Consider the following 57671-nt stretch of genomic DNA (forward strand, 5'->3'; position numbering starts at 1 on the left):
AAGACGATATCCGCCGCGAAATCGAGCAGAGTATCGCGTTAATTCAGCGCCACTGCGCCTGAAGGGAATAAGCGAAGGCGTGCGCGATCTCCCCACTTTTGCTATCAGGTTGCCTATACTCGCAGCAGGATAAATGGAGAAATCGCTCATGAGCTCACCGCTGCTGATTGCACGCACGCTGGAAAAACAGCTGCATTTATTGCCCGCTATGGCGAACCGCCACGGCTTAATTACCGGCGCCACGGGGACCGGTAAAACCGTCACGCTGCAAAAGCTGGCGGAATCTTTCTCGGAAATCGGCGTTCCGGTATTTATGGCCGATGTGAAAGGCGACCTTACCGGTATCGCTGAGGCGGGCCAAAGTTCGGAAAAACTGCAGGCGCGGCTGGAAAAAATCGGCGCAACGGACTGGCAGCCGCATGCTAATCCGGTAGTGCTATGGGATATCTTTGGCGAGAAAGGCCACCCGGTCCGCGCCACGGTTTCCGATCTCGGGCCGCTGCTGCTGGCTCGCCTGCTCAACCTCAATGAGGTTCAGTCCGGGGTATTGAATATCATCTTCCGGATCGCCGACGACCGCGGGCTGCTGCTGCTCGACTTTAAAGACCTGCGCGCGATTACCCAACACATTGGCGACAACGCCAAAGCTTTTCAGAACCAGTACGGCAACATCAGCAGCGCCTCCGTCGGGGCGATTCAGCGCGGATTGCTGACCCTGGAGCAGCAGGGTGCAGAGCACTTTTTCGGCGAACCCATGCTCGATATCCAGGACTGGATGCGCGTTGATGCGCAGGGTAAAGGGGTAATTAATATCCTGAGCGCGGAAAAGCTCTATCAGATGCCGAAGCTGTACGCCGCCAGCCTGCTGTGGATGCTTTCCGAACTTTACGAACGTCTGCCGGAGGCCGGTGACCAGGAAAAGCCAAAGCTGGTCTTTTTCTTCGATGAGGCGCATCTGCTGTTTAACGATGCGCCCCAGGTGCTGCTGGATAAAATCGAGCAGGTCATCCGCCTGATTCGTTCTAAAGCCGTCGGAGTCTATTTTGTTTCACAAAACCCGGCGGACATTCCCGATGCGGTGCTGGGTCAACTGGGCAATCGGGTGCAGCACGCCCTGCGCGCCTTCACGCCGAAAGACCAAAAAGCGGTAAAAACCGCCGCGCAAACTATGCGCGCGAATCCGGCGTTCAGCACCGAGCAGGCGATCCAGGAGCTGGGCACCGGCGAGGCGCTGATCTCCTTTCTTGATGAGAAAGGCAGCCCCTCGATAGTAGAGCGGGCGATGGTTATCGCGCCCTGCTCGCGCATGGGCCCGGTCACCGATGACGAACGTAACGGACTGCTTAACCACTCGCCGCTGTACGGAAAATATGAAGAAGAGATCGACCGTGAATCGGCGTTTGAAATGCTGCAGCAGGGCGTGCAGACCACAACTGAGCAGCAGCAATCCCCGCCCGCAAAAGGCCAGCCAAACGGCGATGACGACGGCCTGCTCGGCGGGCTCAAAGATATCCTGTTCGGCACTACCGGGCCGCGCGGCGGCAAACGCGACGGCATTGTGCAAACGGCAGCGAAGAGCGCGGTGCGTCAGGTCACCAGGCAGATAGTCAGGGGAATGCTGGGAAGCTTACTTGGGGGACGGAAACGCTAAAAAAACGCCCCCTTTCTGATTCAGGAAGGGGGCGCGTTACGTCAGGATTTACGCATCATCAGCCAGAGGCTCAGCAAGAAGAAGCTGGCGCTCGGCAACAGCGCGCCGATTATCGGCGGGATGCCGTAGACCAGGGTGAGCGGGCCGAAAATCTGGTCCAGCACGTAGAAGATAAAGCCGAAGCTGATCCCGGTCACGACTCTGACGCCCATCGGCACGCTACGCAGCGGGCCAAAGATAAACGACAGCGCCATCAGCATCATCACCGCCACCGACAGCGGCTGGAAGATTTTGCTCCACATATTGAGCTGATAGCGGCCCGGATCCTGACCGCTGGACTTCAGATAGGTAACATAGTTGTGCAGGCCGCTGATTGACAACGCATCCGGATCCAGCGCCACCACGCCAAGCTTATCCGGCGTCAGGTTGGTCTTCCAGGTCCCGCTGACGGTCTGCGTCCCCGTGACCTGTTTCGGATCGGTCAGGTCGGATTCATCCACCTGCGACAGTCGCCAGAGCTTATTTTCGGTATCGAATTTTGCCGAAGCGGCGTAGCGAACGGACTGCAGACGGCGCTGGTCGTTAAACGCGTAGATGCTCACTCCGCCCAGCTCATCGTTACCTTTTACCCGCTCGATATAAACAAAGTTATGGCCGTCTTTCGCCCACAGGCCCTGCTGAGTGGAAAGCAGCGAACCGCCGTACATCTGCTGAGCACGATAGTTGCGCGCCATCTGCTCGCCCTGCGGGGCTACCCACTCGCCCATCGCCATGGTCAGCAGCACCAGCGGAATCGCGGTTTTCATCACCGACAGCGCCACCTGGAGGCGGGTAAAGCCGGAAGCCTGCATCACCACCAGCTCGCTACGCTGCGCCAGCATGCCCAACCCCAGCAGCGCGCCGAGCAGCGCCGCCATCGGGAAGAAGATCTGGATATCTTTCGGCACACTGAGAATCGTGTAGATTCCGGCCCCTAACGCATCATAGTTGCCCTGCCCGGCCTTTTTCAGCTGGTCGACAAACTTGATGATGCCCGACAGGGAAACCAGCATGAACAGGGTCATCATGATGGTATTGAAAATCGTCTTACCGATATAACGGTCAAGTACGCCAAACGCCTGCATCACGCCGCTCCTTTGTTAAAACGGGCACGGAAGCGGCGCATCGGCACCGTATCCCACAGGTTCAACAGCACGGCCAACGCGAAATAGAGCAGGTTTACCGCCCACATCCAGATCATCGGATCCATTTTGCCTTTACCGCCGCTCGATTTAATCGACGTTTGCAGCAGGAAGAACACCAGATAGAGCAGCATCGCCGGCAGCATCGACAGCACGCGACCCTGGCGCGGGTTCACCACGCTGAGCGGCACCACCATTAGCGCCATGATGAATACCGTTGCCACCAGCGTGAAGCGCCAGTGCAGCTCCGCCCGGGCGCGATCGGTATCGGTACGCCACAGGGTGCGCATATCCATCTGCTCGGTATCGTTCGGATCTGAGGCCACCGCCTGATGGCCAACAATCGCCTGATAGTTTTTAAAGTCGGTAATGCGGAAGTCGCGCAGCATCGCGGTGCCTTCAAAGCGGGTGCCCTGATTCATGGTCACCACCTGCGAACCGTCTTTACGCAGCGAGAGCTCGCCGGTATCCGCGACCACCACCGAAGGGCGCGCGTTGCCTCGTGGCCGCAGTTGGGCAAGGAAGACGTCGCTGAAACGGTTGCCGTTGACGTTCTCAATAAACAGCACTGCGCTGCCGTCGCTGGCCTGCTGGAACTGGCCCTGGGCCAGCGCGGCCATGCCGGGGTTTGCTTTCGCTTCCGCCAGCACTTCATCCTGATGACGGGACGACCAGGGCCCCGCCCACATCACGTTGACCGCCGCGATAATGCCCGTAAAGAGCGCAAGGATCATGGCGGCTTTCACCAGCACGGCCTTACTCAGGCCGCAGGCGTGCATCACCGTGATTTCGCTTTCGGTATACAGTTTGCCCAGCGTCATCAGCAGCCCGAGGAATAAACTCAGGGGCAGAATAAGCTGCGCCATTTCAGGTACGCCCAGCCCTAACAGCGAGAGCACCAGATTTGTCGGGATATCGCCATCAACAGCGGCGCCGAGGATCCTGACCAGTTTCTGACAGAAGAAAATGAGTAGCAGGATGAATAGGATCGCCAACTGGCTTTTCAGCGTCTCACGAACCAGATATCTTATGATTATCACTATAAATACGCCCGTAAAAACCCGTTTTATTGCAGGAAAATTGCTTGTTTCATGGCTTAAACGTCATTTATTCTCTTTAGTCGTCGAAAACATCGCTAAGATTAAATGACTCGCTGGTTCTGCGTATCAGGATCTTTTCTGACGAACCAAGGCCGTAATAACGTTAAGATTAACACGAAGTCACCACAACAGCGGACATGAGTTACGAAAGCTTTCAATTCTATCCGTAGCCACCGTCGTTGTCTTTAAGATTCAGGAGCGTAGTGCATGGAGTTCAGTGTAAAAAGCGGTAGCCCGGAGAAGCAGCGGAGCGCCTGTATCGTGGTCGGCGTCTTTGAACCACGTCGTCTCTCCCCCATCGCCGAACAGCTTGATAAAATTAGCGACGGTTATATCAGCGCCCTGCTGCGTCGCGGCGAGCTGGAAGGCAAACCTGGCCAGACTTTATTGCTGCACCATGTGCCGAACATTCTGTCGGAGCGCATTCTGCTTATTGGCTGCGGTAAAGAACGCGAGCTGGACGAGCGTCAGTATAAGCAGGTTATTCAGAAAACCATCAATACGCTGAATGATACTGGTTCAATGGAGGCCGTCTGCTTCCTGACCGAACTGCACGTCAAAGGCCGCAATAACTACTGGAAAGTGCGTCAGGCCGTCGAGACCGCCAAAGAGACGCTATACAGCTTCGACCAGTTAAAAACCAACAAAAGCGAGCCGCGTCGCCCGCTGCGTAAAATGGTCTTCAACGTTCCCACCCGTCGCGAGCTGACCAGCGGCGAACGCGCTATCCAGCACGGTCTGGCGATCGCCGCCGGCATCAAAGCGGCGAAAGATCTGGGCAACATGCCGCCCAACATCTGTAACGCCGCGTATCTGGCCTCCCAGGCGCGCCAGCTGGCCGATACCTATAGTAAGAACGTCATTACCCGCGTTATCGGCGAGCAGCAGATGAAAGAGCTGGGAATGAACTCTTATCTGGCGGTCGGCAACGGCTCGCAGAACGAATCGCTGATGTCGGTTATCGAATACAAAGGTAACCCGGCGGAAGACGCGCGTCCTATCGTGCTGGTGGGTAAAGGCCTGACCTTTGACTCCGGCGGTATCTCCATCAAGCCTTCAGAAGGCATGGACGAGATGAAATACGATATGTGCGGCGCGGCGGCGGTGTACGGCGTGATGCGCATGGTGGCAGAACTTCAGTTGCCGTTGAACGTTGTCGGCGTGCTGGCCGGATGTGAAAACATGCCTGGCGGCCGCGCCTATCGTCCTGGCGACGTGTTGACCACGATGTCCGGGCAAACGGTGGAAGTGCTGAACACCGATGCCGAAGGTCGCCTGGTGCTGTGCGATGTGCTGACTTACGTTGAGCGTTTCGAGCCGGAAACGGTTATCGACGTGGCCACCCTGACCGGCGCCTGCGTGATCGCGCTCGGCCACCACATCACCGGCCTGATGTCGAATCACAATCCGCTGGCCCACGAGCTGATCGGCGCGTCCGAACTGGCGGGCGATCGCGCATGGCGTCTGCCGCTTGCCGACGAGTTCCAGGAACAGCTGGAGTCAAATTTTGCGGATATGGCCAATATCGGCGGCCGTCCTGGCGGAGCGATTACCGCAGGCTGCTTCCTGGCGCGCTTTACCCGTAAATACAACTGGGCGCATCTGGATATTGCCGGCACCGCCTGGCGTTCCGGGAAGGCCAAAGGCGCGACCGGTCGTCCGGTGGCGATGCTGTCGCAGTTCCTGCTCAATCGCGCCGGATTTACCGGCGAAGAGTAATTGCCGGCTGATGCCCGGCGGCGTTACGCTTGCCGGGCCTCTGGAAAGATACCGTTTATAGGCCGGGTCAGCGTAGCGCCGCCCGGCTTAAGCATTTAAAGTCACCACAAGAAGCCCCATATATGAAAAACGCAACGTTCTATCTTCTGGACAATGATACGCAACAGGATGGCCTGAGCGCCGTTGAACAGCTGGTGTGTGACATTGCCGCAGAACGTTGGCGCAGCGGTAAACGCGTGCTCATCGCCTGCGAAGATGAGCAGCAGGCCATTCGTCTGGACGAAGCGCTCTGGGCACGCCCCGCAGAAAGTTTCGTTCCGCATAATCTGGCGGGGGAAGGTCCGCGCAGCGGCGCGCCGGTGGAGATCGCCTGGCCGCAAAAACGCAACAGCAGCCCGCGGGATATTCTGATTAGCCTGCGGCTAAACTTTGCAGATTTTGCCACCGCTTTCACAGAAGTGATAGACTTCGTCCCTTATGAAGACTCTTTGAAACAACTGGCGCGCGAACGCTACAAAGCGTACCGCATGGCTGGTTTCAACCTGAACACGGCAACCTGGAAATAATGGAAAAGACATACAACCCCCAAGATATCGAACAGCCGCTTTACGAGCACTGGGAAAAGCAGGGCTATTTCAAACCCAATGGCGACGAAAGCCAGGAAAGTTTCTGCATCATGATCCCGCCGCCGAACGTCACCGGCAGTTTGCATATGGGTCATGCCTTCCAGCAAACCATCATGGATACCATGATTCGCTACCAGCGCATGCAGGGTAAAAATACCCTGTGGCAGGCAGGTACCGACCACGCGGGTATCGCTACCCAGATGGTGGTTGAGCGTAAGATTGCCGCCGAAGAAGGTAAAACCCGCCACGACTACGGTCGCGACGCCTTTATCGATAAAATATGGCAGTGGAAAGCGGAATCCGGCGGCACCATTACCCGTCAGATGCGCCGCCTGGGCAACTCCGTGGACTGGGAGCGCGAGCGCTTCACCATGGACGAAGGCCTGTCCAACGCCGTAAAAGAAGTGTTTGTCCGCCTGTACAAAGAAGATCTGATCTATCGCGGCAAGCGTCTGGTCAACTGGGACCCGAAACTGCGTACCGCCATCTCCGATCTGGAAGTGGAAAACCGCGAGTCTAAAGGCTCGATGTGGCATATCCGCTATCCGCTGGCCGACGGCGCGAAAACCGCTGACGGTAAAGATTATCTGGTCGTCGCTACCACCCGTCCGGAAACCGTGCTGGGCGATACTGGCGTGGCCGTTAACCCGGAAGATCCGCGCTATAAAGACCTTATCGGCAAATTCGTCATTCTGCCGCTGGTTGACCGCCGCATTCCGATTGTGGGCGATGAACACGCCGATATGGAAAAGGGCACCGGCTGCGTGAAGATCACCCCGGCGCACGACTTTAACGACTATGAAGTGGGCAAGCGTCATGCGCTGCCGATGATCAACATCCTGACCTTTGATGGCGATATCCGCGAAACCGCGGAAGTTTACGACACCAAAGGCAACGAGTCCGACGTCTACTCAAACGCCATCCCGGCGGAGTTCCAGAAGCTGGAGCGCTTTGCCGCGCGTAAAGCGGTGGTTGCCGCCATCGACGCGCTGGGCCTGCTGGACGAGATTAAACCGCACGATCTGACCGTACCATACGGCGACCGCGGCGGCGTCGTTATCGAACCGATGCTCACCGATCAGTGGTACGTACGTGCCGACGTGCTGGCTAAACCGGCGGTTGAAGCGGTCGAGAACGGCGACATTCAGTTCGTGCCGAAGCAGTACGAAAACATGTACTTCTCCTGGATGCGCGATATTCAGGACTGGTGTATCTCCCGTCAGCTGTGGTGGGGTCACCGCATCCCGGCATGGTACGACAACGACGGCAACGTTTACGTTGGCCGCACCGAAGACGAAGTACGCCAGGAAAATAACCTCGGCGCCGACGTAGCGCTGCGCCAGGACGAAGACGTGCTGGATACCTGGTTCTCCTCCGCGCTGTGGACGTTCTCCACTCTCGGCTGGCCAGAAAACACCGATGCCCTGCGCCAGTTCCATCCGACCAGCGTGATGGTTTCCGGCTTCGACATCATCTTCTTCTGGATTGCCCGCATGATCATGATGACCATGCACTTCATCAAAGATGAAAACGGCAAGCCGCAGGTGCCGTTTAAAACCGTCTATATGACCGGTTTGATCCGCGATGACGAAGGCCAGAAGATGTCCAAATCAAAGGGCAACGTTATCGACCCGCTGGATATGGTTGATGGCATCTCCCTGCCGGAGCTGCTGGAGAAACGTACCGGCAACATGATGCAGCCGCAGCTGGCGGAGAAAATCGCCAAACGCACCGAGAAACAGTTCCCGAACGGCATTGAGCCGCACGGTACCGACGCCCTGCGCTTTACCCTGGCGGCGCTGGCCTCTACCGGCCGCGACATTAACTGGGATATGAAGCGTCTGGAAGGTTACCGTAACTTCTGTAATAAGCTGTGGAACGCCAGCCGCTTTGTGCTGATGAATACCGAAGATCAGGATTGCGGCTTTAACGGCGGCGAAATGACCCTGTCGCTGGCGGACCGCTGGATCCTTGCGGAATTCAACCAGACCATCAAAGCCTACCGCGAAGCGCTGGACGGCTTCCGCTTCGATATCGCCGCAGGCATTCTGTACGAGTTTACCTGGAATCAGTTCTGCGACTGGTATCTGGAGCTGACCAAGCCGGTAATGAACGGCGGTTCCGAGTCTGAGCTGCGCGGCACCCGTCACACGCTGGTGACCATTCTGGAAGGTCTGCTGCGCCTGGCGCACCCGATTATTCCGTTCATCACCGAGACCATCTGGCAGCGCGTGAAGGTCATTTGCGGTATCACTGCCGATACCATCATGCTGCAGCCGTTCCCGCAGTACGATGCGTCTCAGGTTGACGAAGCGGCGCTGGCCGATACCGAATGGCTGAAGCAGGCGATCGTCGCCGTGCGTAACATCCGTGCGGAAATGAACATCGCCCCCGGTAAGCCGCTTGAGCTGCTGCTGCGCGGCTGCAGCGACGCCGCGATTCGTCGCGTGAACGATAACCGCAGCTTCCTGTTGAACCTGGCGCGTCTGGAAAGCATCACCGTGCTGCCGGCCGATGATAAAGGTCCGGTTTCCGTGACCAAAATTATCGACGGCGCCGAGCTGCTGATCCCGATGGCTGGCCTCATCAATAAAGAAGATGAGCTGGCGCGCCTGGCGAAAGAAGTGAGCAAAATCGAAGGCGAGATTAGCCGTATCGAAAGCAAACTTTCCAACGAAGGCTTTGTGGCCCGCGCGCCGGAAGCGGTGATCGCCAAAGAGCGTGAGAAGCTGGAAGGCTATGCGGAAGCGAAAGCGAAGCTGATTGAGCAGCAGGCGGTTATCGCCGCGCTGTAATTCACTCGCCCCTTATCCATTCGGATAAGGGGCGTTTTCTGTGAAAGATCCTCGCTTGCACTCTCCCCTCCAGCAGTGTTATTAACAACATTATCCGTCATTATTTTGCAATGAGTCTTCACATGAATACGAGCGCAACCCTACCGCTAACCCTGCGCCGCATCACGGCTAATGATAATCCGGCGATAGCCGCTGTTATCCGTCAGGTCTCCGCTGAATATGGCCTGACCGCCGACAAAGGCTATACGGTAGCCGATCCGAATCTGGATGAACTCTATGAGCTATATAGCCAGCCGGGCGCCGCCTATTGGGTCGTTGAGCAAAACGGTCAGGTTGTTGGCGGCGGCGGGGTTGCGCCTCTGACCTGTAGCGAGCCCGATATCTGCGAACTCCAGAAAATGTATTTTATGACCTCCGCGCGCGGCCAGGGGCTGGCGAAAAAGCTGGCGCTGATGGCCCTGGATCACGCCCGCCAGCAGGGATTCAAACGCTGTTATCTGGAAACCACCGCTTTCCTTAAAGAAGCGATCGGTTTATATGAACACCTTGGCTTCGAGCATATTGCTGAGCCGCTGGGCTGCACCGGCCACGTTGACTGCGAAGTCAGGATGCTGAAAGTGCTGTAGCGCCAGCGAAAAGGCGATGCGGATTAATCGAAAAAACGCATGGTTTTCATGCAAAAAGAGCGTTATTCACCGCACGTGTTCGCTAATACACTCTTCGAGCATTGGATCTTTTAGCCTGCCGCCGCGGCAGGCCTTGCTCAGGATAGAACACAATGAAAAAACTCTCCCTCCTGCTCACCGGCAGCATGATACTTGCCGGCATGGCTTCCAGCGTTAACGCCGGCGAACTCGCTGGCAATACCGAAGGCGCTCAGATCATCCGCGTGGAAAAAACCCGGGGCCGTATCGATGCGCTCAACGATATCGTATATAGCCAGGTAAAAAGCACCGTCGCCGTTCGTCAACTGCATATGTCTTTGCTGGTGCCGCGTAACGGCGATCTGAAACCGGCAATCGTCTATTTCCCCGGCGGCGGTTTCACCAGCGCGGCCTGGAATAAGTTTATCGAGATGCGTATGGCGCTGGCGTCGGCGGGATTCGTCGTCGCGGCGGCGGAATACCGTACGGTTCCCGATACCTTCCCGGCCCCGATTATCGATGGTAAAGCCGCCGTTCGCTATCTGCGCGAACATGCAGCGGAATACGGTATAGATCCGTCGCGTATTGGCGTGCTGGGGGATTCCGCAGGCGGCTATATGGCGCAGATGCTGGCGCTTACCAATGGCGACAAAACGTTCGATCGTGGCGATAACCTGGCGCAGTCATCGGACGTGCAGGCCGCCGCCACGCTGTACGGAATTTCGAATCTGTTGAATATCGGCGAAGGTTTTCCGCAGGCGATTCAAAAAGTGCACCAGTCACCTGCAGTCACTGAAGCGCTGCTGGTCCACGGTAGCGCCTTTCGTGACTGGCCGGGAGCGACGATTGCCAGTGACCCGCAAAAAGCGCTGGCTGCCAGCCCGATGGGCCATATCCGCGGTAAAAAGCCGCCATTTTTAATTATGCACGGCAGCGCCGACACTCTGGTTTCACCGGTACAAAGTCAACAGCTCTATCGTGCGCTGAAGAAAGAGGGTAACCCGGCCGATTACGTGCTGCTGGAAGGCGCGGAGCACGGCGATGACAGCTGGTATCAGAAGCCGGTTATTGAACGGGTAGTGAACTGGTTTAAAACCACCCTCGGCGCGCCCAAAGCCGCCGCGACAGCAGAAAAAGATAAAAACGCCAATCTGTAATGGATCGTCAGGCCGCTGCGGTGAAGCTGCGGCCTGACGCTCAGGCGGGCACGCCGCTGTGAAAGCGAAACTCCGCCTCGGGCGCGTTAATGAGCGCCGCTTCCGCCTCGCCAAGCTGGCGTACGCGTTCACTGATATCGTCCCCGGCAATCCTCTGCGCCAAATCCAGATAGTCCTGATAGTGGCGCGCTTCAGAGCGCAGCAGCGACAGATAAAACTTTTGCAGATCGTCATCCAGCCATGGCGCCAGCGCGGCAAAACGCTCGCAGGAGCGGGCTTCAATATAGGCTCCGCAGATGAGTTTATCGATCAACATGACCGGTTCATGCGAACGCACTTCCCGGCGCAGCCCGCGAGCATAGTTACTGGCGGTGATTTTGACGTATGGGATATCGCGGGAAAGCATAATTTCCCTCACCTGCCAGAAGTGATGCAGCTCTTCTTTGATTAGCAGGATCATGCTGTCGAGTAGCTGACGTCCCCAGGGATCGTCGGTCTGCGGCATAGCGCTTTTATTTATCTGCTTATGCAGCGCGACGAAATCCGGTTCCGGCCCCCAGCGGTAGGTAAAGTCCTCGTACGGCTTCAGGCAGGCCAGCAGTTCATCCGCGCCTGCTTTATCCGCGACGTATCGACGCACCAGCAGCATGGCGTTTTGCGCCGCTTTCAGTTCGCACACCATATGGTCGGTCAACAGCAGCGGGAGGTTTTCCGGTTTACGGGCTTCATCAATCCACGCCTGAGGTGTTGGGCAATGCAGAAAGCTTAAAATCGGAGCGAGTATTTGCGGGTAATCCATTGAAGTTCCTTGCTATACGGCGGCATACCGTGCCGCCGTATACCTCTGCTACTTAGTGGCGGACGCCGTCGTCGTCTTCATCAACGAGATCTTCGTCGTCATCGCCTTCTTCCCCGTTAGGATCTTCGTAGTAGGTACCCCAGCCGTCGTACTCGACGTCGTATTTTTCCGCCAGGGTCATCAGCTGCTCAACCTGGGCATCGATCAGCTCGGCATTCAGCGCGGATTCGCTGAGGATATCGCAGCAAATCACGGTATCACCCTCTTCAACTTCCAGCTCTTCTGGCTCAGTCACTTCATAACCCAGCTTGAAGGCCTCGACCGCCACTTTTTCCAGCGTTTCGAAATCATCGGCAGAAAGATGGTGTTCAATGGTGTACAGCGCGTCAGGATCGCTGCCGTCTTCGAGCAGTTCTTCAATAATCAGACGCGTTTCTTCACGCTGTTCTTCCAGTAATTCCGGGTTAGCCATGGCTCGTTCCTCATAATGTGTCGCAGATACTTCTATTGTCACATACCGCCGTGATTGCCTCCACCTTCTGAGAGAAAGATTTATAAGGCGGGGTTGCAAATGAATATTCATACATATAAAGTGAATTTTAATTCAACAAATGGCTTGAGCCACGTGAGGGAACCATGTCCGCGTTTTATCAGAAGCATTTTTTAAAGTTGCTCGATTTTACCCCCGCCGAAATCACCGCTCTGCTTGAGCTGGCCGCCAGGCTTAAAGCTGATAAGAAAAACAATATCGAAATTCAGCATCTCGCTGGTAAAAACATCGCGCTCATCTTCGAAAAAGACTCTACCCGCACCCGATGCTCTTTCGAAGTTGCCGCATTTGACCAGGGCGCTCGCGTCACCTATCTCGGACCAAGCGGCAGCCAGATTGGCCACAAAGAGTCGATTAAAGACACCGCTCGCGTATTGGGGCGCATGTATGACGGTATTCAATATCGCGGTCATGGCCAGGAAGTGGTGGAAACCCTTGCCGAGTATGCCGGCGTTCCGGTGTGGAACGGCCTGACCAACGAATTTCACCCCACCCAGCTGCTGGCGGATTTACTGACTATGCAGGAACACCTGCCGGGCAAAGCCTTTAACGAGATGACTCTGGTCTACGCTGGCGACGCGCGGAATAACATGGGTAACTCCATGCTTGAAGCCGCTGCGTTGACCGGGCTGGATCTGCGTCTGGTCGCGCCAACGGCCTGCTGGCCGGAAGAGAAGCTGGTTGCGCAGTGCCGCACGCTGGCGCAGAAAAACGGCGGCAATATTACGCTAACTGAAGATATCGCTGCGGGCGTGAAGGGCGCGGACTTTATCTATACCGACGTCTGGGTATCGATGGGCGAAGCCAAAGAGAAGTGGGCGGAGCGTATCGCGCTGCTGCGCGGGTATCAGGTGAACCGCGAGATGATGGCGCTGACCGGCAATCCGCAGGTGAAATTTCTCCACTGTCTGCCCGCGTTCCACGACGACCAGACCACGCTCGGCAAACAGATGGCGGCGGAGTACGGCCTGCACGGCGGAATGGAAGTGACCGACGAGGTATTTGAATCCGCGGCGAGCATCGTTTTCGATCAGGCGGAAAACCGCATGCATACCATCAAAGCGGTGATGGTTGCGACGCTTTCCCACTGAAATCAAAAACTAAACGTGTAACGCTCGGCGACAATATACTGTTCTCCATAGTGAATAGGCTGATGCTGGCTATCCAGAATCAGCGTTTTCATCAGGAATAACGGTTCGCCGGGCGGTTGCTGCAGCAGCGGTGCGTTGTCAGAATGCGCGCGCACCATCTCTACCGTCGTTTCACCCGCATAGGTAGGCACGATCGCGTATTTATCACGCAATAGCTGATAAAGCGACCCGCTGAGATCTTCCTGCTGTAAAAATCCTAATCGTTTCAGAGAGTAGTAATTATTCTCTAACATTAACGGCGCATCGCCAGCGATCCTGAGGCGTTGGATATAAAGCACGGAATCATCCCTCTCAAGCTCAAGAAGCTGACGCGCATTACGATAGTCCGGCAGAATCTCACGACGAGTCACTACGCTGTGGGTGGGTAGATGGTTAGCATCGCATGCGGCAGTAAAGCTAAGCAGGTGCACAACTTTACGCTCAATTTTAGGCAGACAGACAAAAGTCCCCTTCCCCTGCTTTTTCACCAAATAGCCTTCGGCTACCAGCTCTTTTACTGCGTTGCGCACCGTAATGCGGCTGATATTGTAAAGTTCGCTGAGCTCAATCTCGGTGGGGATTTTCTCTCCTTCAGCGAGTTTCCCGGACGAGATATCGCTGAGGATTTTATCTTTAAGCTGCCTGTATAACGGTACGGAAGTATTCTGTTGCAGTCCAAAATTCGACATAAAAGAGGTACCAGCACGGCCATTGATGCGAAGCAGGATTATAATCGAAGCGCGCCCATCAAACTACGACGGCGCGCATATCCCTTAGACCCAGGCCGAAATCGCAGCAAACACGGCGCTGACTATCCACAGCACCGGAAACAGCGGCGCAATCGCCTTTAACCACTGACCAAATCCAATGCGCGCAATAGACAGCCCGGCCAGCAATACACCACCGGTAGGAGAAACCAGGTTCGTCAGGCCATTGCCAAATTGATAAGCCATTACCATCGCCTCTTTATTGATACCCACTAAATCGCCTAATGGCGCCAGCACGGGCATAGTGAGCGCAGCCTCGCCCGAAGAGGAGGGGACAAAAAAGGTGATGACGTTATGCCCTAATAGCATCAGAGTGGTGAATGCGTACTGCGGCAACCCTTCCAGCATTTCCGACAAGCCAAAGAGCAACGTGTCGATAATTCGTCCGTTCTCCGCCACCACCAAAATACCGCGCGCGAGTCCTATCACTACGGCGGCGTAAACAAACTCTTTACACCCTTCGACAAAGCTGTCGGCCATCCCGCTAATACCCATGCGCCCGACGATCCCAGAAAATAGCCCCAGAGCCAGGAACACGGAGCCGATCTCAACCATGTACCAGCCACGCGTGATTAACCCCCATGAGATGATGGTCAGCGCCAGCACAAAAGCGATGATAATCACTCGATCGGCGATGGAAAAATGGACCGACGTATCCTGTATCGACAAAAACTGCTCACGGTTGCGGCAATCATTCTCATATACCGGCGACTTTTGTGGAGTGCATTTAACACGATGTGCGTACCACATGGTGTAAGTCATCGCCAGCAATGTGAAGACCAGCCATGCGATGGCACGCAGCCAAAGCTGCGGATTTCCCTGAATACCCGCTACGCCCTGGGCAATGAGTACAGAGAACGGATTGGTCATTGCGCCAACATAGCCAATCTGGGTTCCCAGAAAAAGAATCAGGATCGCGGTCATTGAGTCATAACCCAGCGCGAACATGAGGGATATAAAGATCGCATAAAGAGGGATCACCTCCTCGCTCATACCAAAAGTTGCGCCCCCCAGGCTAAACAAGGTCATTGCGATAGGGATAACCAGAATCCCTTTACCAGCCAGACGTTCAGCCAGCGCCACCAGCCCCCGCTCAATAGCGCCAGTACGTAAAATAACGCCAAAAGCACCACCAACAATGAGTACAAATGCCACTACGTCGGCGGCCTTGATAATTCCCTCCATCGGCGCGGCCAGTACGGCGGCAATACCCTGACGTAAATCGCCCTCGCTGCTGACTTTTTCCAGCAGATGATAAGACCCCGGGATCACTAATGTTTTCGTTTCACCGCCGGGTAAAGTCACTGAGTGATAATCAAAACTGCCGCTGGGAATACACCATGTCAGCAGCGCTACTAATATAATAATGAAGAAAATCAGAGCGTAGCAGTGTGGCATCGCCCACTTTATTTTTGCAATACGCATAATCCGCCTCGGTAAGATGTTTATATTATGTTCGCCGTCATTCGGCATTTTTAGAGTCACAGAAGGTCATGGGTAATACGGCCATCCACCAGGGTCAGTACAACGGTGGAAGTCCGTAACTCATCATTCGGGCAGCTCAACAAATTACGGTCAAAAACCGCGATATCCGCACGTTTCCCCGGCTCAAGGCTACCGGTCATATCTTCCATGCCGTGATGTCGAGCACTATTCAACGTCCAGGCCGTTAAGAGCTGCTGTCGTGTCATTCCGCGTTCGCGGTACCAGCCATTCACGGGTGAACCATCAGGGAACTGGCGACAGCAGGCGGCATACATCGCGTCAGGAACAGAAGGAATAAACAGGGGCAGATCGGTACCAATAGTGACCGTTACGCCAGCCCCGAATAGTGCGGCATAATCGTAGAATTGCGCTTCGCGCTCTTCTCCATAGCGTTCGCGCATATAGGCTTCGGCTTCGCAGGGGTTAAGGAGCAGAATTTGTGCATAAACTTCGGCAAAGAGGCCGAGCTCAGCCATTCTGGGAATATCGTTTGGATGCGGGCATTCCAGATCGCTCAGAGAATGTCTGATCACACTCTGCGGGTGACGCTGACGGCATTCGGCAAAAATATCTATACAGCGGCGAATTGCGGCATCGCCCTCCGCATTCATACAGCAGTTGAATCCACGAGCATCAGCCAGCAAAACCTGCTGGCGCAGGGCATCATAGTCAACGGGCCTTTCATTGTTCGTGCCGGGACGATCGGCATAGGGGTAAATCATATCGCCGGTATGATCGGCAATAACGCCATCGACCATAAATTTAAAACCATGAAACCGCAGCCATGGCGAATGAAAGCGGCGTCGGGCCTGTTCACCGAAAGCAAGATCGACAGGCGCAGATACGGGCTGAGAAACAATGCTCACCCTCAGCGACAGCGCATCCTCTTTTTCCAGTTCATCCCAGGCATTCATCAACCGCGGCGCATCGTTGAAACAAACGTCTTTTATCGCCGTGATTCCCTGTCCGGCAAGTCGGGTCATAAATGCCCGCATTTCTTTTTTTAACTGTGCGGTATCAGCCAGCATCTCATCCAATAATGCGATTCTCGCCTCCGCGCTGCACTCTTCAGCGGTAAAGCCATAAAGCTCCACGGCGGCACGGTTCATCCAGCAATAGCTTTTGTCATCGTTAATGGCGACAACCGGCCTCTGCGGGAAAGCGTCATCCAGTAACCTGGCATCAGGCACCGCTCCCCAACGGGCAACAGACCAGCCCCAGCCATAGAGGCTTTTCCCCTCAGGGAGAAGATTTTCTGCAGCCTGTAGTAGTTCAAGAGCATGATTACTGTCACGGGCGGCATGGAGATCGACGCCACGCCGCATGCTCATATAGCCGGTAAAAAACGTGTGATTATCGCAAAATCCCGGACAAATCAGGCGATCGCCAAGTTCGATAAAGCGAGTACTTTCACCTCTCCAGGGTTGAATATCTTCCCCATTCGCTATCATCGCCGCGATAGCGCCATTTTTAATGACGACATATCCGCTAAATAGCTCATTTCTGGCAGCAGTAAAAATAGCATCAGAACGTAAAATCAAATCAGCAGCTTCACTATGCATATTTCTTTCCTCACGGAAAAAGCGCACGAATCCCCGTTTCCGCCCGGCAAGCGGACGGAAATCAGTACGGAAAAATGAGAGAGGGCGTTATAGGTTAGTAGTGAGTCCCGTAGCCAAACGCCCCTTCTTTCAGGCAAATTTGTGCCGAGAAAGCTGCTGCTTTTTGCAGGCTATTGGTAATCGCTTCGCGCTTGTTACCCGTAGGTTGGGCCAGAAAATGGCAAACGAAAGCGGTAATAAAAGCATCACCTGCGCCCATTGTATCGACTGGAGTGACGTAATCGGGCGCCTGCTGATACCAATCCTGCCCGTCAAATAAAATCGCGCCTTCATCCCCACGCGTCGCGCAGACAATGCGACTCCCGCTGGCCTGCGCCTGTTGCACAATTTCACGCGTTTGCGCCAGGCTGTAGTCAGCGCATGAGAAGAATGCGAAGTCGACGTAGCGGCACAGCAGCAGCGCCTGCTCCAGTACAAAGTCATCTGAAAAATCGAAAGAGACAGGAATGTTGAGCTTGCGTAACTGAGGTAATTGCGTCTCCATGTAGCTGTAACAACCGCTATGGATCAGATCAAACTCACGCAGGTATTGCTCATGCTGAAAAATAAAATCCATCGAAGTTGTCTTACGAATCCCCCCGGCGTTCGAACCAAGAAATATCCGTTCTCCCTCTTCGATTTTCAGCTGCGCACAGCCGTTCTCCCCGGCCACCTGCAGACAGTGGGGCCACTTGACGCCAACTTTATCCAGCACCTGCATAACGTGCTCCGCAGCGGCATCATTACCAAAAATCCCCAGATAGGCCGCATTGTGTCCCAACATGGCCGCATAAGCGGCAAAGTTCAACGCATTTCCACCGGGATACATGGTCTGAGTATGGGCGTATTTATCGACGACGTTATCGCCAATTCCAATCACATTCATCATAATTCCCCTTAGTATTCCACCAGCCCCATATAGCGGCGGGTATCCAATGGATGCTGACGAATGTCGGCAAGCGCAGAACGATATTCACACATGATGCTGTAAAACAGCACCGGGTTGAAAAACTCCACGACTGACGGAGGGAGAACCCCGATGCCCAGTTCTTTAGCATCAACGACTTCCACTTTCTCTGCATACTTGGTGAGGAAGACCAAAGCTCGCTCATCCATCGCCCGCGTACGGCCTTCGTTCATTAATAAAATAAACGGCGTCTCTTTATCCGTAACTTCGAAAGGCCCGTGGAAGTACTCACCGGAGTGAATAGGTGCGGCATGTAGCCATTGCATTTCCATTAGTGAGCAGATAGCAAAACCATAAGCATGGCCGTAAGAAGCTCCGCTGGAGAGGATATAGAAGAGTTTTTCATCCTGATATTTTTGGGCAAAACGCTGGCAGCGATCCGCAACCTGCTGACGGCCATGAGCAATGACGCCGTTAATTTGGGCCATTCCCTGTTGGAAATCAGCGTAATTATCGAAACCTTCAACCTGCTGCAGCGTATCAACGCACAGATTGAGGATAATCGCCATCGGATTATCGACCACATTGGTATCGTTACCCCAGGCATAGAGAATGTTGTGGCTGGCGTATTCGATCAGCTGTGCCTGAGCGTTGTGAGTCAGCGTAATAGTATGCGCTTGATGCTGCTGTGCAAGCTTAGCCGCAGCGACGGATTCTGGCGTGTTGCCCCCGTGCGAACAGACGATAACCAGCGAATTCACCCCCAACGTTTTTGGCGTCGCGTAGACAAACTCATTGGCGGTATACATGCCGACATGAAGCGTTGTCGCCTCGCTATCAAGAAAGTATTTAGCCGGATACATATCCACTAATGACCCGCCGCAGGCCACAAGGAACACCTGGCGGATTCCGCCTTTATCTTCTATCTCTTTCGCAACGGCATTAATTATTTCTTTAGTATTCATATATTAATAACTCCACATCTCACTATTGATTGTTCAAATTAACGGAAACAACATTAATACGTTATATAACGTATTAATGAGATCGCCATCAAAATTTGCACAATGCGCGCGGTATGAGCATTTGGCTGAAGCATCAAATGAGAGGGAATAAGAAGTAAAAAAACGGGAATAGCTAGAAAAAACAAAGGCTAACAATGGTCACAAAACGACAATTGCTAGCCTTGGGTAAAAATACGCTCGTCAACTAAACCATCAGCATCTTCACAACCGCTTTGCGCACCTTCGCCGGTGCGCCAACCGCGCATAGCGGCTTATGCACTTCGCCGGGATAGAACACGACAAAGTCGCCTTCGCTGAGAATCACGGTTTTTTCCTGCGCCCCTTCAGCCAGGAAAGCGATATCTTTATCCGCCAGCCAGTCGGTATCCGGCGCGCCGGCAGGGAGAACGCTAAAGGTCATGCCCTCCTGACCTTTCAATACAATCTGGATGTCCAGGTAGCGGGCGTGATACTCGGCGCGGCGGTCGGCCATCGGCTCGGTAGTATCTTCAGAAATGAGATAAAACAGGTTGTTGCCGTCAATATCATGTTTACCCAGCGGCGTCGCGTCGGTGACATGGGCTTTCACGTATTCAATAGCTTTGCGCAGAGGCTCCGGCAACCCGCTTTGCAGATGGTGAATATTTCCAACGATCATAGTAACCTCAAATGTAAAACAGCTTTTCATTTTCAGGTTTTATACCCCCCTTCTGACTGCCATACCACCACTTTTTACGGGTTTTTTGCGTTAACGCATGATTACCCAGGCAAACGTTTACCTGTTTGTGGATTAATCGCTTGATCCGAAAAATGAGCTGCGTATAATGCCACCCGTTTTGCCGGGAGGAATTATGGTTCAGTGTGTACGACATCGCGTCTTACCGCGTCTGAGAACAGACGCTGGCCTGCCGTTTTTCCTTTCCGTTGCATCCGTATTCGTAAAGCCCCTTATTTAAGGGGCTTTTTTTTTGCCCAGGCGTCAGGAGATAAACATGGCTAACCCGCTATTCCAAAAACATATCATTTCCATAAACGATCTCAGCCGCGAAGACCTTGAACTGGTACTGGCGACCGCTGCAAAACTGAAAGCAAATCCACAGCCGGAGCTGCTCAAGCATAAAGTGATTGCCAGCTGCTTTTTTGAAGCGTCGACCCGCACACGCCTGTCTTTTGAAACCGCCATGCACCGCCTGGGCGCCAGCGTGGTCGGTTTCTCAGACAGCAGCAACACCTCGCTGGGCAAAAAAGGCGAAACCCTGGCCGACACCATCTCGGTCATCAGCACCTACGTTGATGCTATCGTGATGCGCCACCCGCAGGAAGGCGCGGCGCGCCTGGCGACCGAGTTCTCCGGCGGTATTCCGGTACTCAACGCCGGCGATGGCGCTAACCAGCATCCGACGCAGACCCTGCTCGATCTCTTCACCATTCAGGAGACGCAGGGCCGTCTGGAAAATCTTAACGTGGCGATGGTCGGCGACCTGAAGTATGGCCGTACCGTCCACTCCCTGACGCAGGCGCTGGCGAAATTTAACGGCAATCGCTTCTACTTTATCGCGCCGGACGCGCTGGCCATGCCGCAGTACATTCTCGATATGCTCGACGAAAAAGGCATTGCCTGGAGCCTGCATAACGCGATTGAAGAGGTGATGGAAGAGGTGGACATTCTGTATATGACTCGCGTACAGAAAGAGCGTCTCGACCCGTCAGAATATGCCAACGTCAAGGCGCAGTTTGTTCTGCGCGCCGCCGACCTGGAAGGCGCCCGTGAGAATATGAAGGTGCTGCATCCGCTGCCGCGCATTGACGAAATTACCACCGATGTTGATAAAACGCCGCACGCCTGGTACTTCCAGCAGGCGGGCAACGGCATCTTCGCGCGCCAGGCGTTACTGGCACTGGTACTGAATAGCGATCTGGCACTGTAAGGGGAAATAAAGATGACACACGACAATAAATTACAGGTAGAAGCCATCAAACGTGGCACCGTTATCGACCATATCCCGGCGCAGGTCGGTTTTAAGCTGCTGACGCTGTTCAAACTAACCGAAACGGATCAGCGCATCACCATCGGCCTGAACCTGCCGTCAGGCGAAATGGGCCGTAAGGATTTAATCAAAATTGAGAACACCTTCCTGACCGATGAGCAGGTCAACCAGCTCTCCCTGTATGCGCCTCAGGCCACGGTGAACCGCATTGATGAGTATGAAGTCGTTGGTAAATCCCGACCGAATCTGCCGGACCGTATCAATAACGTGCTGGTATGCCCGAACAGCAACTGCATCAGCCACGCCGAGCCGGTGTCCTCCAGCTTTGCGGTGAAGAAACGTGAAAACGATATCGCGCTGAAGTGCAAATACTGTGAAAAAGAATTTTCACATCATGTCGTGCTGGCAAACTAAATTTATTAGCGTCATCAGGAGCAGCCCCGAAAAGGGGCCTGTTCCTGAAAGCATCATATACATTAAACGCGCGGCTGCCATTTCAATGTTCGTTTGAAAAGGCATCACTCTATCTCAGTTTATTATCATTTAAGATCGTCTCACCTCATTGCTAAAATGAGTCATTATTTATATTCATCATTAAATATCATCGATATTGCTCCGGTATTTTTCGCTTTATACACTGCATAAACGCTTACCAATAATTAATCATTGTTCACTGGATGAATTATGCAACTGAAGAAATTATCGATATATACCGCCGCATTATTATTTACCTCCTCGGCGTTGGCTCATGGCTACGTGGCGTTTCCGCCCAGTCGGGCCTATCAATGTAATACAGGCAAAAACAGCGACTGCGGTTCAGTACAGTGGGAGCCGCAAAGCGTTGAGCAAGCGAGCGGTTTTCCTGAAGGCGCAATGCCGCCGGACGGTCAACTGGCCAGCGCGGGTAAAGCCAACTTCTCGCAGCTTGATAGCCAGAGCCCGACTCGCTGGGCTAAAAGCGCAATAAAGAGCGGGGCAAATAACTTCATCTGGCACCATTCTGCCCCCCATAAAACCACCAACTGGCGTTATTACATAACCAAACAGAACTGGGACCAAAATAAGCCGCTGACGCGCAGCGATTTTGAAAGTAAGCCCTTCTGTCAAATTGACGGTAACGGCATGACGCCGGCTATTGAGGTCACCCACTCATGTAATGTGCCAGAGCGTACCGGTTATCAGGTTATTTATGCAGTCTGGGAAATCGCCGATACGGCAAATAGTTTTTATCAGGCCATTGACGTCGATTTTGGCGGTACCGGCGATGACGCTGAGAACGGTTCCCTCTGGACAACGCAGCTTACCGGTCAGCTGAGCGGAAAAGATCTTCATGCTGGTGATAAAGTCATTGCCCATTTCTTTAATGCCAGCGGAGAGGTTCATTCGCTGCAAACGGAATTGACTATTGCCAGCGAAGCGCAAGGGAAATCCAGCCAATGGTCTTACGATTTGGCGGAAGTCATTAATACCGCACACCATGGTAGCCTGCGTGCCGGAGTAAAAGACGGCAGTGGCAACATTAATCCCATCTATGGCGTTAACCAGGTGTATGCGCCGCAAGGCAGCGCGTTGCAAAGCGTCACGCTGAGTTATAGCGAATCGCAAGAGGACGATACCGCGAAAGAATCCCTGAGCCTCAGCAACGTCGCCGCAACCCCCATCGAAAACGGCAAAGCAACGGTGACTTTCAACGCCGCGGCCAAAGGCGAAATGCATCTCATCGCCGTCGTCAGCGATCATGCGGGTGCAGAGAAAGGGAGTCTCCAGCAAACGATAGATAATCGCTCTCTGCCGTTATCGATTCCACTGACCAACGTTCAGGCAGGCCATCATATGCTGCGCTACTCAGCCAGTAATGCGCAGGGCGCCATTATCAGCCAGGGTGTGATCAACCTGATGCTGGAAGAGAAGAGCGAACCAACGCCAGCGCCTGCGGGAAACTACGATTATACCTTCCCGGATAACCTGAAAAGCTATACGGCGGGGACGAAGGTCATGCAGCCTAAAAATGGCAAAGTGTACCAATGTCGTCCGTTCCCCTACAGCGGCTACTGCGTACAGTGGAGCCAACACGCCAGCCAGTACGAGCCGGGGGTTGGCTCTGACTGGGCGATGGCCTGGACCGAAGTCGCCCAATAATTTCTCCCGGCGGCTCACGCCTTATGCGGATAGCGCCCTGCGTTATCCGCTTTTCTCCTTCGCAAAATGCGGCCTGCTTAATGATAAAGCAGCCAGCACTCTTTATAATGGCCCACGCCAGTCTGATTACATTTAAATATTTCAGGAGAACTCATGTCTAAAACTATCGCGACGGAAAATGCGCCAGCAGCCATCGGCCCGTACGTTCAGGGCGTTGATCTGGGTAACATGATCATCACTTCCGGGCAGATCCCGGTAGACCCGAAAACCGGCAGCGTGCCGGAAGAGGTTGCTGCTCAGGCGCGTCAGTCGCTGGAGAACGTGAAAGCTATTGTCGAAGCCGCGGGCCTGAAAGTGGGCGATATCGTTAAAACCACCGTTTTCGTGAAAGACCTCAACGATTTCGCAACCGTTAACGCTGCGTATGAAGCCTTCTTCACCGAGCACAAGGCCACCTTCCCGGCGCGCTCCTGCGTAGAAGTGGCGCGTCTGCCGAAAGACGTGAAGATTGAGATTGAAGCGATCGCCATTCGCCGCTAATCATAGACAGTATGAACAAAGGCAGCCCGTGGCTGCCTTTGTTGTTTCTGCTCTTAAAGCGCCTCGCTCACTGCCAGCCGTAGCGACGGCTGTAAAAGCCCTTAACCATTTGGGTCAGGGTCATATAGCCCGCCAGGATAGCAATCAGCCACGGGAAGTAGCTTAACGGCAGCGCCTGAAGCTGTAGATACCCCGCCAGCGGCGAGAACGGCAGCGCTACCCCAACCACCATGACCAGCAGCGTCATCACGATCAGCGGCCAGGCCGCGCGGCTCTGGATAAAGGGGATCCGCCGCGTGCGGATCATATGCACGATCAGCGTCTGTGACAGCAGGCCCACCACAAACCAGCCGGACTGGAACAGGGTCTGATGTTCCGGCGTATTGGCGTGGAACACCCACCACATCAGGCAGAACGTCAGAATATCGAATATCGAACTGATCGGCCCAAAGAAGACCATAAAGCGCCCGAGATCCGCCGGGTTCCAGCGCTGCGGTTTACGGATCTGCTCATCGTCAACGTTATCAAACGGAATGGCGACCTGGGAGACATCGTACAGCAGATTCTGGATCAGCAGATGCAGCGGCAGCATCGGCAGGAACGGCAGGAAGGCGCTGGCCACCAGCACGCTGAACACGTTGCCGAAGTTGGAGCTGGCGGTCATTTTGATGTATTTGAGCATATTGGCGAAGGTCCGGCGGCCTTCAATAACCCCCTCTTCCAGTACCATCAGGCTCTTCTCCAGCAGGATGATATCCGCCGCTTCACGAGCAATGTCCACGGCGCCGTCGACGGAAATACCGATATCCGCCGCGCGCAGCGCTGGGGCGTCGTTAATGCCGTCGCCCATAAATCCCACCACGTGTCCTTCGCGTTTCAGCAGAGTCACGATACGCTCTTTGTGCAGCGGCGCCAGGCGCGCAAACAGGGTGGTACGTTTTGCCAGCTCGGCCAGTTCATCATCGCTCAGCGCTTCAACCTGGCTGCCGATCACCACGTCCCCCGCATCCAGGCCTACTTCGTGGCAGACTTTGGCCGCCACCAGCTCGCTGTCTCCGGTCAGGATTTTGACCGTAATACCGCTGGCCTTCAGCGCTTTCAGCGCCGGGGCTGTGGTCTCTTTCGGCGGGTCCAGGAAAGCGATATAGCCTTCAAGGATCAGGTCGGATTCATCCGCGCGCTGGTAGTCGCCTTCGCGGGCGGGCAGATACTTCGTCGCCACCGCCACCACGCGCAATCCCTGACGATTGAGGCTGTCGGTCACCCGACGGATGCGCCGCAGCATGGTGTCGTCCAGCGGTACGATGTCGCCGTTATAGCGCACCTGGGTCGAGACGTTGAGGATCTCCTGCAGCGCCCCTTTGCAGATCAGTTGATGAACGTTGCTCTGCTCCTGCACCACCACCGACATGCGGCGACGCTCAAAATCGAACGGGATCTCATCCACTTTCTGCCAGCGTTCCGCCAGCCCGCGCGCCGACTCCTGTTCAACGCCTTCCAGCACTGCGGTATCGAGCAGATTCTTCAGTCCGGTCTGATAGTGGCTGTTCAGCCAGGCCGTATGCAGCACGCGTTCGCTCACCTTGCCGGAGACATCGGTGTGGTTCTCCAGCACGATTTTATCCTGCGTCAGGGTACCGGTTTTATCGGTGCACAGAATGTCCATCGCGCCAAAGTTCTGTATCGCGTCGAGGTGCTTGACGATCACTTTCTGTTTTGACAGCTTCACCGCACCGCGCGCCAGGGTCGAGGTGACGATCATCGGCAGCATCTCCGGGGTCAGGCCCACCGCGACGGAGAGCGCGAACAGCGCCGCCTCCCACCAGTCGCCTTTGGTATAGCCGTTAATCAGCAGCACAACCGGCGTCATCACCAGCATAAAGCGGATCAGCAGCATGCTGACCCGGCTGATCCCTTTCTGAAAGGCGTTCGGCTCGCTTTCCTGCTCGCTGACGCGGCCAGCCAGTTGACCAAACCAGGTACCGCCGCCGGTGGCGAAAACAATCGCCTGCGCCGAACCGCTCACCACGTTGGTGCCCATAAAGCACAGAGTGTCGCACTCCAGCGGGTTCGTCTGCAGCGGGTCGCGGGTACGGGAGACTTTTTCAACCGGCAGCGATTCACCGGTCAACGATGCCTGGGCGACAAACAGATCGCGCGCCTGAATAACGCGCAGGTCTGCGGGGATCATGTCTCCCGCCGATAGCTTAACGATATCCCCCGGCACCAGCTGGTCGATGGGCAGCTCGCACCAGCGACTTTCACCCTGCTCATTCACCACCCGCAGTACCGTCGCGGTATTGCTGACCATCGCCTTCAGGGCGTCCGCCGCTTTGGTCGAGCGGGCTTCCTGGATAAAGTTCAGCAGCGTGGAGATCCCCACCATCAGGGCGATGACCGCCGCGGCAAACAGATCTTCCGTCGAGTAGGAGACGATACCCAGGACGGTCAACAGCAGGTTGAAGGGGTTGCGATAGCAGCTCCACAGATGCACCCACCAGGGTGACGGTTTCTGCGCCGGGATCTGGTTTTCGCCATACCGGGCGATTTTCTGCGCCACTTCGCCTGCATTGAGCCCTTCCGGATGGCTGGCGAAAGCGCGCCAGATTTCATTCTCATCCATTGCCGCGACGTTCAGGCACTGCTTGCCAAGAGAATCGGGGATCGGCGCGCTCGCCATATTGCGGGCATCAGGAAGCGGATCGCGCTGGACTAAACGATGCGGTAAATGGCGGCCAAGCTGGGCGAACAGCTGGCGGGTAAAATTTTTCAACATAAACGGTCCCTCCGCGCTCGCACGAGCGAACGCAGCGCTAACGACAGGCGCAAGTCAACCTTACCTGTCAGGCATGTTATTTTTATGGCAGGGACATCAAAGACATCGCTGCTTTACGCTTCCGGTAAAGCAGCGCTAAGCAGATTTACCGGAAAAAGTGGTAGCTCCATCGAGGATGAGGAGTGGGATCGGGGTCCATAAAATCTCCGGTAAATGAATACAAACGGCGCGAATTATAACGTCACCGATAATCTATTTGTGGCTATTATGGCGATGATACCCCCCGGCAACTAAACCAGACGTAAACCAGACTTTGCTCATTGTGGTTTCGTTGAGTAGCATTAGGCTCACTTTAAGCGGACTACAACGAGAACCCTGCATGCAAAACCGGCTGACCATCAAAGATATCGCGCGCTTAAGCGGCGTCGGGAAATCGACGGTATCGCGCGTGCTTAATAACGAAAGCGGCGTTAGCGAACGCACTCGCCAGCGAGTCGAAGCGGTGATGCAGCAGCACGGTTTTTCACCCTCTCGTTCTGCCAGGGCGATGCGCGGCCAAAGCGACAAAGTGGTGGCGATTATCGTCACGCGTCTGGATTCATTGTCGGAAAACCTTGCCGTCCAGACCATGCTGCCCGCCTTTTACGAGCAGGGCTACGATCCGATTATGATGGAAAGCCAGTTCTCCCCGGCGCTGGTAGAGGAGCATCTCGGCATGCTCGCCCGGCGCAATATCGACGGCGTGGTGCTGTTTGGTTTTACCGGCATCCATGAAGAGATGCTCACCCCGTGGCGGGAGACGCTGGTGCTGCTGGCCCGCGACGCGCCGGGCATCGCCTCCGTGTGCTATGACGATGAAGGGTCGATCAGGATGCTGATGCAGCGCCTGTACGATCGCGGGCATCGCCACATTAGCTTCCTCGGCGTTCCGCACAGCGACGTCACCACCGGGCAGCGCCGCCACCAGGCCTACCTCGATTTCTGCCGTCAAAAGCACCTCTCGCCCCTTGCCGCTCTGCCGGGCCTGGGCATGAAGCAGGGCTACGAAAACGTCGCCTGCCTGCTGTCGGCTGAAACCAGCGCGCTGGTCTGCGCCACCGATACCCTCGCGCTGGGGGCCAGCAAATATCTCCAGCAACAAGGTATCGATCATCTCCAGCTTGCCAGCGTCGGCAGCACGCCGCTGATGAAGTTTCTCCACCCGGAGATCCTGACCGTCGATCCCGGCTACGCCGAGTCCGGACGCCAGGCGGCTAAGCAGCTGATCGAGCAGATCGCCGGCAGTCGGGAGCCTCGTCAAATCGTCATTCCCGCCGTACTGAATTAAGCCAGTCTTAACGATTTATGTGATCTTCGCTGCGTTTCGGGAACGTTCCCATTTTGCAATTCAAACGGAGCGAGTAGGATCCGCTGCAAGTTAAATGCAACCTCTCCCCTCGGTCATGAGGCCTCATCATGAGTAAAGTAAATCAGCAGGACATCGATAAACTTATCGAACTGGTGGGCGGACGCGATAATATCGCCACCGTCAGCCACTGTATTACCCGTCTGCGCTTTGTGCTGAATAATCCAGCCATTGCCAAACCAAAAGAAATTGAACAACTACGCATGGTGAAGGGCTGCTTTACCAACGCCGGTCAGTTCCAGGTGGTGATCGGTACCGAGGTTGGCGACTACTATAAAGCGCTACTGGCGACCACCGGCCAGGCCAGCGCAGATAAAGAGCAGGCCAAAAAAGCCGCACGCCAGAATATGAAGTGGCATGAACAGCTCATTTCGCATTTCGCGGAGATCTTCTTCCCGCTGCTACCTGCGCTGATCAGCGGCGGCCTGATCTTAGGCTTCCGCAACGTGATCGGCGATCTGCCAATGAGCAACGGCCAGACGCTGGCGCAGATGCATCCGTCGCTGAAAACCCTTTATGACTTCCTGTGGCTGATTGGCGAGGCGATCTTCTTCTACCTGCCGGTGGGTATCTGCTGGTCTGCGGTAAAGAAAATAGGCGGCACGCCGATCCTCGGCATCGTGCTGGGCGTTACGTTAGTTTCTCCGCAGTTGATGAACGCCTACCTGCTGGGTCAGCAGGTGCCGGAGGTATGGAACTTCGGCCTGTTTACGATTGAGAAAGTCGGCTACCAGGCGCAGGTGATTCCGGCCTTGATGGCGGGGCTGGCGCTCGGCTTTATTGAAACGCGGTTGAAACGCATCGTGCCTGACTATCTTTACCTGGTGATCGTGCCGGTCTGTTCGCTGATCCTGGCGGTCTTCCTCGCGCACGCCTTTATCGGACCGGTTGGCCGCATGATTGGCGACGGCGTGGCCTGGGCCGTGCGTCATCTGTTAACCGGCAGCTTTGCGCCGATTGGCGCCGCGCTGTTCGGCTTCCTGTACGCCCCGCTGGTGATCACCGGAGTCCATCAGACCACGCTCGCCATCGATATGCAGATGATTCAAAGCATGGGCGGTACGCCGGTATGGCCGCTGATTGCGTTGTCCAACATCGCTCAGGCGTCGGCAGTGGTGGGGATAATCATCGCCAGCCGTAAACAGAACGAACGCGAAATCTCCGTTCCGGCCGCCATTTCCGCCTATCTCGGCGTGACGGAACCCGCTATGTACGGTATCAATCTGAAATACCGCTTCCCGATGCTTTGCGCGATGGTCGGCTCCGGTCTTGCCGGGCTGCTGTGCGGACTGAACGGTGTGATGGCCAACGGCATCGGCGTCGGTGGCCTGCCGGGCATTCTCTCTATTCAACCCACCTACTGGCAGGTTTACGCACTGGCGATGGCCATTGCCGTGATTGTGCCGATTGTCCTGACGACGGTCGTTTACCAGCGCAAATTCCGCCAGGGCACCTTACAGATTGTCTGACATCTTATTTTCGGGGCGCGCTGTCGCCCCCTTTTTTGTAGCAGGAACGCAATATGAATACCCTTCCCCTCTGGTGGCAAAACGGCGTTATTTATCAAATCTATCCGAAGAGTTTCCAGGATACGACCGGCACCGGTACCGGCGATCTGCGCGGCGTCACCTCTCGCCTCGACTATCTGCAAAAGCTTGGCGTTGACGCTATCTGGCTGACGCCGTTCTACGTCTCGCCGCAGGTGGATAACGGCTACGATGTGGCCAACTATACCGCTATCGACCCCGCCTACGGCACGCTGGACGATTTCGACGAGCTGGTGGCACAGGCGAAGGCGCGAGGAATTCGTATCGTGCTGGATATGGTGCTGAACCACACTTCGACCGAGCATGCCTGGTTCCGGGAAGCGCTCAGCAAAGAGAGTCCGTATCGCCAGTTCTATATCTGGCGCGACGGCGAGCCGACCACCCCGCCGAACAACTGGCAATCTAAGTTTGGCGGCAACGCCTGGCAGTGGCACGCCGAAAGCGAGCAGTACTATCTGCATCTGTACGCCGTTGAGCAGGCAGATCTGAACTGGGAAAACCCTGCCGTGCGCGCAGAGCTGAAAAAAGTCTGCGAATTCTGGGCCGATCGCGGCGTCGATGGCCTGCGCCTGGACGTGATCAATGTTATCTCCAAAGACCAGTCCTTCCCGTCCGATACCGCTGGCGATGGCCGCCGCTTTTATACCGACGGTCCGCGAGCGCACGAATTTTTGCAGGAGATGAGCCGCGATGTCTTCACCCCGCGAAATCTGATGACGGTGGGCGAAATGTCCTCCACCACGCTTGAACATTGCCAAAAATATGCGGCGCTCGACGGTAGCGAACTCTCGATGACCTTTAACTTCCACCATCTGAAGGTGGACTACCCCGGCGGGGAGAAGTGGACGCTGGCGCGACCGGATTTTGTGGCGTTGAAATCGCTGTTCAGGCACTGGCAGCAGGGAATGCACAATCGCGCCTGGAATGCGCTGTTCTGGTGTAACCACGATCAGCCGCGCATCGTCTCCCGTTTCGGTGATGAAGGGGAATACCGCGTCCCGGCGGCGAAAATGCTGGCGATGGTGCTGCACGGCATGCAGGGCACGCCCTATATTTATCAGGGCGAAGAGATTGGCATGACTAATCCGCACTTTACGCGCATCACCGATTATCGCGACGTTGAGAGCCACAACATGTATATCGAACGCGCGGCTCAGGGCCGGGACGCGGATGAACTGTTGGCGATTCTGGCCAGTAAATCGCGCGATAACAGCCGCACGCCCATGCAGTGGAACCGCGGTGAAAACGGCGGATTCACCGCAGGCGAGCCGTGGATTGCGCTGTGCGACAACTATCGCGAGATTAACGCCGAAGCAGCGCTGGCGGACCCGGAATCCGTGTTTTATGCCTATCAGCAGCTGATTGCGCTGCGCAAGAGCACGCCGGTGCTGACCTGGGGCGATTACCAGGACCTGCTACCGGAACATCCGTCGCTGTGGTGCTACCGCCGTCAGTGGCAGGGACAAACGCTGGTCGTCGTGGCGAACCTGAGCCGCGAGTTCCAGCGCTGGCAGCCGGAAGCCATGAGTGGCGACTGGCGGACGCTCATGAGCAACTACGCGGAAGTGGCGAACCGCCCTGCCGATATGACCCTGCGCCCGTTTGAAGCGGTATGGTGGCTGCAGGCGTAACCCCCTCCCCGGCTTGCGCTACGCTTAGCCGGGCTACCGATTCACAGCCGTCTGCGGGCCGGTAGCCCGGGCAGGCGCGTCAAGCGCCGCCTCCGGGAATACGCTTTAAATACGGTCAGCCGCCGACAGCGTCGCGCTGGCCTCCGGCTGCGCGGACGCCTGCTCTTCTTTCGCCTTCAGGCGATCCCATACCCGGAAGAACGGATAATAGATCACCAGCGAGATCGCCAGGTTCACCACCTGCAGCACCGCGCCGGAAATATGCCCTCCGGTCGCCAGATAGCCGCTCATAAAAATAGGCGTGGTAAACGGCAGCGCAATCCCCGCCGGCTTCATCACCAGCCCGGTGGCCATCGCGGTATACGAGACAATCACCAGCAGGACCGGCGTCAAAATAAACGGCAGGAAAAAGTACGGGTTCATCACCAGCGGAATGCCGAATACCATCGGCTCGCTGATATTAAACAGCGCCCCCGGCGCGGCGATTTTTCCTAGCTGTTTCATCTGCTGGCTACGGCTGCGCAGCAGCATAAAAATCACCAGCCCCAGCAGCGCACCGGTACCGCCGGGCGCAATCCACAGATCATAAAACTGCTGGGTAATGATATGCGGGATCGGCAGTCCATTCTGAAACGCTTCCAGGTTTTCCGACATATTCGACAGCCAGACCGGGCGAATAAACACCAGCACAATGGTGTCGCCGTGCAGCCCCAGGGTCCACAGGATACCAATCAGGATCACCGAGATAATCATCCCCGGCAGCGAACCGCCGACGTGCGACATGGGAATACCGATAAGGGTGGTAATCATGCTATTGATATCGCCGAACGGCGAAGCTTCGACGATCAGGCGCAGCGCCAGCACCACGGCCAGCACGCAGAAACCGGGGATCAGGGCGAGAAAAGATTTCGCCACCGCGGGCGGTACGCCGTCCGGCATGCGGATCACCAGATTACGGCTGGCCACCAGGCGATAAATCTCTGTAGAGAGCAGCGAAATCACAATCGCCACAAACAGTCCCTGGCTGCCAATCATCCCCACCGGCAGCACGCCTTTGACGATTTGCGCCGCTGAACCGTCTGCCGGCGTAAAGAGCGTCACCTGGGGGATCGTCATCACAAACGCCACCAGCGACATCGCCCCGGCGCTTAGCGGATCCAGGGTGCGATATTTCTCCGCCAGCCGGTAGGCAATGCCGAAGGCGGAGAGCAGCGCCATGATGTCATAGGTCGCTTTGACCGGGTACAGCATCTTATCGCGCCAGGCATCGCCAAACACGCTGGCCATCAGCTCACCATAACCGGGGATCGGCAGATAAGCGAATATCAGGAAAAACGAACCGATCAGCATAAACGGCATATTAAGGATAATGCCGTCACGTACCGACAGGACATGCTTCTGCCCGCCGATTTTCAGCGCGGCGGGCATGACATAGCGTTCAATAAATGAAGTACGAGACATAATGGTATCCCCGAAGGCGGAAAAGTTTAGTTAAACTGCGTTAACCAGGGGCGGTTGATGGTTAACACCTCATCAAGCAGCGCCCGGGCATCGGTCACATTCCCGACCAGCGGGTTACTCACCAGCGCCAGCAGCGCGCTATCCCGGCAGCCGTGGACCGCGGCCTCAATCGTCAAGCGCTCGAAGGCTTTCACCTGTTGCGTCAGTCCGTTCATGATCGGCGGCAGCGCGCCAAAGGCCAGCGGTCGTGCGCCCTGCGCGTCAATAATGCTGTTAATTTCCACCACCGCATCATCATCGAAGCCGTGAATCGCGCCGTTGTTGCGGGTGTTGACGACCATCTCCTTGCCAAGATTGTTGTAGATGGCGTTAATCAGCTCCACCGCCACTTCGGAGTAGTACGCACCGCCGCGGAAGCTCAGCTGTTCGGGCTTTTCATCCAGATCGGGCCGGGCATAGATATCAAACAGCTCCTGTTCCACCTTCATCACCTGCTCTGCGCGGGTGCCTTTGGTTTTTGCCGCTTCAATCTCTTCCGCCAGCATCGAAGGCGTCAGCCAGTAATAGCGATGATAGGGACAGGGGATCGCCTTCAGGGCCCGCAGAAACTCCGCCGGCCACGGCAGCGATTGAATATTGTTCATCGAGAGCGATTGACCGTCACACAGCATGTCGATGACCTTGCTGGTCACCTCTTCCCGCCCCTGCATCACCTTGTGTACCCAGACCATATGATTCAGCCCGGCGAAGCTCAGCCGAACCTCCTCTTCTTTTGCGTCCAGCATTCCGGCAATCATATGCTGCATATTGATGGGCACGTTGCACAGGCCGATGATTTTGGCGCTGCTGTAGCGACTCACCGCTTCCGTCACAATCCCGGCCGGATTGGTAAAATTGAGGATAAAGGCATCGGGCGCCAGCGCTTCCACCTTGCGGGCAACCTGTAAAATCACCGGAATAGTGCGCAGCGCTTTGGCAAATCCGCCGACGCCGGTAGTTTCCTGGCCCAGCAGCTGATACTTCAGCCCCAGACGCTCATCCGCCGCCCGCGCCGCCAGCTGACCAACCCGCAGCTGAGTCAGTACAAATTTAGCGCCGCGAATGGCCTCATCCAGGCTGAAATGCACGCTGACCTTAACCTGTTCGAGGCCATGGCGCTTAAACATACGCTGGGTCAGCGCGGCGATAATCGCCACTTTCTCGCGCCCGGCGTCAACATCGACCAGCGCCAGCTCCGTGACCGGAATCTGCTGATGGCGAAGGATGATGCCTTCGATAAGTTCCGGCGTATAGCTGCTGCCGCCGCCGATTACAGCTATTTTCAATGCTTGCATAGTGGCCTCATTTTTGGCGTACAGATCCCCGCGCAAGGCCGCAGTGGCTTTGCGAAATGAACGCGTTGATGGGAAAGCGTTAGTGGTTCAGCAGAGCGAGCGCTTTATCCAGTACGGCGGCCCCGCGCATCATGCCGTAATCCGCCATGTCGATCACCGCCACGGCTTTTCCGTGCGGGGCAGCAAGCTCCGTCAACCGGGCCGCTTCATATTTCACCTGCGGCCCCAGCAAAATCACGTCGGCATTGGGCAACTCGCGCTCAAACTCGGCGACGGGTACAGCGTAAATCTCCAGCGCCAGCGCGCGCTGTTGCGCCTCGGCTTTCATTTTGTTAACCAGCATGCTGGTGGACATTCCGGCGGCGCAGCACAGGACAATACGTGGCATAATTCCTCCCCATGGGTTTTGCTTGAGCAAGTGCTAAACAGGCACCATCGACTATAGGGCGAGGTGCGGGTACAGAAGAAGGCTATATGAAAATTTTTTTCATGTGCGTGATCGAGGCGTTATTTTTCACCCTTATAATTGCCCATAAAAAGCAGAACCAGCAATAATCCCAGGCATTACGCGTGATTAAGTGGTATAAAAAGCCATCATTATTTGAAAAATATTTTCAATCTGGCGGTGGCAGAGAGAGGCTGAAAGCATGGATATCGTAGGACAGTTACAGGAAGGCATGACTCGCTTAAGCGCTCAGGAATCGAAGGTCGCGGCATTTATTCTGCAGAATTTAAGTTTTACCGCCAGCGCCTCGATTGATGAACTGGCGGTGCGCGCTGGCGTAAGCGCAGCCACGATTACCCGCTTTGCCCGCTCCGTAGGCTGCGAGGATATTCGTGATTTGCGTAAGCAGCTGGCGCAGGCTTGCGAACGACGCACCGGTTGGCTAAACGAAGAGAGCGCCGCGCTGCCCGCCGCGTGGCGCGACAAATTAAGCCTGATTAGCACAAGTCTGGAACAACAGCTGGTAAGCACCCCCGAATCTACGCTGCAAAAGCTGCGCACGCGTCTGCAAAATGCCCGCGCCGTACACTGTTTCGCCCTTGGCGCACAGGATATTGCGCTGGCCACGCTGCTCCAGCACCAGTTGCTCTCCATCGGGATCGTGATGAATCTCTGCCAGGACAGCGCCCTGATGCGCATGATAGCCAGTACCCTTAGTGACGATCATCTTCTGCTGGTGCTGGCAACCGGCGAGGCCGATGCGATTTTGCAGGGCGCGACCCTGCTGGCCCGGGTACAAGAAGCGACAATTTTCGCCCTCACTCCCGCCGACCATTCATTAAGCAATATGGCCTCCGCGCTGCTGCCCCTGCCCGAGAATGCACAAGCCGCCCGCTACGCCCTGCTGCTGCTGGTCGACCTGCTTAACGACGCGCTGCTCGCCTGATGTTATCCCTATCGGGCCTGAATTTCCTGCGTTCAGGCCCCATTTTTGCTTATTTTATAAGCGGATAAATTTACATTAAGCGCAAGCGCCCATCATTCCTGCTCTCCTCTTTTTACTTTGTTCTGCATCAATAAAATTGCAAACATCTTTGATGCAAAGCACTACATATAGAACTTAAAATGCGCCCCGGCCCCACATATTGTATTAATAGTCTATTATGTCACCACAACCCATCGTACCCGGGCGGTGATGGGATGTGGATAAAAAGGGCCGGGATCGGAGGGAAACGGCGGCAGCTATAGCGCCCCGGGACTTCGGTTAACCTTCCGCCTCTGTGGATAACCTGTTCTATAAAAAGTATGGAGTGATCATGACACCGCATGTGATGAAACGCGATGGCTGTAAAGTGCCGTTCAAGTCAGAGCGCATTAATGAAGCAATTCTACGTGCAGCTAAAGCAGCGGGAGTCGATGACGCAGACTATTGCGCCACCGTCGCAGAAGTCGTTAGCCAGCAAATGCAGGGCCGTACCCAGGTTGATATCAACGAGATCCAGACCGCCGTTGAGAATCAGCTGATGTCCGGCCCTTACAAGCAGCTGGCGCGTGCCTACATTGAATATCGCCACGACCGCGATAGCCAACGTGAAAAACGCGGTCGTCTGAACCAGGAAATTCGCGGCCTGGTTGAGCAGACCAACTCGGCGTTACTCAACGAGAACGCCAACAAAGACAGTAAAGTCATTCCTACCCAGCGCGATCTGCTGGCGGGTATCGTGGCTAAACACTATGCGCGTCAGCACCTGCTGCCGCATGACGTAGTGATGGCGCACGAGCGCGGCCTGATCCACTATCACGATCTCGACTATTCGCCATTCTTCCCGATGTTCAACTGCATGCTGATCGATCTTAAAGGCATGCTGACGCAGGGTTTTAAAATGGGCAACGCCGAGATTGAGCCGCCGAAGTCCATCTCTACCGCCACCGCGGTAACGGCGCAGATTATCGCGCAGGTCGCCAGCCATATTTATGGCGGCACGACCATCAACCGCATCGATGAAGTGCTGGCGCCGTTTGTTACCGAAAGCTTCAATAAGCACCGTAAAATTGCCGAAGAGTGGCAAATCCCCGACGCCGAAGGTTATGCCCGTTCCCGCACCGAGAAAGAGTGCTACGACGCCTTCCAGTCGCTGGAATATGAAGTGAACACCCTGCATACCGCCAACGGTCAGACGCCGTTCGTCACCTTCGGTTTCGGCCTCGGTACCAGCTGGGAATCGCGCCTGATTCAGCAGTCCATTCTGCGCAATCGCATCGCGGGACTCGGTAAAAACCGCAAAACGGCGGTGTTCCCCAAGCTGGTCTTCGCCATTCGCGACGGCCTGAACCACAAGTTCGGCGATGCGAACTACGACATTAAACAGCTGGCGCTGGAGTGCGCGAGCAAGCGCATGTATCCGGATATCCTCAACTACGATCAGGTCGTGAAGGTGACCGGCTCGTTCAAAACCCCGATGGGCTGCCGCAGCTTCCTCGGCGTGTGGGAAAACGAGGACGGCGAACAGGTGCACGATGGCCGCAACAACCTCGGCGTTATCAGCCTCAACCTGCCGCGTATTGCCCTGGAAGCCCGCGGCGACGAAGCTGTGTTCTGGAAACTTCTGGATGAGCGTCTGCAGCTGGCGCGTAAAGCGCTGATGACCCGCATCGCCCGTCTGGAAGGAGTGAAGGCTCGCGTTGCGCCGATTCTGTATATGGAAGGGGCCTGCGGCGTGCGCCTGAAAGCGGATGACGACGTTTCGGAGATTTTCAAAAACGGCCGCGCGTCGATTTCTCTTGGCTATATCGGTATCCATGAAACCATCAACGCGCTGTTCGGCAATAAGCCTATGTACGATAGCGAAGCGCTGCGTGAAAAAGGCGTCGCCATCGTTCAGCGTCTGCGCGAAGCGGTAGACCAGTGGAAAGACGAGACCGGCTACGGCTTTAGCCTGTACAGCACGCCGAGCGAAAATCTCTGCGACCGCTTCTGCCGTCTGGACACCGCTGAGTTCGGCGTGATCGAAGGCGTCACCGACAAAGGGTATTACACCAACAGCTTCCACCTCGATGTGGAGAAGAAGGTGAACCCGTACGATAAAATCGATTTTGAAGCGCCTTACCCGCCGCTGGCTAACGGGGGCTTTATTTGCTACGGCGAGTACCCGAATATTCAGCACAACCTGCGGGCGCTGGAAGACGTGTGGGATTATAGCTATCAGCACGTGCCCTATTACGGGACCAATACGCCTATCGATGAGTGCTACGAGTGCGGTTTTACCGGTGAGTTCGAGTGTACCAGCAAAGGCTTCACCTGCCCGAAATGCGGCAACCACGATGCCTCTCGCGTGTCGGTAACCCGCCGGGTATGCGGTTATCTCGGAAGCCCGGACGCCCGCCCGTTCAACGCCGGCAAGCAGGAAGAAGTGAAGCGCCGCGTGAAGCATCTGGGCAACGGGCAGATCGGTTAATTCCAGGTGGTTTAGCCCCTCCCCCTCTCCCCAACGGGGAGAGGGGGCCGGCCCCGTAGCCGTTTGGCCACTAAAGAGCCGTTCCCGGATCGCGGCGCAAAGCGCCTTATCCGGGCTACAACCGCGTATGCGGCTTTTCGTAGCCCGGCCGAGCGCAGCGACGCCGGGAGTTGTTCCCTTTACAAATGCACAGCCCCTCCGTTTTCGCAAAGCAATTAGCGTCAGAGCAAGGCGGTAAACGAGGGAATCCCCGGGAGCGTACATTAAGTACGTGACTGGGGTGAGCGAGCGCAGCCAACGCGGCTATGGCGTTAATTGAGAAGCGAAAAATGAATTACCATCAGTACTACCCGGTAGATATTGTTAACGGTCCGGGCACCCGCTGCACCCTGTTCGTTTCCGGCTGCGTTCACGAGTGCCCCGGCTGCTACAACAAAAGCACATGGCGGCTGAACTCCGGCATGCCGTTTACCGCCGAGATCGCCGACCGCATCATTGCTGACCTCAACGATACGCGCATCAGGCGCCAGGGGATCACGCTTTCCGGCGGCGACCCGCTGCACCCGCAGAACGTGCCGGAGATCCTTAAGCTGGTGCAGCGCGTTCGCGCCGAGTGCCCCGGCAAAGATATCTGGGTATGGACCGGCTACAAGCTGGACGAACTTAACGACGCGCAAATGCAGGTGGTGGATCTCATCAACGTGCTGGTTGATGGCAAATTTGTGCAGGATCTCAAAGACCCGGCGCTAATCTGGCGCGGCAGCAGCAATCAGGTGGTGCATCACCTGAGATAGCCTCTCGCGACAGCCGTTTATAGACGTTCCGATAGACGGCTAGTTTTTCTCGTTTTCTCATCGCAATAACATAAACCATCAATCATCACCTCATCCCGAACCTGATACACCAGTCGGTATCCCGCTGATTTCAGCTGAATTTTATAGCAGTCGGGTCAGCCGCGAAGATTCAATATGAAGGTTCTCCAGCACGACCGCCAGCTGACTTTTGAACTGCTCTTTTACGGTTTCACCCAGCTTATACCATTCTCTGGCAGCGCATCTCAAAACCGGCTGACGCACTCCATGGCCACCGCTTTAAACTCAGCAAAGCTGCGGGTGGCAGCCAGGCGGGGCATTGCGCGCTCGCGCAGGAAAGTGACGAAAATATCGTAGATCGCCATCGCCTCTTCATACTCGCTTTTACTGATGGCGAGCAGGAAGATGATATGCGCGGTTTCATCGCCCCAGGCGATGCCGTGCGGCGCAATCACGGTATAAACCACGGTCTTTTTTGCCAGCAGCCCGAGGGCGTGAGGTAACGCGATCCCGTCGCCGAGCATGGTACTGACGATAGCCTCACGCTCCGCGACCGAATCATGGAACTCCGCCCCGACAAACCCCTCCTGCTGCAGCTGCTGGCACAGCGTAGCAAACAGCGCCTGCTGATCCATCGGGGTATCTATCACCTGAAAGTGAGTCTCATCAAAATACTTATTCAGCATCCAGGGACGGGTACGGTCCACCAGCACCAGCTTGCCGATTTGGTCGAGCTGGTAGTCGGTAGGAAATGGCGCAATGGTAACTACCGGCTTATCTTTCTCGCTGATGCGCACGGTGGAAATGACAAAATCTTCCGCGATCTCTTCCCGCTGTTCATATTCGCGCTGCGAGAGGGTGGCGGCAATTTCCAGCTGCGGATACTTACGCTGCAGGATGGCTTCAATCATCCTCACCATCGCATTGCTGGTATCGCAGACCAGCAGCACCTGAGGCTGGCGCTGGTAGCCGATATTGTAATGGCGCTCCAGCCCGACGCCGATATGCAGCACCAGAAAGCCGATCTCGTTTTCACTGATGGCGTAGGGGGTATATTTTCCCCAGCTGGATACCGCCGCCAGGGTCATGTCCCACGCCATGGGGTAGTGCTGTTTGATATTTTCCAGAAGCGGGTTGGGGATCATTATCTGGTAGCGCACGCGGGTGATCATGGTCTTAATATGGGTCAGCAAATCCGCATGCAGCTGGGCATCCTCCAGCAAATTATAGTTATATTGCTGATTGATATAGCGCAGGATGTAGTTCACCAGCGCTTCGTCGTCGTCGGCGCTGATAGTCCCCGGATCGACATCCTGCACCTGGCGGGCGGCAAGGTGGACGCACAGCCACTCCTCTTCCGCCGGAGCAAGCAGTTTGCCCGCCAGCTGCTGCATCGTATTTGCCAGCTCGTGGGCGGCATCGCGTACATTTTGCGCGACATCCTCGGCGCTAAAATCGGCTAAAGGATATCCTTCGCTCACTCGGCGCACGGCAACCGCGCCGTACAGGCAAATAAAGCGCTCCCCGGCGTCGGTCAGGCGAACGTGATGGCGGGTTAGCGTTTCCTGCAGCACGCCAGCCAGCAGCGTCGGTACGCTGGCATCAAACGCTTCTTCACCGATAAGCGGGTTCAGCGGCCCCTGCTGACTTAGCTCCCACAGCAGATCGGTCAGGCAGGCGCGAATGGAGACCTCGCTGCCAAACAGCTTCATACCGTGACGCGGCCGGGTCTCAAGGGTGAGCTGATAACGCTGAAAGCGCTCGCGTACGTCAACCATATCGCCCTGTAAGGTGGCGCGGCTGACGAACCACGCATCGGCCAGATCCTCCAGCTTGATTGAGAAAGCGGAAGTTAAAAAGCGCACCAGCAAAAAGTGGATGCGATCCGCCGCGGTTCGCGGGATATGCTGCGCTTTCGGCGCACTCTCTTCCAGCGTCTGATAGCGCGACGGATCGTGAATCACCAGCTGATAACCGCTGCCGCGGGTGAGGATAAACTGCGCGCCATAGTGCTGCAGCAGCGCGTTCAACGCGGTGATGTCCGCGCGCACCGTGCGAGTAGAAACCGACAGCCGCTGCGCCAGCTCCTCCTGGGGCAGCGTTTCGTTTTGCAACAGGGTAAACAGCTGCGCTAAACGTTGATTGGGAAATCGCATGTCAGTTCCTTTTTCTTACGGCTCAGGGTTGAGCGGATATCACCATCTGCGACGGGCTGCCAACCGGGGTATAGTCCGGAGAGAACGTCAGCCTGCCATCCTGCGGCGCGACGCGAAAGCGGGTGATGTTGTCGCTACGCTGGTTCATGACGTACAGCCACTGCCCCTGACTGTCGAGCGTCAGCGTGCGCGGATAGTCGCCGCGGGTCCAGATATCGTCCTGATGGCGCAGGCTACCGTCTGCCAGCACCGTAAAGTGGCCGATGCTGTTATGCAGTCGATTGGCAACGTACAGCTGCTTGCCGTCGCGGCTCAGAACCAGACCGGCGGCAAAACTGGTGCCCTTATACGCTTCCGGCAGCGCCGAGACCGTTTTCCCCTCGCGCAACAGGCCGCTTTGCTTATCGAGATGATAGAAAGTGAGCGTCGACGCCTCTTCGTTAATTAACCATAGCCCGTCGCCCTGCGGCGTAAACACAAAATGGCGCGGTCCGGCGCCGGGAGATGAGGCCGCAATAAACGGCGGATCGTTCGGCGTTAGCTTCCCGGTGGCGTTATCCAGCCGGTACTGATAGATCCGATCCAGCCCGAGGTCGGTGGAGTAAACGAACTTACCGCTGGGATCGGCGGCGATCATATGGGCGTGGGGGCCGTTATGATCGCTAATGGCAAAACTGCCTTCAACGGCTGCCGCCGGGCGTTCCGCACCCGCAGGGCCTTGATCCTGATGCACGTCCACCGCCTCGCCCAGGTTACCATCTTCTTTCACCGGCAGCACGGCGATACTACCGCTGACGTAGTTTGCCACCAGCAGATGGCGTCCATCGGAAGTCAGGGAGAGATAAACCGGCCCGGCGCCGCCGGAAGCGACCTGATTCAGCTCACGCAGTTCGCCGTTACTGCCGATGCGCCACGCCTGCACCACACCCTTTTCCACTTCGCTGGCGGCGTACAGGGTTTTGCCATCCGCCGAAACGGTGAGCTGGGCCAGGTTAGGTAGCTTAGCGACCAGCGCTTTATCGCGCAGCTCCCCAGTCTGGTTATCGACGGTAAAGCGATACAGGCCTTCCCCATTGGGGTTGTAGGTACCGACCCAGGCGTACTGGGTTTGCGCAGCGGCGCCGGCGGCGAGCAGAGAGAGTGAAGCAACAAGCAGGTGACGAGCGGTTGGCATGGTGACTCCTTGATGGTTCGGTGGAGGTTTCCCCTTACCCTAATCCTCGCCCATAGGGCCGAGGGCGCAGTTCGGTATTTCTTCGCGCGATCGGCGCAAAAGGCTCCGTCTCTGCTTTTCTCCCTCTCCCTGTCAGGGAGAGGGCCGGGGTGGAGGGGCAATCGGCGCTATTGTACTAACTGTTTGGTGATCGAAAGCAGCTGACGCACGTCCGCCGGGCGGGTATTACCGCTGGCTTTATCAATAATCGAACTGTAGATATGCGGGATAATTTTACTCACGCCGGCGTCCAGCGCGATCTGCAGGATCTCGCCGTAGTTTTCCAGATCGATCCCGCCGGTGGGCTCCAGCCAGAAATCATGACGGGCGCAGGCCTCGGCCACCGCAATAAACTCGTCACGATGCTTTAGCCCGCCCATCGGAAAGTATTTGATCGAACTGCCGCCCATATCTTTCAGCAGCGCAATCGCGGTTTCCAGCGGCACGATGCCGTCCGGCGCGCCGCTGCTGAGCGGGCCGGTGGAGATCTTCACCCTTCCCGGCGTACCGGTTGGCGACACCAGGCCGTTAACCACGGTTTCGTTCTGGCCCAGCAGCGCGCGGCTGGTCGCCACGCCGGTAAATACCTGGTTGACGTGCTGCGGCTGCACCTGACGCGAAATTTCGCTGACCATCGCCGACTGGTTCGGGTCGCCCGCGCCCAGCCCCACGGAGAGCGCGTTATCAATCCGCTGCGCGTATTCACGCATATCGGCAACCGCGCTGGCGACGTCCGGGTAATTTTTGGAGAGCACGCCCACCAGTACATGACCTTCCGCCGCCTCATAAATCTCGCTGGCGTTCTCTTTGCTTCCCGCCAGCACGTTCAGGCAGACGCGGTCACGATAAAAATTAGGGGTCAGTTTCATGCGTTTTTCTCCTTGTTCAAAACCTCTGCGATGCGACGGGAGACAATCTCCAGCTGCTGCGCGTTCACGCTGCGGACATCGGCTTCAATAATGCCTTCATTTGCTTTATAGCCACGGAAGTAGATGGCGTATTCGCCCTGCTTCAGCGCATTGACCAGATCGCCGGTGTTGACGCCGGTCACCGCTTCATCAAACTTAATCTCCGCCCGCGCGATATCGCGGCCGGCGCTGTCCCAGACCACGCGCGCGGTGACGCCATCGAGCGTATTAAGCTGCTGAATAAACGGCGTCATCTTCGCCACCATCTCTTCACCGCTCTCTTTGCTCGCCGTCAGATAGTGTTCAATGGCGCAGGTCAGGCCGAGGATCCCCTCTTTACCCACCTTCATCGCCCGGCCAATGCCGTTCGACTGGCGTTTGACCCACTCAACGTATTGGGTTTTGCCGATAACCAGCCCGCTGGTCGGCCCTTCTATCGCCTTCGCGCCGCTATAAATCACCAGATCCGCGCCGGCGCGATAGTAGGCCTGGAGGTCTTCTTCCGCCGCCGCATCGACAATCAGCGGCAGATTATGGCTCTTCGCCACCGCTGCCGCCTGCGCCACGTTGAGCATGCTTTTCTGCACGCAGTGGTGGGATTTGATATACAGAATGGCCGCGGTGCGCGGGGTGATAGCCGCCGCCAGCTGCCCGGCGGAACATTCGTTGGCGTAGCCCGCTTCCACCAGCCTGCCGCCGCCCAGCGCTACCATGGTGCCCACCGGCGCGCCAAAGTTGACGTTGTGGCCCTTAGGCAGCACGATTTCGTTGTTTTCAATCGGCGTCACGTGCAGGTTTTCCAGCAGCCAGTCGCTGTCTTTTACCAGCACCGCCGCCACCGACTGGGCGATGCCCGCCGAGGCGCAGGAGACAACGGTCGCCCCTTCCACGTCCAGCAGCTTCGCAATATACGCGCCGGTTTTATTGACCAGATCTTTCATCTCGAAGTACTGGTTCATCCCCGCCATCGCGGCTTCCACGACTTCCGGTCGCGGCGTCGAGACGCCGAGAATGGTCATGCGTCCGGAGGTGTTAATGACCTGCTTTAAATCATATTTCTCAAAAATCGAAGGCATTTTCCGCGCTCCCTTGTTCGGTCAGATAGCCCTTGCCCGCGCGAATGGCGGCAAGCGGCAGCAGAATCTTGTCGGCCTGAAGGCTCTCTTTTTCAGCATCCACCAGCACCGTTGGCGTCTGCGCGAGAGTAAACAGCGTCAGGTCAGCGTCATAGCCCACTTCCAGCCGCCCTTTATGGGAAAGATGCAGGCCTTCCGCGGCGTTGGCGGTCACGCAGTCGATAACCTGCGGCAGCGACATCCCTATAGCGAGGAATTTCGACATCACCAGCGCCAGCGAGCGCACCGGACCGTCGATACGGTTGCGGCAGTAAATATCGGAGCTGATGGTGTGCGGCAGAATGCCCATGGCAATCGCCCGGCGCGCCACTTCGAAGCTGAAGCTGGCGGTGCCGTGGCCGATATCAAGGCGCACGCCGCGCTGTAGCGCGCGGGTAATCGAACTCTTCAGCTCGCCGGACGGCGTCAGAATGCGGTTGGGCTTGCCGTTATAGCAGTGAGTAATAATGTCGCCGGAGGTCAACAGATCGGCGATTTCATCCAGATCGGGCGGATTGTTGCCGATATGCACCATCAGCGGCAGGCCGCCGTTTTCCTGCTGAATTGCCTTTGCGCGCGCCAGCGGCATTATGCCGTTTTCACCCACCACGCTGCTGCTCATCCGCGCCTTCAGGCCGACGATAAAGTTCGGGTAGCGGTTGACCGCCTGCTTCACCGCCTCTGCGTCGATATTCGCCATATTGGCCAGTTCATTCTGGGCAATCAGCCCGACGCGGGAAATGTTAAGCAGGGCATAAACCTCGGTCGCGGCTTTGCGGGTCAGTTGGTAGAAGTCATCAACGTCGTCCGCACCGGTGCTGCCCGCGTCAATCACGGTGGTCACGCCGGTAGCAACCCCCACGCTGTCCGGCTCATCATGGTAAATCGGCGAGTTCGGATAGCAGTGAACGTGAGAGTCAATCCAGCCTGCGCTGACGTAATAGCGGCCGTCCAGTTCAAGGGTTTTGCGCGCAGGCGCGCTAATCTCGCCAAGCGCCGCGATTTTACCGTCCCGGATGGCGATATCGGTCAGGGTATCGTCGACGAGGCGCGCACGGCGCAGGAGTAAATCAAACATATCTCTCTCCTGTTAACGCGGGCGCCGCGGCGCCCGCAGGACTTAACTAATCGCCACCGGGAAGATTGACCCAAGAAGCATGGCGCCAAGGATCGCGCCGCCGGTGATAGGCTTCTGCCAGATGTAGAACAGCAGCGCGCCCGCCAGGGAACCGATGCCGATTGGAATAGAAGCGGTCATGGCGCTGAGAATAATCAACGGTCCGAGGAAGCGGCCTGAGGCGTTACCGGCCCCCATCATGACGTCCGCGCCGTAGGTGGAGTCGCTCTGGTTGATGGTGAATTTGCGCGCCAGGATAATGATGTAGCCAATGGCGAGCCCCAGCACCAGGCCGGTGACCAGCGAGGCGGCAAAGTTGGCGACCGGGAAAACAAAGCCCGCGCCGAGCAGCAGCGCCGGAACGCCTAAGCCGACGCCGGTCTGGATCGCCCCGCCGATATCCAGAATCCCCACCAGTGAGCCTTCGATAATACGCGCGAACAGGAAGCTGGCGCCGAACGCCGCGACCGCGCCGTAGGCACCGGTATCAATTCCCGCTTTCAGCATCGCCACGAAGGCGACTTCGTTAAACGCGCCGATGCCGTAGAGGTAGTACATATGCGTCCCGGCAAAAACGCCGGCGGAGAGCAGACCAACAAAGATCGGGAACGACCAGTCGGCATACCAAAAACCTTTATTTTGTTCCATGAGAGGCCCCTGTTATTTACCGCTGAGCGAGTTGTGGATCAGTTCCAGCCAGTTCGGCACGGTCAGATGGAAGGATTCAATCATCTTCATGTCGAAACCGCGGAAGAAGCCGCTCAGAACGAACAGCGCGACGATTGCTACCATCATCACTTTGGTGACGCGGTGCCAGCCGCTCTCTTCCACGCCTTTGCCGATCAGGATGCCCAGCACCAGACCCGGGACGGCGTTACCCATAATCAGCTGCGCCGCGCCGCCGAAAATCGTCGCCCAAAAGCCCGACTTTTTGCCGGCATCAATCGCCGCCAGCCAGAAGATGACCGGCATCACCGTGTTCACCAGCAGGTTTGCCGCCGGAACCAGCACTTTGACCGCCGTCACCTGTAGCGCTTCCGGTACTGAAGAGGCGGTCAGGTTGAGGAAAGCCACAACGATCATGCCGATAATGCCGCAAGCGATGGCCATCTTTTTCGGATCGTGCAGCGTCTCGCCGACGTTGCGGTTTTTGATCATCAGCGCTGCCGCCCCCCAGTTGGGGATGATGCGGTGGTCAACGTCCTGAGTGAAGGAGCCTGCCGCGACGGAAGAGGCCCAGGCGTTGAAGAAGAAGCCCAGACCAAAAGAGAAGTGTGAAGCCGGATCGCCTTCACATGAATTCAGCTCGCCCAAGGTACGAAACGCCCCCATCCCCTGCGTGGTGGGCGCATGAAACATGCGTGCCGCTCCGGCGCCTACGCCGACGCCGACCAGGCCGCCGATGATGAGCGATTTTATTAAAATTATCAGGAACATAGTCTGACCCTTTGGTGAAAATCAGGTTTGCGTGACGAAATCCACTTTATCGAGATTAATGGCGGTCACGGTGACGGTAACGTTCAGCTCCACGCTGTAGGTCCGTCGCTCACGGCGCAGAAAGAAGAATAAAAATGCCTCTTTCCGTACCGCTTCACGCGCATAAACAACCTCCACATCCTGTGGTTCAATACGCAGTAAGATGTGCGGCGACGTTTTCATCACCGCCGCCTGGACATGGTTCAGGGCATCGGCGAAAGCACGCGTTTTGCTCTCGCCTTTGCCGGTAACGCTCACCGTGGTGGTGAATTGCTCTTTCATACTCACGCGCCGTATTTCTTCTTCCAGGCTTCCACCAGGCGTTCGCCCAGTTCTTCTTTATCCATAAAGCCGAAGCCCAGTACGTTGTAGCCTTCGTTGATCGCGGTGACGCCCTCATCAACGGAACGCATGCCATATTTTGCTTTGTAGCCATGCTTATTCTGCGCGGTGATTGCCCCTGCGCCGCCGCTGCCGCAGAAAGAGATACCGAAGGTAGCGTTTTCGGCTTTCATCATGTCGCCCAGCTTCATATCCGCAGCAACGCCCGGAACGACAACGGCGCGAGCGCCAGCTTTTTCCGCACCTGCGGCAACTTTTTGACCTTTACCCAGGCGATCGCCAATAACAACGGTGATTTGTTCCATTTGTATGCTCCTTACAGGTTATCTTTCGCGACTTCGAAGTGGACGGACAGCAGCCAGGCTTCTTCATCTGGCAGATTGCCGAACTGCGCGACCACTTCGCGGGCCAGCATCATTGAATCTTCTGAGATCTCTTCGAACAGGCTGGCATCCACTTCCGGCAGCGGCTCGCCGCTGATTGACCGATGGGCCATCGCCCGAACGTGGGAAGTCAGCATTTGCTCCTGAACGTCGTTGGGAACGATGTTGCGGCGGCTTAATAGTGCGAAAACCTGCTGCAGCATCCTGTCGGCCAGCTGTTCGGTCAGCGTGGCCTGCTCCTCTGGGACGTGTGTTACCGCTCCGTTATTCACTTGATTTACCCCGTTGATGTCTCTGGGGATAACACTAATGCCGGGGGATAAGAGTTTGTAGCGAGTTGTTTTCCACTTCGAAGTGGAAAGAACGACGGCATGTGTGATTCATTTCACATAACCACAGAGAATGTGTTCACTTAGCCAAATTCGCGTGATGGATATCACATAATCGCAGCGCTGGCGGCGCGGAACGACCTGAAGAGAAAAACGCAGAAATGTGATGGAACAGGTTTTTTATCCGCCCGCCAGGCTGCCGGGAAAGCGGAAAGGGTTGGGATCAAGGTTGAGGATGGGAACAGGGCTTGAGGTTACCGACCGAGGATTCAGGTTTAGATTTGGGGTCTGGTAGGCCGGGCAAGGCGTCAGCCTCCGCCCGGCAGAAATACCCGAAATCTGCAGACGATTAACGATACTTCTTATGATACGTATTGCGGGTGGTTTTAAACTCTTCCGCTGCGGCCTGAGCCTCTTTGACTTTACCTTCGTCAGCCAGCTTCAGCGCGCCGTCAATCTGGCCGATCAGCACATCAAAACCGTGACGATAGTCCTTCATTTCCGCGCTGTCATCCGCTTTACCTTCCAGCTTCGGCGGCGTCTCTTTCTGGGCGTCAACCGCCGCTGTACGCATCTTATTCAGCGCCGCTTTCAGCTCACCGGCATCTGAAGTTTTCTGCACCACTTGCAGGTTCTCGGCAAGGGTATCCATATCTTCGCCCAGATCGGCGAAAGCCGATGCCGAACCAAGCGCAAAAGCCGATACGGCCAGCATCGCTAACAGTTTTTTACGCATTGCTCACTTCCTTTTTTATTATTAAGCACACAGGTGTTATTGACCGGCGATCTTCATCTCCGGCAGCAGTACAGAACCGCACTGAATGTTGCTGCGCGTTTCGATATCGTCGCCGATGGTCACGATATTACGCCACATATCTTTCAGATTTCCTGCAATGGTTATCTCACTGACCGGATACTGAATTTCGCCGTTTTCTACCCAGAAGCCGGATGCGCCGCGTGAGTAGTCGCCGGTGACGCCGCTTACACCCTGCCCCATCAGTTCCGTGACGACAAGACCGGTCCCCATCTCTTTAAGCAACTTTGCAAAACTCAGGCCACGACCGTTAATACGCCAGTTATGAATGCCGCCCGCGTGGCCGGTGCTCTTCAATCCCAGCTTGCGCGCCGAGTAGTTGGTCAACAGCCACTGGGTTAGTATGCCGTCTTTAATGATATCGCGGCGTTCCGTACGCACGCCTTCGCTATCAAACGGCGTAGAGGCCAGCCCCTTCAGCAGATGCGGATGCTCTTCAATGGTCAGCCAGTCCGGCAGGATCTGGGTTCCCAGCGCATCAAGCAGGAAGGTGGATTTACGGTAAACCGAACCGCCGGCAATCGCCCCGACCAGATGACCAAACAAACCGGTAGCCACTTCATTGGCGAAAATCACCGGCGCTTTCATCGTCGATAGCTTACGCGGGGCCAGGCGCGACAGGGTGCGGCGGGCGCACTCTTCGCCAACCCACTCCGGCGATTGCAGATCGCCAATCGCCCGGCCAATGGTGTAAGCGTAATCGCGCTCCATATCGCCATTCTCTTCAGCAATCACGCAGCTGGAGAGCGAATGGCGAGTCGAGCAGTAGCTCTGCAGCATGCCGTGGCTGTTACCAAACACTTTGATGCCGTAATGGCTGTTAAAGCTACCGCCTTCGGTATTGCTGATGCGTTTATCAGCTTTCAGCGCCGCCTGTTCCGCGCGGGAGGCCAGCTCAATGGCTTCATCCGGGGAAACATCCGCCGGGTGGAACAGGTCCAGATCCGGGGCATCAAAAGCCAGCAGTTCTTTATCCGCCACGCCCGTGCACGGGTCCGGCGAGGTGTAGCGGGCAATATCCAGCGCCGCCTGCACCGTGCGGGCAATGGCCTGCGGGCTAAGGTCGGTCGAAGAGGCGCTGCCTTTACGGTTCTGATGATAAACGGTGATGCCTAGCGCACCATCGCTATTGAATTCTACGTTCTCCACTTCGCCGTAGCGGGTGCTAACGCCGATACCGGTGGTTTTGCTGACGGAGACTTCCGCGCCGTCGGATTTGCCTGCCGCCAGTTCCAGCGCCGTGGTCACGGCCTCTTCCAGCGTCTTACGCTGTTGTGCAACTTGAGAGATGACTTTCATCGCTAATGCCATAATGTAAGAAGGAGTTAACTGAAGTCTAACAGAGAACCGTTTTTCAGTGCGCGCCTTAACTGGTAACATTAGTCTCTTTTTTAAGGAGCCTGAGATGACAAAGCAGCCCGAAGACTGGCTCGACGACGTCCCTGGTGATGACGTCGAAGATGAAGACGATGAAATTATCTGGGTCAGTAAAAGTGAAATTAAGCGCGACGCCGAAGAACTGAAGCGTCTTGGCGCGGAAATGGTCGAGCTGGGTAAAAACGCGCTCGATAAAATCCCGCTGGATACCGACCTGCGCGACGCGATTGAGCTCGCACAGCGTATCAAGAAAGAAGGCCGCCGCCGCCAGCTGCAGCTGATTGGTAAAATGCTGCGCAGCCGTGACGTCGAGCCGATCCGTCAGGCGCTGGACAAGCTGAAGAACCGCCACAACCAGCAGGTTGCGCTGTTCCATAAGCTTGAACAGATCCGCGATCGTCTGATTGATAATGGTGATGACGCCGTTGCGGAAGTGCTGAACCTGTGGCCTGACGCCGACCGTCAGCAGCTGCGTTCGCTTATCCGCAACGCGCAAAAAGAGAAAGAAGGTAATAAACCGCCGAAATCCGCGCGGCTTATCTTCCAGTATCTGCGTGAACTGGCCGAAAACGAAGGCTAACTCTGCATAACTCCCCCGGATTACGGCGCTTGCCCGATCCGGGCGACCCGCCCTCCCGTACAAGCGACATCATCGATCTCTCCCTTCTTCTTTCCTCTGTATCCTGATTGGTTTTAATTTTTCATTTTAATTTCAAATAAGCGTTTAATTTTAACCTTTATTTCACAATAAAACCTGACACGGCAAGACAGCCAACCGCTCTCTTTTCACCACTCTTGAAAAATTAAAATTATAATTACATGATTTTAATGAATTAAATAATATCACCTCGCCTTTAACAGGCTGCCTTTAACAGCAGTTTGCTTATCTTTGATCCATCTCTCAAAACGGTTTTTGTATTTCATACATCATTATAATGAAAAATTAATTTCATTAGCGAGCGAATAAACGCAACGGTACCCGAGAAGTTTCTGATCAGTCAGTTCTGTTAATTAAAACCAGGCATCTGCAGTGGCGGAAGGTTTGGCGTCATTACAGGAAAGGCACATGTTTTACTTAAGAGAATTCAATCCCTTACGGAGAAAACTTATGTCACTCATCACCAGTAATGACGACCTCGATGCCCTGGTCGCGCGGGTACGAAAGGCGCAACAGGCCTATGCCAGCTTTTCTCAGGAGAAGGTCGATAAAATCTTTCGCGCCGCCGCGCTGGCCGCCGCCGATGCCCGCATTCCGCTGGCCAAAATGGCGGTTGCCGAGTCCGGCATGGGCATCGTGGAAGATAAAGTCATCAAAAACCACTTTGCCTCCGAATATATCTACAACGCCTATAAAGATGAGAAAACCTGCGGGGTGCTGTCTGAAGATGACGCCTTTGGCACCATGACCATTGCCGAACCCATCGGCCTGATCTGCGGGATTGTCCCCACCACCAATCCGACCTCCACCGCCATTTTTAAGTCGCTGATTAGCCTCAAAACCCGCAACGGCATCGTTTTCTCCCCGCACCCGCGGGCGAAAAACGCCACCAACCGTGCGGCGGAGATCGTGCTGCGCGCGGCGGTAGAGGCCGGCGCGCCGCCGGATATCATTGGCTGGATTGACGAGCCGACCGTGGATTTGTCCAGCCGCCTGATGCACCACCCGGACATCAACCTGATCCTCGCCACCGGCGGGCCGGGCATGGTCAAAGCGGCCTACAGCTCCGGTAAACCGGCGATTGGCGTCGGCGCGGGCAACACCCCGGTGGTGATCGATGAAACCGCCGACGTGAAGCGCGCGGTGGCTTCGATTCTGATGTCAAAAACCTTCGATAACGGCGTCATCTGCGCCTCCGAGCAGTCGGTGGTGGTCGTGGATGCGGCCTACGACGCGGTACGCGAACGTTTCGCCAGCCACGGCGGCTATCTGCTGCAGGGGCAGGAGCTGAAGGCCGTGCAGGGGATTCTGCTGAAAAATGGCGCACTCAACGCGGCTATTGTCGGGCAGTCAGCGGTCAATATTGCCGGAATGGCCGGGATCGCGGTGCCTGCGGACACCAAAATCCTGATTGGCGAAGTCCGGGACATCGACGACAGCGAGCCTTTTGCCCACGAAAAGCTGTCGCCCACGCTCGCCATGTACCGGGCGAAGGATTTCGCCGATGCCGTGGAGAAAGCGGTGAAGCTGGTGGATATGGGCGGCATCGGCCACACCTCCTGCCTGTATACCGACCAGGATAACCAGGCGGATCGCGTCAGGCTGTTTGGCGAAAAGATGAAAACCGCGCGCATCCTGATCAACACCCCGACCTCCCACGGCGGGATCGGCGACCTCTACAACTTTAGCCTCGCCCCTTCCCTGACCCTCGGCTGCGGCTCCTGGGGCGGCAACTCGATCTCGGAAAACGTCGGGCCGAAGCACCTGATTAACAAGAAAACCGTGGCTAAGCGAGCTGAAAACATGTTGTGGCACAAACTTCCGAAATCTGTCTACTTCCGTCGGGGCTCACTGCCAGTCGCTTTGGACGAAGTGATCACCGATGGTCACAAACGCGCGCTGATCGTCACCGACCGCTTCCTGTTTAACAACGGCTACGCGGATCAGATCACCTCCGTACTGAAAGCGGCTGGCGTTGAAACAGAAGTTTTCTTTGAAGTGGAAGCTGACCCGACTCTGACCATCGTCCGTAAAGGCGCTGAGCTGGCGAACGCTTTCAAACCGGACGTGATTATCGCCCTGGGCGGCGGCTCCCCGATGGACGCGGCGAAAATCATGTGGGTCATGTACGAACATCCGGAAACCCACTTCGAAGAGCTGGCGCTGCGCTTTATGGATATCCGTAAACGTATCTACAAGTTCCCGAAAATGGGGGTTAAAGCCAAAATGGTGGCGATCACCACCACGTCTGGTACCGGCTCGGAAGTGACGCCGTTCGCCGTTGTTACCGATGACGCCACCGGGCAGAAGTACCCGCTGGCTGACTATGCCCTGACCCCGGATATGGCGATTGTTGATGCCAACCTGGTCATGGAAATGCCGAAGTCCCTGTGCGCGTTCGGTGGTCTGGATGCGGTGACCCATGCGCTGGAAGCTTACGTTTCCGTACTGGCCTCCGAGTTCTCTGACGGCCAGGCGCTGCAGGCGCTGAAGCTGCTGAAAGATAACCTGCCGGCGTCTTACCATGAAGGTTCCAGGAACCCGGCAGCGCGTGAGCGCGTGCACAGCGCGGCGACTATCGCCGGTATTGCCTTTGCCAACGCCTTCCTCGGGGTATGCCACTCGATGGCGCACAAGCTGGGTTCACAGTTCCACATCCCTCACGGCCTGGCGAACGCGCTGATGATTTGCAACGTCATTCGCTATAACGCCAACGACAACCCGACCAAACAGACGGCATTCAGCCAGTATGACCGCCCGCAGGCCCGTCGTCGCTATGCGGAAATCGCCGACCACCTGGGTCTGACTGCACCGGGTGACCGCACCGCAGCGAAAATCGAAAAACTCCTTGGCTGGCTGGAAGCACTCAAAGCTGAACTGGGCATACCAAAATCCATCCGCGAGGCGGGGGTGCAGGAGGCCGATTTCCTCGCCCACGTCGATAAGCTGGCGGAAGATGCGTTCGATGACCAGTGCACCGGCGCCAACCCGCGCTATCCGCTGATTTCTGAATTGAAACAGCTGCTGACAGACAGCTTCTACGGCAATCAATACGCTGAAAAATCACCGACCGCAGCCGGAAAATCGCAAAAAGCGGAGGCCGTTGTCCGGAAATAAGCGCTTATTCAATATTCAAGAAAGTGGCTGACCCGGCGGTAAGTGATTTACCGCCGCTCAGAGGCTGATTATGAGAGAAAGTCGACAGATATTATCATGGAGAAAAATATGACTACTGTACCAAGACTGAAATATTTCGTTGATGGTCAATGGCGCGTTTCGCAGACCGAACGCTATATGGACGTCTATAACCCAAGTACCGGGGAAGTCATGGCTCAGGCCCCCTGCTGCACCGAGCAAGAAGTGCTGGATGCCGTTGCCGCGGCGCGCAAAGCCTTTCCGGCGTGGTCAGATACTCCGGCGATTAAACGCTCGCAAATTATGTTTCGCGTTCGTGAATTATTAATCCAGCATCAGGATCGCTTAACCGAGCTGGTGGCGAAAGAAAACGGTAAAGCCTGGGGAGATGCTCAGGGCGATGTATTAAAAGCGAAAGAGGGCACCGAGCTTGCCTGTTCTATCCCGACTCTGCTGGCGGGTGAAAATCTGATGGACGCGTCAGCCGGGATCGACACCAACCTTTACCGTGAGCCGATTGGCGTGTTCGCCGGCATTGTGCCGTTTAACTTCCCGGCGATGATTCCGATGGGATGGATGGCGCCGCTATGCGTCGCATCCGGTAACACTATGGTGATTAAAGCGGCCAGTATGACGCCGATGACCTGTATGGAAATCACCAAACTCTATCAGGAAGCGGGCGTACCGGATGGCGTGATTAACATCGTGACCTGTTCACGTAACGAAGCCGATATTCTGCTGACCCATCCGGACGTTAACGGCGTCTCATTCGTCGGCTCGACGTCCGTCGGCCTGCACGTATACTCCAAAGCCGCCGCCCACGGCAAACGCGTCCAGGCGCTGTGCGAAGCAAAAAACCATGCCCTGGTGCTGGCCGATGCGCCAGTTAACCGTACCGCCGCCGGCATTATCAACGCCGCGTTCGGCTGCGCGGGCGAACGCTGTATGGCGCTGCCGGTCGTCGTGGTGCAGGAAGAGATTGCCGACAAGCTGATTGCCGCCGTCGTCGAAAAAGCCAAACAGCTGAAAATCGGCCCCGGCTATCTGCGCGATACCGACATGGGTCCGGTGATTTCTAAAGACCATAAACAATCCGTCATCAACTGGATTAATAAAGGCATCGAAGAGGGTGCGAAGCTGGTGCTCGATGGTCGCGATATTAAGGTGCCGGGCCAGGAAAAAGGCTTCTATGTCGGGCCGACTATACTCGATGGCGTGACCGAGGAGATGAGCGTCGGGACGCAGGAAATTTTCGGGCCGGTCCTGTGCTTTAAGCGGGTAAAAACCTTCGAAGAAGGTCTGAAATTAATGAACAAAAACCCGTTTGCCAACGGCTCGGTTATTTTCACCCAAAGCGGCTACTACGCCCGCGAGTTCCAGAAACGCACCCACGGCGGTATGGTCGGTATTAACGTCGGCATCCCGGTGCCGGTCGGCGTATTCCCCTTCTCAGGTCATAAACAGTCGTTCTTCGGCGACCTGCACTGCCTGGGCAAAGATGGCGTTCGTTTCTATACAGAGTCCAAATGCGTGACTTCGCGCTGGTTTGATGAAGAAGAAGCAAAACGCGAAAAAGTCGACTCCTGGGACGGTACGATTTAATAGCCATTTAAACCCAACATATAACGAGTTGCGGGACAGGTAGCAACCCAGCGAATCCTCAGTCATTTACTGGCGTAAATGGCTGAGGTCAACAAATGCGGGCAACGTACAAGCAGCTTGAAATATGACGGTCAGCTCCCTCCAGATATTGCTCCGGCAGTATCTGGAGCATTAATTCGATTTTTTTATTCTGCACGTGTCGCTGAATCGTTAATAACGACTGCACACTAAAAAAATCCTTAATATTAAATGGAGTTTCCTATGACCCAGGCCTTCTCAATTCCTCGCAGTATTATTTATGGCGAAAATGCTTTAGAGCATCTTTCCACCCTGAGCGGAAAAAAAGCCGCATTAGTCACCGGCGGCAGTTCAATGAAGCGTTTTGGCTTTCTGGATAAAGCCGTCAGCGAACTCAATAAAGCGGGTATAGAGTGCATTATTATCGATAATGTTGAACCCAATCCGTCCATTAAAACCGTCTGGCGCGGAGCCAAAGCGATGCTAGCCTTTGAACCTGACTGGATAGTGGCCATTGGCGGCGGTTCCGCGCTGGATGCCGCTAAAGTTATGTGGTGTTTCTATGAACATCCGCAGCTGAAGTTTGAGGATATTATTCCCGTCGGTGCCATGCCGCCGCTGCGCAGCAAAGCACGGTTTGTGGCGATCCCCTCCACCAGCGGCAGCGCGTCCGAAATCACCGCCTTCTCGGTGATCACCGATACGGCAAATCATATCAAATACCCGATTGTTGCCGCCGATCTGGTGCCGGATATCGCCATTCTCGACCCCACTATTCCGGCAAAAATGCCGCCTCACGTGACGGTTCACACCGGCATGGACGTTTTGACCCATGCGATTGAAGCCTACGTCTCCACTGCAGCCAACTCTTTTACCGACCCTTATGCGGTAGAGGCCATTCGGCTGGTATTTAAGCATCTGGAAACCGCCTGGCGCTCACCCGATGATTTAAATGCCCGCATGCATATGCATAATGCTTCCGCGCTGGCGGGAATCGCCTTCACCAATGCGTCACTGGGATTAGTGCATTCGATGGCGCATAAAATTGGCGGCGAATTTGGCATTACTCACGGTCTGGCGAATGCGATTATGTTGCCGTATATCATTCAATATAATGCGAAGTTCACCAAAAAATATCGTCAGCTGGAAGCCGCATTAGGTATGGATAATTTAATTGCCGCGATCAATGCCCTGAATCAACGGCTGGGCGTCCCGAAAACGCTGAGCCAGTGTGACGAAGTGGAAATCAATGAAGTGACCTTTGTTAATGTGCTCGACCGAATGAGTCGCCATGCCGTCGACGATCCCTGTACGTTAACCAATCCTAACTATCCGTCAGTTCAGGACGTTAAAGGGTTGTACACCCTGGCATTCTACGGCGCTTGATAGCCTCAGCGCTGCGATGTTGTGAACGGTAAAGCTACGTTGCCTAAGGCTGCAGGGAATAGCGACTCCCTGCAGCCATCCCTTTTATCCCGCCTCTGTATTTCTGCAATGAAACCAAACTGAATCGTTAAAGCAAAAGACGATAGTAATCACATAATTTCAGCAACGAAATTCAATATCACTGACGAAAAGAGATTTATATCTCATTTAAAAATATAAAAACGCCTGTTTTCTCACCAGGTGAGACACTTCACATTTTCATAATCCACTTGCAACTAAATTCCCTGCATCAGTGACACAATCGATTCAGCAAAAGGGATGAAAAATGAAAAAGACATTAGCTTTGACGGCCATTGCCGCGCTTATTTCTACGCCGGTAATGGCAAAAACGTGGGTGCTGACAAGCGCTGAAAGCGGCATAGATAAAGGAAACTGGCAAATAACCAGCGATCAGCTGAAGATAAAAGAGCATAACTTCAGCATTGAGCAAAAAGTCCTTCACGGCGGTAAACAAGAAGGCAGTAAAATCCTTGTGATCCATAGTAAAGACGGCCTGACCATCGCGCTTAGCCCGACCCGCGGCATGAACCTGCTAAAAATCGAAGGCTTTGGATCGCGAATGGGCTGGGATTCGCCGGTCAAAGAAGTGGTTAATCCCGCCTTTATTAACCTCGAAAGCCGTAACGGACTGGGATGGCTGGAGGGTTTCAATGAAATGATGGTACGCTGCGGCTACGAATGGACAGGCCACCCGGTGACCGCCGATGGGCAGATTTACACCCTGCACGGTAAAGTCGGCAACACGCCGGCTTCCCAGGTAGAAGTTGAAGTGGCGGATACCGCGCCATATGAAATTCGCGTTCGTGGACTGGTGAAGGAGAGCACCTTCAAGAAAGCAGATTTGCAGACCATGACCGAACTGCGCTACGTGCCAGGCAGCAATAGCTTTAGCCTGCACGATGTCCTGACCAACCATGCCGACTATCCGCATGA

52 protein-coding genes and 1 pseudogene (2 of these 53 cut by a window edge) are annotated in these 57671 nt (G+C 55.7%); 25 read left to right on the forward strand and 28 right to left on the reverse strand.

Annotated elements, in window-relative coordinates:
* Together IAE27_RS13295 and IAE27_RS13300 are read left to right on the forward strand one after the other, a co-directional pair.
* On the forward strand, positions 1 to 62 hold the 3' portion of the coding sequence (locus tag IAE27_RS13295; RefSeq protein ID WP_108704281.1) for a TIM barrel protein. 760 nt of this gene lie to the left of the window's left edge; 62 of the gene's 822 nt are visible here — the last part of the coding sequence; its start codon lies off the left edge, out of view; the stop codon is at positions 60 to 62.
* An 86-nt stretch (positions 63 to 148) separates the two neighbouring features.
* A complete protein-coding gene (locus IAE27_RS13300) occupies positions 149 to 1651 on the forward strand; it encodes a helicase HerA-like C-terminal domain-containing protein (protein ID WP_004108856.1) in 1503 nt (500 codons plus the stop codon).
* Between the two features lie 41 nt (positions 1652 to 1692).
* Here the strand turns inward: IAE27_RS13300 and lptG are convergent, their stop codons facing one another.
* Both lptG and lptF read right to left on the reverse strand, forming a co-directional pair.
* Positions 1693 to 2775, reverse strand: coding sequence for an LPS export ABC transporter permease LptG (gene lptG / locus IAE27_RS13305; protein ID WP_004108859.1), 1083 nt, complete (start codon positions 2773 to 2775; stop codon positions 1693 to 1695).
* Positions 2775 to 3872 (reverse strand): LPS export ABC transporter permease LptF, encoded by a 1098-nt coding sequence (gene lptF / locus IAE27_RS13310; protein ID WP_004108862.1) that lies wholly within the window; start codon positions 3870 to 3872, stop codon positions 2775 to 2777. Before lptF ends, lptG begins: the two co-directional genes overlap by 1 nt.
* 267 nt (positions 3873 to 4139) lie before the next feature.
* On the opposite strand from lptF, the gene pepA reads away from it, so the two are divergent.
* The 5 genes from pepA to IAE27_RS13335 all read left to right on the forward strand — a co-directional run bounded on the left by pepA (position 4140) and on the right by IAE27_RS13335 (position 10873).
* Positions 4140 to 5651, forward strand: coding sequence for a leucyl aminopeptidase (gene pepA / locus IAE27_RS13315; protein ID WP_004108865.1), 1512 nt, complete (start codon positions 4140 to 4142; stop codon positions 5649 to 5651).
* A gap of 122 nt (positions 5652 to 5773) precedes the next feature.
* The gene (holC, locus tag IAE27_RS13320; RefSeq protein WP_142475453.1) at positions 5774 to 6217 is read left to right on the forward strand and encodes a DNA polymerase III subunit chi; all 444 of its coding nucleotides are present in this window, start codon (positions 5774 to 5776) and stop codon (positions 6215 to 6217) included.
* A complete protein-coding gene (locus IAE27_RS13325; protein ID WP_200092543.1) occupies positions 6217 to 9072 on the forward strand; it encodes a valine--tRNA ligase in 2856 nt (951 codons plus the stop codon). Before holC ends, IAE27_RS13325 begins: the two co-directional genes overlap by 1 nt.
* 122 nt (positions 9073 to 9194) lie before the next feature.
* On the forward strand, positions 9195 to 9698 hold the full coding sequence (locus IAE27_RS13330) for a GNAT family N-acetyltransferase (protein ID WP_004108871.1): 504 nt from the start codon (positions 9195 to 9197) through the stop codon (positions 9696 to 9698).
* 152 nt (positions 9699 to 9850) lie between these two features.
* Entirely contained in the window at positions 9851 to 10873 is a 1023-nt protein-coding gene (locus IAE27_RS13335) for an alpha/beta hydrolase (RefSeq protein WP_016808108.1), read from the forward strand.
* Between the two features lie 40 nt (positions 10874 to 10913).
* Here IAE27_RS13335 and miaE read toward each other — a convergent pair whose 3' ends face one another.
* On the reverse strand, positions 10914 to 11672 hold the full coding sequence (gene miaE / locus IAE27_RS13340; protein WP_004117554.1) for a tRNA isopentenyl-2-thiomethyl-A-37 hydroxylase MiaE: 759 nt from the start codon (positions 11670 to 11672) through the stop codon (positions 10914 to 10916).
* A gap of 52 nt (positions 11673 to 11724) precedes the next feature.
* Complete coding sequence (rraB, locus tag IAE27_RS13345) at positions 11725 to 12144, reverse strand: ribonuclease E inhibitor RraB (RefSeq protein ID WP_004108894.1); 420 nt, start codon at positions 12142 to 12144, stop codon at positions 11725 to 11727.
* Between the two features lie 99 nt (positions 12145 to 12243).
* On the opposite strand from rraB, the gene argL reads away from it, so the two are divergent.
* Positions 12244 to 12339: a putative translational regulatory protein ArgL gene (argL, locus tag IAE27_RS29975; RefSeq protein ID WP_370798676.1), complete on the forward strand. Its 96-nt coding sequence runs from the start codon at positions 12244 to 12246 to the stop codon at positions 12337 to 12339.
* The gene (argF, locus tag IAE27_RS13350) at positions 12309 to 13313 is read left to right on the forward strand and encodes an ornithine carbamoyltransferase (protein ID WP_004108896.1); all 1005 of its coding nucleotides are present in this window, start codon (positions 12309 to 12311) and stop codon (positions 13311 to 13313) included. Before argL ends, argF begins: the two co-directional genes overlap by 31 nt.
* Before the next feature lie 2 nt (positions 13314 to 13315).
* Here the strand turns inward: argF and IAE27_RS13355 are convergent, their stop codons facing one another.
* The 6 genes from IAE27_RS13355 to IAE27_RS13380 all read right to left on the reverse strand — a co-directional run bounded on the left by IAE27_RS13355 (position 13316) and on the right by IAE27_RS13380 (position 19774).
* Positions 13316 to 14041 carry a GntR family transcriptional regulator gene (locus IAE27_RS13355; protein ID WP_001727696.1) on the reverse strand — a complete coding sequence of 242 codons (726 nt, stop codon included), beginning with the start codon at positions 14039 to 14041 and terminating at the stop codon, positions 13316 to 13318.
* Positions 14042 to 14125: 84 nt separating this feature from the next.
* A complete protein-coding gene (locus IAE27_RS13360) occupies positions 14126 to 15544 on the reverse strand; it encodes a YfcC family protein (protein ID WP_200092547.1) in 1419 nt (472 codons plus the stop codon).
* A 56-nt stretch (positions 15545 to 15600) separates the two neighbouring features.
* The gene (locus IAE27_RS13365; RefSeq protein ID WP_004108904.1) at positions 15601 to 17166 is read right to left on the reverse strand and encodes an amidohydrolase; all 1566 of its coding nucleotides are present in this window, start codon (positions 17164 to 17166) and stop codon (positions 15601 to 15603) included.
* A 94-nt stretch (positions 17167 to 17260) separates the two neighbouring features.
* On the reverse strand, positions 17261 to 18091 hold the full coding sequence (locus tag IAE27_RS13370; protein WP_032728797.1) for a PfkB family carbohydrate kinase: 831 nt from the start codon (positions 18089 to 18091) through the stop codon (positions 17261 to 17263).
* Between the two features lie 11 nt (positions 18092 to 18102).
* Positions 18103 to 19077, reverse strand: coding sequence for an SIS domain-containing protein (locus tag IAE27_RS13375; RefSeq protein ID WP_004108909.1), 975 nt, complete (start codon positions 19075 to 19077; stop codon positions 18103 to 18105).
* 244 nt (positions 19078 to 19321) lie between these two features.
* Entirely contained in the window at positions 19322 to 19774 is a 453-nt protein-coding gene (locus tag IAE27_RS13380; protein WP_049593892.1) for a YhcH/YjgK/YiaL family protein, read from the reverse strand.
* Between the two features lie 193 nt (positions 19775 to 19967).
* On the opposite strand from IAE27_RS13380, the gene IAE27_RS13385 reads away from it, so the two are divergent.
* The 5 genes from IAE27_RS13385 to ridA all read left to right on the forward strand — a co-directional run bounded on the left by IAE27_RS13385 (position 19968) and on the right by ridA (position 23783).
* Positions 19968 to 20072, forward strand: a complete 105-nt coding sequence (locus IAE27_RS13385) for a pyrBI operon leader peptide (RefSeq protein ID WP_077260121.1) — start codon at positions 19968 to 19970, stop codon at positions 20070 to 20072.
* Positions 20073 to 20108: 36 nt separating this feature from the next.
* On the forward strand, positions 20109 to 21044 hold the full coding sequence (gene pyrB / locus IAE27_RS13395) for an aspartate carbamoyltransferase (protein ID WP_004108911.1): 936 nt from the start codon (positions 20109 to 20111) through the stop codon (positions 21042 to 21044).
* A 12-nt stretch (positions 21045 to 21056) separates the two neighbouring features.
* Positions 21057 to 21518 (forward strand): aspartate carbamoyltransferase regulatory subunit, encoded by a 462-nt coding sequence (pyrI, locus tag IAE27_RS13400; protein ID WP_004098115.1) that lies wholly within the window; start codon positions 21057 to 21059, stop codon positions 21516 to 21518.
* 270 nt (positions 21519 to 21788) lie between these two features.
* The gene (gene gbpA, locus IAE27_RS13405) at positions 21789 to 23243 is read left to right on the forward strand and encodes an N-acetylglucosamine-binding protein GbpA (RefSeq protein WP_154022669.1); all 1455 of its coding nucleotides are present in this window, start codon (positions 21789 to 21791) and stop codon (positions 23241 to 23243) included.
* A 153-nt stretch (positions 23244 to 23396) separates the two neighbouring features.
* Complete coding sequence (ridA, locus tag IAE27_RS13410) at positions 23397 to 23783, forward strand: 2-iminobutanoate/2-iminopropanoate deaminase (RefSeq protein ID WP_004108925.1); 387 nt, start codon at positions 23397 to 23399, stop codon at positions 23781 to 23783.
* Positions 23784 to 23850: 67 nt separating this feature from the next.
* Here ridA and mgtA read toward each other — a convergent pair whose 3' ends face one another.
* On the reverse strand, positions 23851 to 26559 hold the full coding sequence (mgtA, locus tag IAE27_RS13415) for a magnesium-translocating P-type ATPase (protein ID WP_070556552.1): 2709 nt from the start codon (positions 26557 to 26559) through the stop codon (positions 23851 to 23853).
* A 145-nt stretch (positions 26560 to 26704) separates the two neighbouring features.
* Positions 26705 to 26758 (reverse strand): mgtA regulatory leader peptide MgtL, encoded by a 54-nt coding sequence (gene mgtL, locus IAE27_RS29980; RefSeq protein WP_139025212.1) that lies wholly within the window; start codon positions 26756 to 26758, stop codon positions 26705 to 26707.
* A 180-nt stretch (positions 26759 to 26938) separates the two neighbouring features.
* Between mgtL and treR the strand changes: the two genes are divergently transcribed.
* From treR to treC, 3 genes are all read left to right on the forward strand, one after another.
* On the forward strand, positions 26939 to 27886 hold the full coding sequence (gene treR, locus IAE27_RS13425) for a trehalose operon repressor TreR (RefSeq protein ID WP_016809082.1): 948 nt from the start codon (positions 26939 to 26941) through the stop codon (positions 27884 to 27886).
* A gap of 128 nt (positions 27887 to 28014) precedes the next feature.
* Positions 28015 to 29433 carry a PTS trehalose transporter subunit IIBC gene (gene treB / locus IAE27_RS13430; protein ID WP_004108948.1) on the forward strand — a complete coding sequence of 473 codons (1419 nt, stop codon included), beginning with the start codon at positions 28015 to 28017 and terminating at the stop codon, positions 29431 to 29433.
* 53 nt (positions 29434 to 29486) lie between these two features.
* Entirely contained in the window at positions 29487 to 31142 is a 1656-nt protein-coding gene (gene treC, locus IAE27_RS13435; RefSeq protein WP_049593792.1) for an alpha,alpha-phosphotrehalase, read from the forward strand.
* A gap of 105 nt (positions 31143 to 31247) precedes the next feature.
* On the opposite strand, the gene celB is transcribed toward treC, so the two are convergent.
* From celB to IAE27_RS13450, 3 genes are all read right to left on the reverse strand, one after another.
* Positions 31248 to 32603, reverse strand: coding sequence for a PTS cellobiose transporter subunit IIC (gene celB / locus IAE27_RS13440; RefSeq protein WP_004108952.1), 1356 nt, complete (start codon positions 32601 to 32603; stop codon positions 31248 to 31250).
* 26 nt (positions 32604 to 32629) lie between these two features.
* A complete protein-coding gene (locus IAE27_RS13445; protein WP_200092549.1) occupies positions 32630 to 33937 on the reverse strand; it encodes a 6-phospho-beta-glucosidase in 1308 nt (435 codons plus the stop codon).
* Positions 33938 to 34016: 79 nt separating this feature from the next.
* The gene (locus tag IAE27_RS13450; RefSeq protein WP_016809334.1) at positions 34017 to 34325 is read right to left on the reverse strand and encodes a PTS sugar transporter subunit IIB; all 309 of its coding nucleotides are present in this window, start codon (positions 34323 to 34325) and stop codon (positions 34017 to 34019) included.
* A gap of 259 nt (positions 34326 to 34584) precedes the next feature.
* Here IAE27_RS13450 and IAE27_RS13455 point away from each other — a divergent pair, with 259 nt between their 5' ends.
* The 3 genes from IAE27_RS13455 to nrdG all read left to right on the forward strand — a co-directional run bounded on the left by IAE27_RS13455 (position 34585) and on the right by nrdG (position 38631).
* On the forward strand, positions 34585 to 35328 hold the full coding sequence (locus tag IAE27_RS13455; protein WP_049593791.1) for a MurR/RpiR family transcriptional regulator: 744 nt from the start codon (positions 34585 to 34587) through the stop codon (positions 35326 to 35328).
* 370 nt (positions 35329 to 35698) lie between these two features.
* A complete protein-coding gene (gene nrdD, locus IAE27_RS13460; RefSeq protein ID WP_004108965.1) occupies positions 35699 to 37837 on the forward strand; it encodes an anaerobic ribonucleoside-triphosphate reductase in 2139 nt (712 codons plus the stop codon).
* A 329-nt stretch (positions 37838 to 38166) separates the two neighbouring features.
* Positions 38167 to 38631, forward strand: a complete 465-nt coding sequence (gene nrdG / locus IAE27_RS13465) for an anaerobic ribonucleoside-triphosphate reductase-activating protein (RefSeq protein WP_004108967.1) — start codon at positions 38167 to 38169, stop codon at positions 38629 to 38631.
* Between the two features lie 10 nt (positions 38632 to 38641).
* On the opposite strand, the pseudogene IAE27_RS13470 reads toward nrdG, so the two are convergent.
* The 13 genes and pseudogenes from IAE27_RS13470 to pmbA all read right to left on the reverse strand — a co-directional run.
* Positions 38642 to 38913: pseudogene (locus IAE27_RS13470) on the reverse strand (type II toxin-antitoxin system RelE family toxin); the annotation flags it as partial.
* On the reverse strand, positions 38895 to 40805 hold the full coding sequence (locus IAE27_RS13475) for a BglG family transcription antiterminator (RefSeq protein ID WP_108704285.1): 1911 nt from the start codon (positions 40803 to 40805) through the stop codon (positions 38895 to 38897). The gene IAE27_RS13475 and the pseudogene IAE27_RS13470, both read right to left, overlap by 19 nt.
* A 22-nt stretch (positions 40806 to 40827) precedes the next feature.
* Positions 40828 to 41979, reverse strand: coding sequence for a lactonase family protein (locus tag IAE27_RS13480; protein WP_154022670.1), 1152 nt, complete (start codon positions 41977 to 41979; stop codon positions 40828 to 40830).
* 167 nt (positions 41980 to 42146) lie between these two features.
* A complete protein-coding gene (dagF, locus tag IAE27_RS13485; protein ID WP_004108976.1) occupies positions 42147 to 42887 on the reverse strand; it encodes a 2-dehydro-3-deoxy-phosphogluconate aldolase in 741 nt (246 codons plus the stop codon).
* On the reverse strand, positions 42884 to 44002 hold the full coding sequence (locus IAE27_RS13490; protein WP_004108979.1) for a DgaE family pyridoxal phosphate-dependent ammonia lyase: 1119 nt from the start codon (positions 44000 to 44002) through the stop codon (positions 42884 to 42886). Before IAE27_RS13490 ends, dagF begins: the two co-directional genes overlap by 4 nt.
* Entirely contained in the window at positions 43986 to 45119 is a 1134-nt protein-coding gene (locus tag IAE27_RS13495) for an amidohydrolase/deacetylase family metallohydrolase (protein ID WP_108704286.1), read from the reverse strand. The genes IAE27_RS13490 and IAE27_RS13495 overlap by 17 nt, the downstream gene beginning before the upstream one ends.
* Before the next feature lie 42 nt (positions 45120 to 45161).
* The gene (locus IAE27_RS13500) at positions 45162 to 45806 is read right to left on the reverse strand and encodes a DUF4310 family protein (RefSeq protein ID WP_004098076.1); all 645 of its coding nucleotides are present in this window, start codon (positions 45804 to 45806) and stop codon (positions 45162 to 45164) included.
* Positions 45807 to 45818: 12 nt separating this feature from the next.
* On the reverse strand, positions 45819 to 46595 hold the full coding sequence (locus IAE27_RS13505; protein ID WP_004098075.1) for a DUF4311 domain-containing protein: 777 nt from the start codon (positions 46593 to 46595) through the stop codon (positions 45819 to 45821).
* Positions 46596 to 46616: 21 nt separating this feature from the next.
* Positions 46617 to 46916: a DUF4312 family protein gene (locus IAE27_RS13510; protein ID WP_154022671.1), complete on the reverse strand. Its 300-nt coding sequence runs from the start codon at positions 46914 to 46916 to the stop codon at positions 46617 to 46619.
* A gap of 2 nt (positions 46917 to 46918) precedes the next feature.
* Positions 46919 to 47281, reverse strand: a complete 363-nt coding sequence (locus IAE27_RS13515) for an SFCGS family glycine-rich protein (RefSeq protein WP_004098072.1) — start codon at positions 47279 to 47281, stop codon at positions 46919 to 46921.
* An 11-nt stretch (positions 47282 to 47292) separates the two neighbouring features.
* Positions 47293 to 47631, reverse strand: a complete 339-nt coding sequence (locus IAE27_RS13520) for a glycine dehydrogenase (RefSeq protein ID WP_004108984.1) — start codon at positions 47629 to 47631, stop codon at positions 47293 to 47295.
* Between the two features lie 406 nt (positions 47632 to 48037).
* On the reverse strand, positions 48038 to 48424 hold the full coding sequence (gene cybC, locus IAE27_RS13525; protein ID WP_004108991.1) for a cytochrome b562: 387 nt from the start codon (positions 48422 to 48424) through the stop codon (positions 48038 to 48040).
* A gap of 36 nt (positions 48425 to 48460) precedes the next feature.
* Positions 48461 to 49813, reverse strand: coding sequence for a metalloprotease PmbA (pmbA, locus tag IAE27_RS13530; RefSeq protein ID WP_049591361.1), 1353 nt, complete (start codon positions 49811 to 49813; stop codon positions 48461 to 48463).
* A gap of 94 nt (positions 49814 to 49907) precedes the next feature.
* Between pmbA and yjgA the strand changes: the two genes are divergently transcribed.
* From yjgA to IAE27_RS13555, 5 genes are all read left to right on the forward strand, one after another.
* Positions 49908 to 50459, forward strand: coding sequence for a ribosome biogenesis factor YjgA (yjgA, locus tag IAE27_RS13535; protein WP_016809342.1), 552 nt, complete (start codon positions 49908 to 49910; stop codon positions 50457 to 50459).
* A gap of 528 nt (positions 50460 to 50987) precedes the next feature.
* On the forward strand, positions 50988 to 53654 hold the full coding sequence (gene adhE / locus IAE27_RS13540; RefSeq protein ID WP_017145071.1) for a bifunctional acetaldehyde-CoA/alcohol dehydrogenase: 2667 nt from the start codon (positions 50988 to 50990) through the stop codon (positions 53652 to 53654).
* A 108-nt stretch (positions 53655 to 53762) separates the two neighbouring features.
* Positions 53763 to 55274, forward strand: coding sequence for a CoA-acylating methylmalonate-semialdehyde dehydrogenase (locus IAE27_RS13545; protein WP_070557036.1), 1512 nt, complete (start codon positions 53763 to 53765; stop codon positions 55272 to 55274).
* Between the two features lie 261 nt (positions 55275 to 55535).
* Complete coding sequence (locus IAE27_RS13550) at positions 55536 to 56678, forward strand: iron-containing alcohol dehydrogenase (RefSeq protein WP_017145072.1); 1143 nt, start codon at positions 55536 to 55538, stop codon at positions 56676 to 56678.
* Positions 56679 to 57003: 325 nt separating this feature from the next.
* On the forward strand, positions 57004 to 57671 hold the 5' portion of the coding sequence (locus tag IAE27_RS13555; RefSeq protein WP_016809346.1) for an aldose 1-epimerase family protein. Its footprint extends 541 nt past the window's final position; 668 of the gene's 1209 nt are visible here — the first part of the coding sequence; it begins with the start codon at positions 57004 to 57006; its stop codon lies beyond the right edge, outside the window.

It is taken from the genome of Klebsiella sp. S69, from assembly GCF_016516145.1.
Classification (GTDB): Bacteria; Pseudomonadota; Gammaproteobacteria; order Enterobacterales; family Enterobacteriaceae; genus Klebsiella; species Klebsiella oxytoca.

Excerpts from the sequence above, each read along its gene's own strand:
- ridA (WP_004108925.1), top strand. The coding sequence starts at position 23,397 with ATGTCTAAAACTATCGCGACGGAAAATGCGCCAGCAGCCATCGGCCCG.
- IAE27_RS13330 (WP_004108871.1), top strand. The coding sequence starts at position 9,195 with ATGAATACGAGCGCAACCCTACCGCTAACCCTGCGCCGCATCACGGCT.
- IAE27_RS13475 (WP_108704285.1), bottom strand. The coding sequence starts at position 40,805 with ATGCGATTTCCCAATCAACGTTTAGCGCAGCTGTTTACCCTGTTGCAA.
- IAE27_RS13385 (WP_077260121.1), top strand. The coding sequence starts at position 19,968 with ATGGTTCAGTGTGTACGACATCGCGTCTTACCGCGTCTGAGAACAGAC.
- IAE27_RS13445 (WP_200092549.1), bottom strand. The coding sequence starts at position 33,937 with ATGCAAGCATTGAAAATAGCTGTAATCGGCGGCGGCAGCAGCTATACG.
- pyrI (WP_004098115.1), top strand. The coding sequence starts at position 21,057 with ATGACACACGACAATAAATTACAGGTAGAAGCCATCAAACGTGGCACC.
- celB (WP_004108952.1), bottom strand. The coding sequence starts at position 32,603 with ATGTCTCGTACTTCATTTATTGAACGCTATGTCATGCCCGCCGCGCTG.
- IAE27_RS13380 (WP_049593892.1), bottom strand. The coding sequence starts at position 19,774 with ATGATCGTTGGAAATATTCACCATCTGCAAAGCGGGTTGCCGGAGCCT.
- IAE27_RS13375 (WP_004108909.1), bottom strand. The coding sequence starts at position 19,077 with ATGAATACTAAAGAAATAATTAATGCCGTTGCGAAAGAGATAGAAGAT.
- IAE27_RS13550 (WP_017145072.1), top strand. The coding sequence starts at position 55,536 with ATGACCCAGGCCTTCTCAATTCCTCGCAGTATTATTTATGGCGAAAAT.
- argF (WP_004108896.1), top strand. The coding sequence starts at position 12,309 with ATGTCCGCGTTTTATCAGAAGCATTTTTTAAAGTTGCTCGATTTTACC.
- IAE27_RS13325 (WP_200092543.1), top strand. The coding sequence starts at position 6,217 with ATGGAAAAGACATACAACCCCCAAGATATCGAACAGCCGCTTTACGAG.
- miaE (WP_004117554.1), bottom strand. The coding sequence starts at position 11,672 with ATGGATTACCCGCAAATACTCGCTCCGATTTTAAGCTTTCTGCATTGC.
- lptG (WP_004108859.1), bottom strand. The coding sequence starts at position 2,775 with ATGCAGGCGTTTGGCGTACTTGACCGTTATATCGGTAAGACGATTTTC.
- gbpA (WP_154022669.1), top strand. The coding sequence starts at position 21,789 with ATGCAACTGAAGAAATTATCGATATATACCGCCGCATTATTATTTACC.
- dagF (WP_004108976.1), bottom strand. The coding sequence starts at position 42,887 with ATGAAACTGACCCCTAATTTTTATCGTGACCGCGTCTGCCTGAACGTG.
- treC (WP_049593792.1), top strand. The coding sequence starts at position 29,487 with ATGAATACCCTTCCCCTCTGGTGGCAAAACGGCGTTATTTATCAAATC.
- treB (WP_004108948.1), top strand. The coding sequence starts at position 28,015 with ATGAGTAAAGTAAATCAGCAGGACATCGATAAACTTATCGAACTGGTG.
- adhE (WP_017145071.1), top strand. The coding sequence starts at position 50,988 with ATGTCACTCATCACCAGTAATGACGACCTCGATGCCCTGGTCGCGCGG.
- IAE27_RS13505 (WP_004098075.1), bottom strand. The coding sequence starts at position 46,595 with ATGTTCCTGATAATTTTAATAAAATCGCTCATCATCGGCGGCCTGGTC.
- IAE27_RS13370 (WP_032728797.1), bottom strand. The coding sequence starts at position 18,091 with ATGAATGTGATTGGAATTGGCGATAACGTCGTCGATAAATACGCCCAT.
- treR (WP_016809082.1), top strand. The coding sequence starts at position 26,939 with ATGCAAAACCGGCTGACCATCAAAGATATCGCGCGCTTAAGCGGCGTC.
- IAE27_RS13500 (WP_004098076.1), bottom strand. The coding sequence starts at position 45,806 with ATGGAACAAAATAAAGGTTTTTGGTATGCCGACTGGTCGTTCCCGATC.
- rraB (WP_004108894.1), bottom strand. The coding sequence starts at position 12,144 with ATGGCTAACCCGGAATTACTGGAAGAACAGCGTGAAGAAACGCGTCTG.
- IAE27_RS13515 (WP_004098072.1), bottom strand. The coding sequence starts at position 47,281 with ATGGAACAAATCACCGTTGTTATTGGCGATCGCCTGGGTAAAGGTCAA.
- pepA (WP_004108865.1), top strand. The coding sequence starts at position 4,140 with ATGGAGTTCAGTGTAAAAAGCGGTAGCCCGGAGAAGCAGCGGAGCGCC.
- nrdG (WP_004108967.1), top strand. The coding sequence starts at position 38,167 with ATGAATTACCATCAGTACTACCCGGTAGATATTGTTAACGGTCCGGGC.
- IAE27_RS13545 (WP_070557036.1), top strand. The coding sequence starts at position 53,763 with ATGACTACTGTACCAAGACTGAAATATTTCGTTGATGGTCAATGGCGC.
- IAE27_RS13355 (WP_001727696.1), bottom strand. The coding sequence starts at position 14,041 with ATGTCGAATTTTGGACTGCAACAGAATACTTCCGTACCGTTATACAGG.
- argL (WP_370798676.1), top strand. The coding sequence starts at position 12,244 with ATGAATATTCATACATATAAAGTGAATTTTAATTCAACAAATGGCTTG.
- yjgA (WP_016809342.1), top strand. The coding sequence starts at position 49,908 with ATGACAAAGCAGCCCGAAGACTGGCTCGACGACGTCCCTGGTGATGAC.
- IAE27_RS13335 (WP_016808108.1), top strand. The coding sequence starts at position 9,851 with ATGAAAAAACTCTCCCTCCTGCTCACCGGCAGCATGATACTTGCCGGC.
- IAE27_RS13495 (WP_108704286.1), bottom strand. The coding sequence starts at position 45,119 with ATGTTTGATTTACTCCTGCGCCGTGCGCGCCTCGTCGACGATACCCTG.
- mgtA (WP_070556552.1), bottom strand. The coding sequence starts at position 26,559 with ATGTTGAAAAATTTTACCCGCCAGCTGTTCGCCCAGCTTGGCCGCCAT.
- IAE27_RS13360 (WP_200092547.1), bottom strand. The coding sequence starts at position 15,544 with ATGCGTATTGCAAAAATAAAGTGGGCGATGCCACACTGCTACGCTCTG.
- cybC (WP_004108991.1), bottom strand. The coding sequence starts at position 48,424 with ATGCGTAAAAAACTGTTAGCGATGCTGGCCGTATCGGCTTTTGCGCTT.
- nrdD (WP_004108965.1), top strand. The coding sequence starts at position 35,699 with ATGACACCGCATGTGATGAAACGCGATGGCTGTAAAGTGCCGTTCAAG.
- IAE27_RS13365 (WP_004108904.1), bottom strand. The coding sequence starts at position 17,166 with ATGCATAGTGAAGCTGCTGATTTGATTTTACGTTCTGATGCTATTTTT.
- holC (WP_142475453.1), top strand. The coding sequence starts at position 5,774 with ATGAAAAACGCAACGTTCTATCTTCTGGACAATGATACGCAACAGGAT.
- IAE27_RS13300 (WP_004108856.1), top strand. The coding sequence starts at position 149 with ATGAGCTCACCGCTGCTGATTGCACGCACGCTGGAAAAACAGCTGCAT.
- IAE27_RS13490 (WP_004108979.1), bottom strand. The coding sequence starts at position 44,002 with ATGCCTTCGATTTTTGAGAAATATGATTTAAAGCAGGTCATTAACACC.
- pmbA (WP_049591361.1), bottom strand. The coding sequence starts at position 49,813 with ATGGCATTAGCGATGAAAGTCATCTCTCAAGTTGCACAACAGCGTAAG.
- IAE27_RS13480 (WP_154022670.1), bottom strand. The coding sequence starts at position 41,979 with ATGCCAACCGCTCGTCACCTGCTTGTTGCTTCACTCTCTCTGCTCGCC.
- pyrB (WP_004108911.1), top strand. The coding sequence starts at position 20,109 with ATGGCTAACCCGCTATTCCAAAAACATATCATTTCCATAAACGATCTC.
- IAE27_RS13455 (WP_049593791.1), top strand. The coding sequence starts at position 34,585 with ATGGATATCGTAGGACAGTTACAGGAAGGCATGACTCGCTTAAGCGCT.
- IAE27_RS13450 (WP_016809334.1), bottom strand. The coding sequence starts at position 34,325 with ATGCCACGTATTGTCCTGTGCTGCGCCGCCGGAATGTCCACCAGCATG.
- IAE27_RS13510 (WP_154022671.1), bottom strand. The coding sequence starts at position 46,916 with ATGAAAGAGCAATTCACCACCACGGTGAGCGTTACCGGCAAAGGCGAG.